This window comes from Methylocystis sp. ATCC 49242 (genome assembly GCF_000188155.2).
GTDB lineage: Bacteria > Pseudomonadota > Alphaproteobacteria > Rhizobiales > Beijerinckiaceae > Methylocystis.
Genome location: NZ_KE124774.1, coordinates 2086382 through 2144052 on the forward strand (window position 1 = coordinate 2086382; position 57671 = coordinate 2144052).

The 57671-nt window shown below is 59.9% G+C and carries 43 protein-coding genes, 1 tRNA gene and 5 pseudogenes (2 of these 49 running past the window's edge); 25 read left to right on the forward strand and 24 right to left on the reverse strand.

The genetic code is table 11. The features are described from left to right. Nucleotides 1-410, forward strand: the end of a protein-coding gene (locus tag MET49242_RS12305; RefSeq protein WP_244430804.1) for a PepSY domain-containing protein. 694 nt of this gene lie to the left of the window's left edge; only the last 410 of its 1104 coding nucleotides appear in the window; its start codon lies off the left edge, out of view; its stop codon occupies nt 408-410. A gap of 46 nt (nt 411-456) precedes the next feature. Here MET49242_RS12305 and MET49242_RS12310 read toward each other — a convergent pair whose 3' ends face one another. Both MET49242_RS12310 and MET49242_RS12315 read right to left on the reverse strand, forming a co-directional pair. Continuing rightward, nucleotides 457-1026, reverse strand: coding sequence for a hypothetical protein (locus MET49242_RS12310; RefSeq protein WP_036287921.1), 570 nt, complete (start codon nt 1024-1026; stop codon nt 457-459). 91 nt (nt 1027-1117) lie between these two features. Beyond that, nucleotides 1118-1642 (reverse strand): copper resistance CopC family protein, encoded by a 525-nt coding sequence (locus MET49242_RS12315; RefSeq protein ID WP_244430805.1) that lies wholly within the window; start codon nt 1640-1642, stop codon nt 1118-1120. A 212-nt stretch (nt 1643-1854) separates the two neighbouring features. Between MET49242_RS12315 and MET49242_RS12320 the strand changes: the two genes are divergently transcribed. Beyond that, on the forward strand, nt 1855-2985 hold the full coding sequence (locus MET49242_RS12320) for a HupE/UreJ family protein (protein ID WP_036283201.1): 1131 nt from the start codon (nt 1855-1857) through the stop codon (nt 2983-2985). 84 nt (nt 2986-3069) lie between these two features. Here the strand turns inward: MET49242_RS12320 and MET49242_RS25025 are convergent, their stop codons facing one another. From MET49242_RS25025 to MET49242_RS12340, 4 genes are all read right to left on the reverse strand, one after another. After that, entirely contained in the window at nt 3070-3714 is a 645-nt protein-coding gene (locus MET49242_RS25025) for a hypothetical protein (protein ID WP_144259607.1), read from the reverse strand. 686 nt (nt 3715-4400) lie between these two features. Continuing rightward, the gene (locus MET49242_RS12330) at nt 4401-6080 is read right to left on the reverse strand and encodes an amidohydrolase (protein WP_158497296.1); all 1680 of its coding nucleotides are present in this window, start codon (nt 6078-6080) and stop codon (nt 4401-4403) included. 754 nt (nt 6081-6834) lie between these two features. Next, nucleotides 6835-7344, reverse strand: coding sequence for an SH3 domain-containing protein (locus tag MET49242_RS12335; RefSeq protein WP_158497297.1), 510 nt, complete (start codon nt 7342-7344; stop codon nt 6835-6837). Nucleotides 7345-7555: 211 nt separating this feature from the next. Then, on the reverse strand, nt 7556-7909 hold the full coding sequence (locus tag MET49242_RS12340) for a DsrE family protein (protein ID WP_084679053.1): 354 nt from the start codon (nt 7907-7909) through the stop codon (nt 7556-7558). Nucleotides 7910-8470: 561 nt separating this feature from the next. On the opposite strand from MET49242_RS12340, the gene MET49242_RS25030 reads away from it, so the two are divergent. The 3 genes from MET49242_RS25030 (at nt 8471) to MET49242_RS12350 (ending at nt 12429) form a co-directional block, all read left to right on the forward strand. Then, a complete protein-coding gene (locus MET49242_RS25030; protein WP_144259608.1) occupies nt 8471-8686 on the forward strand; it encodes a hypothetical protein in 216 nt (71 codons plus the stop codon). A gap of 686 nt (nt 8687-9372) precedes the next feature. Beyond that, the gene (locus MET49242_RS12345) at nt 9373-10278 is read left to right on the forward strand and encodes a hypothetical protein (protein ID WP_144259609.1); all 906 of its coding nucleotides are present in this window, start codon (nt 9373-9375) and stop codon (nt 10276-10278) included. 12 nt (nt 10279-10290) lie between these two features. Beyond that, on the forward strand, nt 10291-12429 hold the full coding sequence (locus MET49242_RS12350; protein WP_036283209.1) for a hypothetical protein: 2139 nt from the start codon (nt 10291-10293) through the stop codon (nt 12427-12429). 50 nt (nt 12430-12479) lie between these two features. On the opposite strand, the gene MET49242_RS24265 is transcribed toward MET49242_RS12350, so the two are convergent. Further along, nucleotides 12480-13037, reverse strand: coding sequence for a L,D-transpeptidase (locus tag MET49242_RS24265; RefSeq protein ID WP_084679055.1), 558 nt, complete (start codon nt 13035-13037; stop codon nt 12480-12482). 143 nt (nt 13038-13180) lie between these two features. Then, nucleotides 13181-15136, reverse strand: a complete 1956-nt coding sequence (locus tag MET49242_RS12355) for a S9 family peptidase (protein ID WP_036283210.1) — start codon at nt 15134-15136, stop codon at nt 13181-13183. 310 nt (nt 15137-15446) lie between these two features. Here MET49242_RS12355 and MET49242_RS12360 point away from each other — a divergent pair, with 310 nt between their 5' ends. From MET49242_RS12360 to MET49242_RS12385, 6 genes are all read left to right on the forward strand, one after another. Continuing rightward, nucleotides 15447-17126 carry a carbamoyltransferase C-terminal domain-containing protein gene (locus MET49242_RS12360; RefSeq protein ID WP_036283211.1) on the forward strand — a complete coding sequence of 560 codons (1680 nt, stop codon included), beginning with the start codon at nt 15447-15449 and terminating at the stop codon, nt 17124-17126. Nucleotides 17127-17228: 102 nt separating this feature from the next. Then, complete coding sequence (locus tag MET49242_RS12365) at nt 17229-17591, forward strand: hypothetical protein (RefSeq protein ID WP_036283212.1); 363 nt, start codon at nt 17229-17231, stop codon at nt 17589-17591. 225 nt (nt 17592-17816) lie between these two features. Beyond that, nucleotides 17817-20090 (forward strand): TOMM precursor leader peptide-binding protein, encoded by a 2274-nt coding sequence (locus MET49242_RS12370; RefSeq protein WP_036287927.1) that lies wholly within the window; start codon nt 17817-17819, stop codon nt 20088-20090. A 1-nt stretch (nt 20091) separates the two neighbouring features. Next, on the forward strand, nt 20092-21528 hold the full coding sequence (locus tag MET49242_RS12375) for a SagB family peptide dehydrogenase (RefSeq protein WP_036283214.1): 1437 nt from the start codon (nt 20092-20094) through the stop codon (nt 21526-21528). Between the two features lie 46 nt (nt 21529-21574). Then, nucleotides 21575-23167, forward strand: a complete 1593-nt coding sequence (locus MET49242_RS12380; protein WP_036283215.1) for an amidase — start codon at nt 21575-21577, stop codon at nt 23165-23167. A gap of 404 nt (nt 23168-23571) precedes the next feature. Then, entirely contained in the window at nt 23572-24588 is a 1017-nt protein-coding gene (locus MET49242_RS12385) for a fatty acid desaturase (RefSeq protein WP_036283217.1), read from the forward strand. Nucleotides 24589-25013: 425 nt separating this feature from the next. Here MET49242_RS12385 and MET49242_RS12390 read toward each other — a convergent pair whose 3' ends face one another. The 4 genes from MET49242_RS12390 to MET49242_RS12405 form a co-directional block, all read right to left on the reverse strand. Next, nucleotides 25014-25196 (reverse strand): hypothetical protein, encoded by a 183-nt coding sequence (locus MET49242_RS12390; RefSeq protein WP_144259610.1) that lies wholly within the window; start codon nt 25194-25196, stop codon nt 25014-25016. A gap of 249 nt (nt 25197-25445) precedes the next feature. Then, nucleotides 25446-26204: a DUF4239 domain-containing protein gene (locus MET49242_RS12395; RefSeq protein ID WP_036283220.1), complete on the reverse strand. Its 759-nt coding sequence runs from the start codon at nt 26202-26204 to the stop codon at nt 25446-25448. A 70-nt stretch (nt 26205-26274) separates the two neighbouring features. Further along, nucleotides 26275-26721, reverse strand: a complete 447-nt coding sequence (locus MET49242_RS12400) for a MucR family transcriptional regulator (protein WP_036283222.1) — start codon at nt 26719-26721, stop codon at nt 26275-26277. A 280-nt stretch (nt 26722-27001) separates the two neighbouring features. Next, on the reverse strand, nt 27002-28189 hold the full coding sequence (locus MET49242_RS12405) for a GNAT family N-acetyltransferase (protein WP_036283223.1): 1188 nt from the start codon (nt 28187-28189) through the stop codon (nt 27002-27004). 322 nt (nt 28190-28511) lie between these two features. Between MET49242_RS12405 and MET49242_RS12410 the strand changes: the two genes are divergently transcribed. Then, nucleotides 28512-28778 carry a hypothetical protein gene (locus MET49242_RS12410; RefSeq protein WP_036283225.1) on the forward strand — a complete coding sequence of 89 codons (267 nt, stop codon included), beginning with the start codon at nt 28512-28514 and terminating at the stop codon, nt 28776-28778. A gap of 252 nt (nt 28779-29030) precedes the next feature. After that, nucleotides 29031-30305, forward strand: coding sequence for an MFS transporter (locus MET49242_RS12415; RefSeq protein ID WP_036283226.1), 1275 nt, complete (start codon nt 29031-29033; stop codon nt 30303-30305). 703 nt (nt 30306-31008) lie between these two features. On the opposite strand, the gene MET49242_RS12420 is transcribed toward MET49242_RS12415, so the two are convergent. From MET49242_RS12420 to MET49242_RS24275, 7 genes and pseudogenes are all read right to left on the reverse strand, one after another. Beyond that, nucleotides 31009-33669: a PAS domain S-box protein gene (locus tag MET49242_RS12420; protein ID WP_192815597.1), complete on the reverse strand. Its 2661-nt coding sequence runs from the start codon at nt 33667-33669 to the stop codon at nt 31009-31011. A gap of 2 nt (nt 33670-33671) precedes the next feature. Beyond that, complete coding sequence (locus tag MET49242_RS12425; protein WP_036283230.1) at nt 33672-37004, reverse strand: NAD-glutamate dehydrogenase domain-containing protein; 3333 nt, start codon at nt 37002-37004, stop codon at nt 33672-33674. Between the two features lie 73 nt (nt 37005-37077). Further along, nucleotides 37078-37500 (reverse strand): ATP-binding protein, encoded by a 423-nt coding sequence (locus tag MET49242_RS12430; RefSeq protein ID WP_084679310.1) that lies wholly within the window; start codon nt 37498-37500, stop codon nt 37078-37080. A 10-nt stretch (nt 37501-37510) separates the two neighbouring features. Then, the gene (locus tag MET49242_RS12435) at nt 37511-37855 is read right to left on the reverse strand and encodes an STAS domain-containing protein (RefSeq protein ID WP_036283231.1); all 345 of its coding nucleotides are present in this window, start codon (nt 37853-37855) and stop codon (nt 37511-37513) included. A gap of 533 nt (nt 37856-38388) precedes the next feature. After that, a pseudogene (locus MET49242_RS26625) lies at nt 38389-38619 on the reverse strand (integrase core domain-containing protein); the annotation flags it as partial. A gap of 12 nt (nt 38620-38631) precedes the next feature. After that, nucleotides 38632-39072, reverse strand: coding sequence for a transposase (locus MET49242_RS25870; RefSeq protein ID WP_202804165.1), 441 nt, complete (start codon nt 39070-39072; stop codon nt 38632-38634). 12 nt (nt 39073-39084) lie between these two features. Further along, complete coding sequence (locus tag MET49242_RS24275) at nt 39085-39516, reverse strand: hypothetical protein (RefSeq protein WP_192815598.1); 432 nt, start codon at nt 39514-39516, stop codon at nt 39085-39087. A gap of 183 nt (nt 39517-39699) precedes the next feature. Between MET49242_RS24275 and MET49242_RS25545 the strand changes: the two genes are divergently transcribed. Both MET49242_RS25545 and MET49242_RS12450 read left to right on the forward strand, forming a co-directional pair. Next, nucleotides 39700-39858, forward strand: a complete 159-nt coding sequence (locus tag MET49242_RS25545; RefSeq protein ID WP_158497298.1) for a hypothetical protein — start codon at nt 39700-39702, stop codon at nt 39856-39858. Nucleotides 39859-40065: 207 nt separating this feature from the next. Further along, nucleotides 40066-42552, forward strand: a complete 2487-nt coding sequence (locus tag MET49242_RS12450; RefSeq protein ID WP_036283233.1) for a DEAD/DEAH box helicase — start codon at nt 40066-40068, stop codon at nt 42550-42552. Nucleotides 42553-43249: 697 nt separating this feature from the next. On the opposite strand, the pseudogene MET49242_RS12455 reads toward MET49242_RS12450, so the two are convergent. Then, nucleotides 43250-43873: pseudogene (locus MET49242_RS12455) on the reverse strand (IS5 family transposase); the annotation flags it as partial. A 128-nt stretch (nt 43874-44001) separates the two neighbouring features. On the opposite strand from MET49242_RS12455, the pseudogene istA reads away from it, so the two are divergent. Both istA and istB read left to right on the forward strand, forming a co-directional pair. Beyond that, nucleotides 44002-45541 (forward strand): annotated as a pseudogene (istA, locus tag MET49242_RS12460) (IS21 family transposase). Further along, nucleotides 45538-46381: pseudogene (istB, locus tag MET49242_RS12465) on the forward strand (IS21-like element helper ATPase IstB). Before istA ends, istB begins: the two co-directional pseudogenes overlap by 4 nt. Nucleotides 46382-46536: 155 nt before the next feature. Here istB and MET49242_RS12470 read toward each other — a convergent pair. Further along, nucleotides 46537-46728 (reverse strand): annotated as a pseudogene (locus MET49242_RS12470) (transposase); the annotation flags it as partial. A gap of 157 nt (nt 46729-46885) precedes the next feature. On the opposite strand from MET49242_RS12470, the gene MET49242_RS25040 reads away from it, so the two are divergent. From MET49242_RS25040 to MET49242_RS26175, 6 genes are all read left to right on the forward strand, one after another. Beyond that, on the forward strand, nt 46886-47218 hold the full coding sequence (locus MET49242_RS25040) for a hypothetical protein (RefSeq protein ID WP_144259611.1): 333 nt from the start codon (nt 46886-46888) through the stop codon (nt 47216-47218). A 56-nt stretch (nt 47219-47274) separates the two neighbouring features. Next, a protein-coding gene (locus tag MET49242_RS24280) for an IS5 family transposase (protein WP_144259444.1) occupies nt 47275-48110 on the forward strand; the annotation gives its coding sequence in 2 pieces (ribosomal slippage) (nt 47275-47659 and nt 47659-48110; 837 coding nt in all). Between the two features lie 1077 nt (nt 48111-49187). Next, complete coding sequence (locus tag MET49242_RS24285; protein ID WP_244430806.1) at nt 49188-49457, forward strand: DUF3489 domain-containing protein; 270 nt, start codon at nt 49188-49190, stop codon at nt 49455-49457. Nucleotide 49458: 1 nt separating this feature from the next. After that, nucleotides 49459-49944, forward strand: a complete 486-nt coding sequence (locus MET49242_RS12495) for a DUF2924 domain-containing protein (protein ID WP_036283239.1) — start codon at nt 49459-49461, stop codon at nt 49942-49944. Further along, entirely contained in the window at nt 49931-50992 is a 1062-nt protein-coding gene (locus MET49242_RS26170) for a recombinase family protein (protein ID WP_084679058.1), read from the forward strand. The genes MET49242_RS12495 and MET49242_RS26170 overlap by 14 nt, the downstream gene beginning before the upstream one ends. Nucleotides 50993-51123: 131 nt before the next feature. After that, nucleotides 51124-51666: a hypothetical protein gene (locus MET49242_RS26175; RefSeq protein ID WP_084679060.1), complete on the forward strand. Its 543-nt coding sequence runs from the start codon at nt 51124-51126 to the stop codon at nt 51664-51666. 217 nt (nt 51667-51883) lie between these two features. Here the strand turns inward: MET49242_RS26175 and MET49242_RS12510 are convergent. Then, a tRNA-Gln gene (locus tag MET49242_RS12510) sits at nt 51884-51958 on the reverse strand. A 669-nt stretch (nt 51959-52627) separates the two neighbouring features. Here MET49242_RS12510 and MET49242_RS12515 point away from each other — a divergent pair. Continuing rightward, nucleotides 52628-54052 carry a hypothetical protein gene (locus MET49242_RS12515; RefSeq protein WP_036283241.1) on the forward strand — a complete coding sequence of 475 codons (1425 nt, stop codon included), beginning with the start codon at nt 52628-52630 and terminating at the stop codon, nt 54050-54052. Nucleotides 54053-54171: 119 nt separating this feature from the next. Here MET49242_RS12515 and MET49242_RS12520 read toward each other — a convergent pair whose 3' ends face one another. Continuing rightward, nucleotides 54172-55665, reverse strand: coding sequence for a pyruvate kinase (locus MET49242_RS12520; RefSeq protein WP_051134177.1), 1494 nt, complete (start codon nt 55663-55665; stop codon nt 54172-54174). Between the two features lie 85 nt (nt 55666-55750). Continuing rightward, a complete protein-coding gene (rpe, locus tag MET49242_RS12525; RefSeq protein WP_036283242.1) occupies nt 55751-56431 on the reverse strand; it encodes a ribulose-phosphate 3-epimerase in 681 nt (226 codons plus the stop codon). A 147-nt stretch (nt 56432-56578) separates the two neighbouring features. Between rpe and MET49242_RS12530 the strand changes: the two genes are divergently transcribed. Then, nucleotides 56579-57671, forward strand: partial view of a hypothetical protein gene (locus MET49242_RS12530; protein WP_158497299.1) — the 5' portion only. The gene runs 470 nt beyond the window's last position; only the first 1093 of its 1563 coding nucleotides appear in the window; it begins with the start codon at nt 56579-56581; its stop codon lies off the right edge, out of view.

Below are 57671 nucleotides of genomic sequence, written 5' to 3' on the forward strand. Positions count from 1 at the left end.
CGACGCCGGGCGCTGGACGCCAGCCGATCGGCGCAGGCGAGGCGGCGGCGGTCGCGAATAAGGTGTTCCCTGACGGCAGGCTTCACTGGATTCTCTTCCCGAACAGCCCCACGGCTGTTTATGTCGTCGGCAAGCAATCGGATTGGGAGCCGAACCAGACAAAAACCTATCGAAACGTCGGCGTGGACCAATACACGGGCCAGGTCCTGGGCGTGCAAGATCGTAGTCGTTTCACAGGGAGCGAGACCTTCCTCGAATGGCTGTTTCCGATACACAGCGGCGAGGCGTTCGGAGGCCTCGGGCGTCCGATCGCTCTGCTGATCGGTTTGTCGCCCCTCTTCCTCTTCCTGACCGGCGTTACGCGATGGCTACAAAAACGCCGCGCGCTGTCGCGCCCGACGTTGTTTTAGCTTTTCCATCGTCCGCGGCCATGAAACGCGTGGCGGAGAGAGCCATTTACTGCCCGACGCGGATTGGCATTTCGATCGTGTCTTCCTTGTTCTTGGCTTCCCCGAACGCAACCTTGAGAACATATTTCCCTTTATGGGGGACCGTCGCGTCCAGTGTTGCAAATCCGCTCGGATAGGGCTTCGAGGGCAGAGAATTTATCGGCCTGAGAGCGCCGTCGGATTCCTCCTGAAAGAATGAAAGCGCGACAGTTTCGCCCCTGGCTTCCTTTTCCATGAGAGTGATGGAGAAAATGACCTTGCCTGTTCCCGGCACCCGGTCGCAATATTCGTCATATTTGGTCAAATCGTCTGTTGCGCCTCCCGCGCTTTCGGATGAGTCCGCCAGAAAATAAGTGGTGAGGTGCACTGAGTAAAAATCGCTCACGCCGAGACATTCGGATATCGTTCGGTCGCCTGCCTTGACGGCGGGTTTCAGCGTATGCGCTTTCCAGAAGTCGCTCACATATTGGTTGAAGGCGGGTCCCCACCATCCATAGGAAAAAACGGCTCCATTGACGCCCCCGAGTAGAACAATGCCCAGAAACAGGATCAAGTTTAACCGACCGGTCGGAGTCATCGCTTTGGCTTCCTTTCCCTCTCGACATTGAGCGCCTTCGACGCTTTTCTTGTTCGAATATGTCGCAGCGCGTCGCTCTCTCGAATTCAATTCAGGGGCGCACCTCGAATTCCCAGGCGCCGCTCACGAGATGGCCGTCGGCGGACAATGCGCGGTAGCGCACCGTATATTTCCCGGCAGTCAACGGATTGACGCTCACCGAAACATGGGCCGGATCGGCGCCGTCGATAGCTGCGTCGCGCTTGTCCACCCGTTCGCCGGATGCGCTGACGACCGCCAGGGCGGTGAACGCGTCACGGATACCGGCGTCGTACCAAACATCGACCTTACCAATATTGGCGTCGGCGACGCCGCCCTGCGCTGGAGAAGTGCGGACGACAATCGCGTGCGCCAGAATGATCGGCCGCTGTGCCGGGGTCGGCGGCCGTGACGGGAAACTGAGTTCGATTTTTCGCGCCGGGGTGGACTGCCTGCGCTCCGGTTCGCCGGGCGCGAGGCCGTTCCCATAGGCCGTTGCGCGGTCGGGCGTCGTTGCGGCCGCCAGAATGGCCCCGGCGAAAAACGCGATCCGTTTGCCCGCAAAGGCGTTCTTGTACCTATGCTGAAATTTCGTCATGACGTCCGACCTTCGACACGAAGAGTCCTCAGTTTGCCGCTTCCGGCGCTTTCCGCCAATGCCCAAGGACCCAACCCATCCGCGTCGCCCGACCCGGACGCCCCGCCCAACGACGCCGCCGGACTTGAGCTTGTTATTCCTCGCACAATATGCACAATCCGCCAACAATGCATACGCAGCGTCTTTCCGTCACGTCAAGGGAGCCATCGGCAATGGCGCGGTCTATGGGAATTGCAGTCACCGCCCTATGGATGATGATTTTTCTCGCGACGGCCGCTGCCGCCCATACCGCCGATATTTCCAGCAGCCGGATCGTGCCGGAAGGGAATGGCCATTATCGCGTCGATGTCGGCTTCCTGGGCACGGATATCGAGCGGATGTTCGCTGAAAACAAGAAGGAATTAAAGGACATCGACCTCACCGAGCCGGGCGTCATCGAAGCGATGATCGGCAAATTCATCCAGAAACGCGTCGCATTGCAAAATGAGGAAGGCCAAACCTGCCCAAGCACGGTCGTCTCCGTTGGCGAAGACCCCACCAATCCTTACGATTCCAAGGCTATTCTGAGGATGGATTGCACCGCCGTCCCCGGGCAGATCTTCTACAACCCGTTCGAGCTCCTGAAAGCGCAGGGGCCACGCGCGAAGCATCTCGTCAGCATCGGCGAGAAGGACGACGCGTCGGCCTTGACCGAAGCGCAACGAATGGGCCGGGAGCCGGCGCCGGGTCAGGTCATGATCTATCCGGGCGACTCGCTGATCGATCTCTCGAAGCCCCTGCTCTCTCCCTGGCAACTCGCGCCAAAATTCTTTGCGGCCGGCATCGAGCATATTATGACGGGATACGATCATTTGTGCTTTTTGCTCGCGGTTGTGCTGTGGGCGTCCCGCGCCTGGCCGGTCGTCAAGATCGTGACCGCCTTCACCATCTCACATTCGATTACCCTGTCGCTGGCGGCCCTTCAGGTGGTCAATATCCCTAGCGCATGGACCGAAACAGCGATCGCGCTTTCTATTATTTATGTCGCCATCGAAAATTTCTTTACGCGCAAGGTCGAGGGGCGGTGGCGCGACACTTTCCTCTTCGGCTTCGTCCACGGCTTCGGCTTTGCCAGCGGCTTGATTGAAATGGGCGTGCCGCAACGTGCGATTGTGCCGGCGCTCGCAAGTTTCAACCTCGGCGTCGAAGTTGGTCAGATTGGCGTCGTGATGGTGGTCGTCCCGCTCCTTGTGCTCATCGACAGACTGTTTTTCAACGGACAGCGCAATCTGCGCCTGGTGCAGATTTGCTCCGGGGTCATCGCCTGTTTCGGGGCATACTGGTTGTTCGCGCCGCCCGCATAGGCGACGGTCCGCGCGCGTGGAGGGGCGATGACATCCCCTCGGACAAGTCCCGAACCCTCCAGCGACGATTACCCGAGGACCGGGCTAGCCGGACGATTTGCCAAGCGCAACCGGCGGACTGCTGGCGTTGATCATGATCTGGCTGGCGGCTTTGTCGCCGATGATCGTTACAACCTGCCAGGCCCTGGGGCCGAGCGAAGCGAGAAGCTCTCTCGCGTCGTAAACGACATCCCGCGTCGCACATTCGAAGGTCAGCACGACGAGAACGCCCTCTTCATTTGACGGGTCCTCCCCAGCTTTCTCGACTTTGCTCTGACAGGCTGCTCCTTCCACACTCTGCATCTTTATTTTTCTCGCGACGAATCTCCCTATCTCGAGTTCGAGGAGTCCCGGGCCCGAAAGGTCGATTCTGCCCAAGCCAGATAATTGCCTTCGGAACATCTCTTCGAAATCAGTCGCCAGGATACTGACTTCCACAGTATAGTTTCTATTGTTTTCGAAAATTTTGGCTGCGGATATATCCGGCTGGATGTATGTGTTCGGCACGGCAGCGCCGGCTATGCCGACGTTGACAGCGCTAATTGCGACAGCGCATTTCAGACCCAAAGACCAAGAACGTAAAGACATTCGATTGCTTTTCATCTGTGCGCAGGATCGCAAGCGACCGAATGCGGAGGCGCGCAAGAAAGCCCCGTTTTCCTTTGTTGCGGCCGTCTCCATTCTATCCATTAGATTCGCCCTTCGTTACATCCTCAGTTCATGAAGGCCGAGCTAGAATAAGATAATTTTTTAGCTTCTGCATACCCCGTCTGTTCACATTCGCAGCAGGCGCAGACCAAGGCCGGAATGACTATGGACGCAAAACTGATCTGCAAGGAGAATCAGCGCATCACGGCCCGCCGCCTTCAGCGCTAAACTTTCATCTGGATTTTCAACGCTCGACAGCCACCAAATCAGCGCTGCGCCACAAGGGGGTATGACAGGCTGCGAAGTCGTCGAAATATGAACGTTTTCCTATTACAAAGTTCCTGCCCGCGCCATTTTCAACATCGTAGGCCATTGTTTTTTCTCAACCCGACGCTCCACCATTATTCGCGCTAAACCGTTTCGGCGTGAACACGCAAGATATAGGAAATTTTAAAAATCCGACGTCAGCATTTCATATGTTGGCCCCTTCTCTTCTCCGCGCGGTCTACCCGGAACAAGGCGTCGCCAAAATGAGTGGATTGCAGTTTCCACTTTGAAACGGCGGCAAATTTCCAGAGGCGCCGTACAGATTGTCGGGCGCCGCTGGCAAGAAGTATGTCGGAAAAGATGACCAGTCGATTCATGGATGAAAGTCGACCGCTCCCTTACCAGGAGCCTAAATCTTGTCGTGACATGGTCTTTTTTGCCAACACCGCCCGACGTCACGTTCAGCTATTGTATTTCCTTTCGCCCGCAACCCAGGTTTCGCTGATTTTAATTTCACCAAGCTTTTCGGGCTGCGTCTTGTAAGGATCGCTCTCCAGAATGACGAGGTCCGCTTCCTTGCCCTTTTCAAGTGAGCCTATCCGGTCGCCAAGGCCTATTTGATGCGCGGCGTTTATAGTGACCGCCCGAAGCGCCTGATCTAGCGAGACGGCCTGATCCGGACCGATAGTCGAACCGTCTATCGCACAGCGGCGCGTGATCGCGGTGCTTACAAGCGCGAGCGATCCCGGCGGCGAACATGGCGAGTCCGTGTGCAAGGTGAACGGAAGGTCGGCTTTGACGCATTCACCAGCCGGATCTGTAAACGCAGTCCGCTCCGGGCCAAAGATTTGGTCCCGATATGCAGCGCCGTAAAGTCGGACATGATTCATGAGGAAGCTCGGTTGTACATTGAGCTTCTTCATGCGCTGGATCTGGTCGGGTCGCGCCATCGTCGAATGTTCGATACGGTTGACGCCGTCCGACATTGACGCGCCATAAGCAGCCTCAATGGCGTCAAGAGCAATGTCGATTGCATAGTCGCCATTGCAGTGAATCAGCACCGGCAATCCGGCCGCCTTGACCTCGGCCACCATTTGCTTCAGCGTTCTGGCGTCGAAGTTCGGCGCGCCTTTCTCTTGCGTTCCCAAATAGGGCAACGTCTGTGCGCCGGTCTCTGTCTGGTTCGACCCATCGCCGACAATCTTTATGCCGTACAGGGAGAACAGCGAGTTTGGCAGTTGCGTGGCTTTGGGCCCAAACCCAAGATCGCGATACGGTTCAATCCCCTTCATATCTTCATACATCAGGCTCGCACTGGTGCGGCAAGCGGCGCGCGAGGAAAATTTTGCAAAGGGAGCAATCCATTCAGAGCGAAGGGTGCCGGGTTCGTGCACCGTTGTATTGCCGACGGCCGCAACGGAGCGCAGATAATCCCCCATTGCTTTCGCAGCGAGTTGGGGAGTGATCTTCGGAAAAGCAAGTAGCGCAAATTTTTTCAGCGCGCTCTCTTCGTACACAAGCCCGTTCAGTTGTCCCTTCTCGTCGCGACCGAAATGCCCTCCACCCGGTAGAACGCCTATATCCTCCGGAATGTTCGCGACTTTCAACGCCATACTGTTGACGCACGCGTCATGTCCATTTGTATACCAGACAAAAATCGGATGGCTGGTCGACACTCCATCCAGCTCCTCGCGTGAGAGGTCGCCGCCCTGCAGGAGATTATCGAAATTGGAGCAACTGATCCATTGACCGGGCGGCGTGCGCATTGCGATTGCACGCAATTCTGCGAGCAATTTCCCGCGCGTGGAAAATTTCGTGTAGCCAACGTCATTGAGAAGCTCGAAAATTAGGGAGGCGAGGACCGTATGGTGGTGGGGGTCGATGAAACCCGGCATCATGACGCGTCCATCGAGATCCACAATTTTCGTGTTTCTCGATTTGAGGCCCATTACGGAGCTTTCGGAGCCGAGCGCCAGAATCTTGCCGTTTGCAATTGCGAGCGCCTTCACTGAAGCGGATCCGGGAACCGGAATGATCTTCCCGCCCTTGAAGATGACATCGGCTTCCGTTTCCGCCGCCGTGGCAGAACGGCCGCTTGAGACAGCGGCGGCCGCGGTAGCTGCAGCGACCGAATACGCCATGAAATTACGCCGAGACGGGCGGATTGAGGCGCCGCCAAACATTCGATCGCCGCCACTTTGATGGAGATCGCTATCGAAAACGAGAGGGCTGAAACAACCACGGCACATGAGAGGGTCTCCGGGAAGGGAAAACTACCCAAGAGTGTAATCTCAATTTTGTCGGCGGAAAACCGCTTGTTTTAGGCGACCCTTCGAAAACTTCCTGTCCTGCTAAAAGGCATGAGCAAAAAACGCGGGAGGCGCGCGACGATGGCGACTACCCGACCCTTATTTGTCGTCAATTAACATCGTCAAAGGAGGTCAGCGCTAACGCCGACCAGGCGAGCATCGAAAGCCGGAAAACTGAGCTTCCCTTGCGGAGCCGATTTCAGTTTCTGACAATTCAACTCACGCTATTCGCTCGATCGGCAGCCGACGTCGCTATGCAGACGTCAATTGGACTATATTGCAGGCAAAGGCTGGATCTGCAGCATATCGGTAATTATTTCAAGCGTATGTCTTGGCTATTTTTCAATGCAATCGCCAACGTTTCGAGCGAAGCCGCCCGAATTTCATTGCGCGATGCCGTTCCTTGATCTGGCCATATAGAGAATCCCCTATTGTCTTCCTTCACACGCGCCGCTTCCGGGCGGAACAGTCGCGAGACATTGTCGGGCGTCATTGGTTCATATGACAAGCGAGCGGCAACGCCGGCGCTGGTCGCTGGTCGGAACGATCGACGCCGGCGCGCTCACAGAAATTAGTTGAAACTAAATCAGAAATTCAGACTTCCCTTTTCGATCCAACCGCTGACATTTTGGCCGACGGCATGCACCTGCGCCCATCTGCCGTCCTCCCCGATTACGTCGACCGAAGATCCGAAGACGGCTCTATCCAGAATTTTCGCATTTGCTCTCGGCGCCTCCCGAATTGCGGCATTGTTCCCGGAGACGAGCGCCGCGCGGTGTTTTATCGGCGCCTTATTTTCTGTAAAGGCTATGCCAGATTCTGCGGTCTTGTGCCCGGCGACGCGCTTTTGCTTTTCGGCAGGTCTGTATAGTGTCGCATGGCGCTCTTTCGTCGAGGTCAGAGCCGAAACGGCGCCGAACACAACCGCTGTGGCGACGAGGCACTTCAAAACCAAGGCAACATATTTTCCCCTATCTCCACCAAGGAATGCCGGCGCCCAAATTCTTGGCGCCGCCCCGACCGAGGTTTGCGATCGGCGTTGCTTCCTTGCGGGCTTCCTGTCGATACGCGTGGGGTTGGTCGTGATGGCCGCCATGAGAAATCCTCGAACGCTTCGAGCGACCATAGAGCGATAAGGGATTTAATGGATCGTTGACATCGGCTGACCGGACGCGTCGCTTCCTATTGGCCGGTCCGCCGGGCAGCGCGCGCGACCGCACCGGCCGATCCCGGCCGCTCCAGATTTCACCTAGTCGATTTCGAGCGCCTTGCTTTGCGAGCCGTCGACATTGATCGCCGCAAAACATTCAGAAATTGATCACCCTGGCGTCAGGTTGTTTGGCGGCCGAATGGAAGTCGCTCATGCCGCCAAGCTTCACACGCTTGTCCAGTTTCGCCGCATCCAGTCCTCGGGCTTCGAGGCAGGGCTTGCAGACGAGGACCGACGCCTCGGCATGACCGACGACGTCCTCATATTTGTTGGGCGGCCCGACCGGCACGAGCCTGACTGCCGCTCCGTCGACGGCCGTAAAAACGGAGTCGGCGAACAACATCAGCGTCACCTTGCCCCCTTCCTGAAGCGCCGTCGCTGCGAAGATAAAGGGCAGCATGGCCCTGGTCGGATCCGTTGGCCCATAGGTGGCGGAAATCACAAAATGCATCGCTTCCCTCCAATCTTTTCCGTATCCTCTTCATAATATCATCAATAGCCGAGGAGTGCGCGCAAGGCGCGGCGAGAACGGAGCGCCGGTTTCGGCCGTTCGGGCAAGCTTATGGTGCAGGGTCGCGATATGACGACGGCGGCGAAAACGAAGCAATTATATACTCGCTCGGAAAAACATTGTCCTGCCCTGGCAGATAATCGAACGCCGTTTTCGGCAGACCCGAGATTCTGCCGGCATGGACCGCTGGATGGTGGAGCGCGGAATACGCCGAGTCGAGTATCCACGCGGCGATTGCCGGCCAAGGGCCGGAAACGAACCATCGTGAAACGAATCGAAAACCCGATATTTTGGTAATAGAAAGCGAACGCACAAAAATCGCGTCGGCTCCAAATTGGTATACATTCTCCGGACAATGGATTTCGTTGACAGTCAGAAGCACAAATCCATCACTGATCATGGGGTATGCATTTCTCTATTTTCGATTCACGAGAGCATCTAGGCAGGTGCAATAAGTTATGCGATTGTTTATTTATCTCATCTCGTTACTCAGGAGAAAATATGAAGAAAATTCTCACGGCCATCGCGGCACTGGTCCTCCTCGCGGCGACCTCGATCCCCGCTGACGCCTGGGTCAGAGGGCCGGGTGTTGGCGTTGGTCGTCCGGGGGCCCGCGGTTTTGGCGGCGTCGGCGGCCCGGGGCGGGTTGGAGTTGGGCCGGGGTTGCCCGGTCGCCCGACGCCCTACCGTCCCTATGTCGGCCGCGTTTATCGTTGAGCCGAAGGCGGGCAATCTATGGCCGCCTTCAGTTTGCTGGCGGCCATGGGTCATGCACTTGGCCTGTTTTGGCAGACGGTTCGCGACATGGACGCAGAGCCTGCAAATTTCGGTAGAAGCTAGTTTCTAAATATCCGGCGCCGGAGGCTCCGGTCGCTGATTTAATCTGGCTGATTGAAGCGTTGATGGCGTGCATGCGACATGGCGCCATCAACATTGGATCAAAATGACGCATGGTCATCGAGACGCGATCATTGCATGACTTGGCAATCGGCGTCTCCTATGGGGTTTCTCCCCATAGGTCACTGCTCTTCTGGTTTACAGCGCCGATTTGGGGCAAAATCTCTCATTGGCGCTTTCGTCGTCGCGACGTCGCCGAAAGCGAGGATGAACCGAGGTCGACCATGGAATGGCGAGGGACGGACTCAATGCGCCCTGCGTTGCGCATCGACGGACTTTCTCTCAAATGGCTTGCTATTCTGCTTGCGGCTGCCGGACCGACCGCATCCGCCTCTGGTCAAGACGGCTGGCGAGAATGGGACGCCGGCGATGTCACATTTCTATCGCCGCCGAGGTTGCGCGCGCCTGGCGTCGACCGGCAAACGCCTGCGCAAGTAGACCGAAATGGGCCCGACTGGAATTTTACGATTACCGATAACCCCAACCGCCCGGATCGCGGCGCGACATTGACCTTCGTTTGGTCTCGCGACGTGACGGAGGAGCCGACAGGCGACGAAGTGATGTCGGATGCGCGCATGCGCTTGGGCGGGCGGGACGCCAGAAAAATCACGTGGCGCACGCCCTCGATGGGTTGGCGCGGCTACGATGTCATCATCGATGGCGGTGCGAAGGACGGCACGCGATTCAGGTTCACTTGCCACGCCCCCGAATTTCGATGGCGCGAGACGCGCAGCCTTTGTGATCGCGTCGCTGAAACGATCCGTTTCCCGAACGAAACCGCGCAGGTTGCCAAGCCGTCGGACGAAGCTTCTCCGCAGCAGCAGCTCGAGATCGCGCGCGAACGCCTTGCGCTGTTCTTGAAGAATCAGGCGGTCGCCGAATGGCAGGGCGCTTATGAGGCGGCGAAAAAGGCTGTCGCCATGGAGCCGAGGAGTTCGGAGAATTGGCGGATTTACGGCTACGCCAATTCCCTCGCTCCGGCGGATCGGGAGAAATATGCTTCGCAGGCCGAGTCCGCGTATCGCAGATCGATCGAACTGGACGCGCGCAACACTCAGGCCCGGTTCCTCCTTGCGAGCCTCCTCATCTCCAGAGATTCGCTCGCGCCCGCCATCGAACAGATCGAAACGGCGCTCGACGTGAAGCCCGAGCTTGCAACCCGCAAGGTCGTCGAAGATCTTACGCATCTATACCAAAAGACTGGAGAGAGGGATCGCGGCGTCTCTTTTTATAGCGGCTTCGTCGTCCGCCATCCCGAAGCGCGGGCGGCCGCCCTGGGACAGGCTATCCTGTTGAAAGATACAGGCAAGCGCGCCGAAGCCCTGCTGGCGCTGCAAAAACTCGCGACTGATCCGAGCGCGGCGCCGGATGAAACGGCGCAGGCGCGCGCGCTTTTGAACTCGTGGCTCTGACGAGGCAAGATCATGAAAACACCTGTTGTCAGCGCCGCCCTTCCTGAGGGCGCGTCGCGCACGAAATGCGAACCCCGTCCTCGCGCCGCGCTTTGCGCGAGCGCCACATGGTTGCTCGCGATCATCACTTTTGCCGGAGCCGGAACCATTGTGTCTTCGCCGACGCAGGCCCAAGGTTCTTTAATAGATCGCACATTGGATTGGGCGTCGGGCAAAACAGCCGGCATCGAAAATAGAGAGCGCATCCTGACCGTGCTCACCTACCAGCGCGTCATCAGCGTTCGCAATGGGCGGATCGAAGTCAACGATGAGAAGGCGCTGAAAGACTATTACCAAAAGCTGCGCACTCACAATGTGCTCAGGAACATGCCGCCCTTCAATGACGACCCATACGATGAAAAGGCGGGTCAGTTTTGGCGAAACTTCTTCGACGAGAAGGATCACTCAGGCGATCCGACTCTCCCGCGGATCGCAGATCCCTTCGCCAATCCGAAGCTTGCGACCGCGATTCACAATGAGTTGAGGGAAGCGACAAGTCCCGATGACAGCATAAAATACGCCGAAACGGCGAACGAATTGAAAATGCGCGGCATCGACGTGATGAACCAGCAGTTGCGCAAAGGCGTGGCGATTGGCGCGGAAGCGATGATCCAGTCGCTCAACGCCATCACCGGCGGCGCCTCAGGTCAAACGGTGAAATGGGTCGAAGCCGCGGCCGAAGCCGGCCAGAAGGCGAGTGAAAATCCCGCCGCCGCCGTTCAGAACACGATCAACTCAAAAGTCGACGACGCGATACGCGACATCTTCGGCGATAAGGTCAAGGCGGCCATAGGCGCGGACAATTACAAAAAGATCATGGATGGCTACAAAAAATATGGCGACGAGCAACAGCGCCTGAAAGCCTTCATGGACGACATGTACGCTAAGACGGGCGACGAGCGTTACAAGACCGCCTCGGGTCTTCTCGACAAGGCCTCCACCGACGAGATCAAGAAGAAACTCGGCGAAAAATCGAAGGAACTGGTCGAGGCCGCAAAAGGCAAATTGGTCGGCGCCGACAAGGATAAGGAGCCAAAGACCGAGAAAGAAAAAGAGGCGAAAGAAGGGAAAGAGACGGAAAAGCAGCCCGGCAAAGATAAGACAGCCGACAAGAGCAAACCGTCAACGGCGACGAAAGCCGACGACGAAGCGCGGAAGGACAGTCGAGACGGGTCCAAAACGCCCGACGCCGGCAAGACGGCGCAGACGGGCACGAAATCATGGGCCCAGATGACCAATCAGGAAAAACGTGAAGCGCTGAAAGCGAACGACCCCGCCGCATGGGAGGCTTTCGGCAAGCTAGTCGTCAGCGACCCATCGCAGGCGACGGCGATCCTCGATTCGAAGAAAGGCGACGGAACGTCCGGCGCGAACAGCGATGATCCGACGGGCGGGGACGCTGAAAAGGCCGAGATCGGTCAGGCGATCGCCGATGCGGGCGCAGCGGATATCCGCAAGCCCCCTGCAACGACCTCGGACGCCAAGCCGGCGACGGCGCCGGAGGTCAAGAACGACGATCAGGCCGATGAAGAGCATCCGATCGCGCCGCCGGCCGAGACGGCGCCGCCGCAGACTTCCGCTGCGCCCGCAACAGCCGGGACAACCGAGGTCGAAGGCGGATGGCTGCAAGACAAGAATGGAAAGACGAAGGTCGTCTATATCTACGATGCGAAAGGCAATCGCATTGGTGGTTATTACGTTCACTATGACAAGGATGGTCGCGAAATCGGTCGTGACCCATTCAAGGAAAGTGGTGGCGAAACGCAGCAACAGCCGGGCGCCGTGTTGGATGGCCGGTATCAGGGACGGATAACTGGAAAGTCCTCTGGCACGATCACCCTCACCGTCTCGGGCTCCAACGTCTCCGGCACGATCAAGGGCGTCTATTCGGGCGATTCATTCACCGCGCGTTTCTCCGGCGCGCTTAATTCCGATGGCTCCTTCGACGCCGCCGCGCAGGGCGTGTTATACGGAGACTGGGGTGACAGGGTTACGCCCTACCGTGTCAGCGGCCACGTGAAAGGCCGCGTCGACGGTCGCAGGGGCGCGGGCTCGTGGTCCGGCAAGAACCAGTGGGGCAGCGACCAGGGCGCGTGGCAGGCGTCAAAATGATCGCCGCCCCGCGGGAACAAAAACATCGTCGACGACAGAACGCCGCCGCCTCACCAGGATAGCGAGTCACCGAACAATTCAACGAATGGATTGCCGGCGGCTGCTTGCGACGGAGCGGCGTAGTTTCCACGACCGCGGCTTCTTGCAGAAGCATGAACGCCGGGCCCGCGAACTCTCGAATAACCGCCCGGTCTGGCGCCGGATATCGTAATGTGACCGCCTTCCGAGCGAACCATGTCGTAAAGTTGTTTTGCATGCCATGGCGCGAGCCGAACGCAACCATGTGACGCGGGACTGCCCAGTGACCCTGTTTCGTAACTCCCATGTATTGCATAGCCGCCGCGGAAGAATATTGAATGGGGCATCGGCGACATATGGTATTTTCGCGAATAATGCATGCGCTTCATGCTCTTCGGCGAATAGCTCCCGCGCGGCGTCACATATCCGGCGCGAGCGGTCGAGACGGGCCAAGCGTAGCTGCCCCTTGAAGATTGCACATACATTGTTTGCGTCGACAAATTGATGTGAATGCGCGTATAGGCGGAGGCTGGCGCATTGGCGGCGATAGCGGCTACCGCAATCGCCAGGGCTCTGATCGACAAGCGCATGGTGACCTCCGCCTTTCGGGTAGGAGTTTGAGACAGAACATCCTAGGTAAAGCAGAAAACGGCAATCGGTTCGTTTTGTTAAGGTTTATAGCAACAGACGCCAGATTTGGCCCCGTGCGGAGCGGATGGACAATCGCGGACGCTCACGTCGCCAGTGAGGTCGCGCCAGCCAGAATCTCCTGCAGGACGTCGCCGCCGGCGCGAATCTCGTGACTTGAGTCGTCCAGGTCGTCGCCGACGGGCTCCGCGCGGCCGCCGAGATAGCGGGCCAGGAAAAGCTCCATGACGGCCTTGAAGGCGATGTCGTTCCCGGGCCGGTCGAATCCGTGGCCTTCATCGGGATAAACGACATAGATCACGGGAACATGTTTCTCCGCCATCGCCGCGACAATCTGGTCGCTCTCGGACACTTTGCATCGCACGTCATTGGCGCCGTGGCCGATCAACATGGGCCTTGTAATGTCGCCAGCGCGGTGAAGCGGCGAGCGCGCCTTGAGCAATGCGACGCCGTCGGGCGTGCGCGGATCGCCGATGCGGTGACACTCCTGTTCGTAGAAGGAAGTCCAATAGGGCGGCGGATTGGCGAGCATCGTCTCCAGATTGGTGATCCCGACCACCGGAACGCTGCAACAAAATACGTCCGGCGTGAAGGCGGCGCCGACAAAGGCGGCGTATCCGCCATATGACGCGCCATAGATGGCGATGCGCTCGGGATCGGCGACGCCCTCTTCGATGGACCAGTTGACGGCGTCGATGAGGTCGTCGTGCATCTTCCCGCCCCACTCGCGGTCGCCGGCCCCGGTGAAGGCCTTGCCGAAGCCTGCAGAACCGCGGAAGTTCACTTGCAGAACCGCATAATTGCGGTTCGCGAGCCATTGGACGTCACGATTGTAACGCCAGCTGTCGCGCGCCCATGGTCCGCCATGCACGAGTACCACCATCGGCAGCGGATGGGCGGGGCGCGCGGCGGTCTCCGACGCGGGCAAGGTGAGATAGCAGACGAGATCGAGCCCGTCGCGCGCCTTGATGACGACGCCGTGCATGGGCGCGAGTTTCGCCTCGTCGAGCTTCGGCCTCGCCGAGAACAGGAACGTAATCGCTCCACTGCGCCGGTCGAGCAGACGCCATGAATAGGGACGATCCGGACGCTTCACGCCGACGACCCAGAGCGCGCCGTCATCGGACTGACTCTCGATTTCGATCGTCGCGTCGAGCTCACGCTCAAGCATCATAAGGTCGCGTCCGACAGCGGGGTCGACGACGATCCATTCGTCGCGGATATATTCGGCGCAAGCTGCGGTCACCTCATAGGTGCGCGGGTCGATCATCCACCCGGAGATGTCCGCTTTCTCATGGCTGGCGATGAGCGTCCGGGTTCCTGTGGTCCAGTCGACCCGAAGCACGACAGCCTTGTCGCGGCCGACGGAACTGCGCAGGAACCAGGCGTCTCCGGCGCGATTGACGTGTAGCGGCTCCGTAACGAGCACGTCGTCGGCCTCGATCGACATCGCTTCTTCGAAGGCGGCGCCGTTCCATTTCAGAATCGCCGAGCCGCTCCCTCTGCCTCGCATCGTCGTCGCGAGTCTCGGCCTCAGCGCGCTGTCGACGACGAAGCTCGCGATTTCATCCGTGTTCTCGTAGACGAGGCGGCGCTCGCCCGTGCGGATATCGACAATATAGAGGTCGTGCCATCGCGCGTCGCGATCGTTCATGCCGACTGCGACGAGATGCGGATCATCGTGATGCATGCCGAGGAGGATCGCGAACAGGTCGGGACAGGGCGTCAGATTTCGCGCGGAGCCGTCGACTCCGACGCACCAGAGATTATAATTCTCGTCGCCATCCCTGTCCTTGAGGAAAAGCACATGCGCATTGGTTCGCGCAAACCAGTACGTGAAGATCGGTCGATCCGTCTGACGCGTCAACGGACGGGCCCTGGTCAGATCGTCTCTCGGCGCGGCCCATATGTTCATGACCCCATCGACTGCCGCCAACCAGGCGAGCCAGCGCCCGTCGGGCGAGAGTTGCGGGCTGGAGGCGCTGGCGTTCTCGAAGAAGGTCCTGCGCGGGATGAGGGGGATGGTCCTCTCGTTAGACATGCGTTTCTCGCCCTGCGACAGTCGAAGTTTCGTTTTCGCGTCGCGATCGCCGTTAATTATAGCCGCCCATTATCCGTATCCATCAACCAAAGATTTTCATCAGGCGGTCAAACCGGCTTGCTCCCTGCAAATTTATCGCTCGCGTCTGTTTTCAGACATGCGATTCCTTTGTTAATGTAATGCTTGATGAATGCGCGTTCCATCCTGAGCGCGCCAATATCGAGCATGTCATGAACGAGGCGCGTCGGGAAGCGAGCATGACCTTCACATTTGGTTCCGAGAGACAATATTGACGAAGAGGCAGCGCCGCATGAATATCCTGGGGATCAATGCTGTTTTTCACGAGTCCTCCGCTGCGATCGTCGTCGATGGAAAGGTCGTGGCGGCCTGCGAGGAAGAGCGCTTCACCCGCATCAAGCACGGCAAGGAGGCGCGGGTCGACAACCCCCAGGCGCTCCCGGAAAACGCCATTCGTTTCTGTCTGGATTACGCGGGGCTCAAAGCCGACGACGTCGACTTCGTGGCCTATTCTTTCGAACCAAAGCTCCGTCGCACGAAGTTCCATGCCGATTGGTGGCCGGACAGCCGCCTGGAGGATGACTTTCTGCGATCGCTCGACGCCCTGGATGACGCCGTCTCGAAAGTCATGGGCCGGCGCATCGGCAAGGCGCTCAAATTCACGCCGCATCATCTCGCGCACGCCGCCTCGGCCTTTTATCCGTCCGGCTTCGACCAGGCCGCGATTCTCGTCGTCGACGGCATCGGCGAGGCCGATTGCTCGATGCTGGCGCGCGGCGACGGCTTGCGCATAAAGACCCTCGAGACGTTCACCTATCCGCACTCCCTCGGGTTCGTATGGGAGCATGTGAGCGTCTATCTCGGCTTTTCGGCCTATGACGCCTCCAAGGTCATGGGTCTCGCAGCCTATGGCGACCCCGAGGTCTTCCGCCAGCAATTCGCAAAGATCATCCGGATCGGGGAGGACGGCTATGCGGTCGATCCGGACGCGACCGGCTTCCAGTCGCTCGAAGCTCGCGGGCTCGACGCCCTTTTCGGGCCGCGGCGCGAGCCGGATGGCGAGATCCTGCCTCACCACATGCATGTGGCGGCGGCGTTGCAGGCGGCCAATGACGCCGCCGTGATCGCGCTCCTGCGTCGCCTCGAACACACGGTGGGAGGCGAGCGCCTTTGCCTCGCCGGCGGCGTCGCGCTCAATTGCGTCACCAACGCCTTGATCAGCCGGATGAGCGCCTTCTCGGACCTATTCATCCCATCGGCGCCGCATGACGCCGGCACGGCGATCGGCGCGGCGCTCGTCGTTCACTGCGCACAGCCCGGCGCCAGCCGGCCCTCGGGCGGCGCCACTCCCTATCTGGGTCCGGAATTCGACGAGCGCGAGATCCTCGCGGCGGTCAAGGCGGCCGGGCTCAAGCCGCACAAATGCAAGAACGCCGCCCGCGAGGCGGCCGACATGATCGCCGACGGCAATATTGTCGGCTGGTTTCAGGGCCGCATGGAGTTCGGACCGCGGGCGCTCGGCAACCGGTCGCTTCTCGCCGACCCGCGCCGACCCGACACGAGGGCGATCCTCAATCGCCGGGTCAAGCACCGCGAGGATTTTCGACCCTTCGCGCCCAGCGTTCTCGCCGAACATGCGGAAGAATGGTTCGATATCGGCCCGCCCTCGGCGAGCCATGAATACATGCTCTTCGCCTGCGCGGCGAAGCCCGGCCGCGCGGACCGCATTCCTGCAGTGATCCATGAAGATGGCTCCGCTCGCGTGCAGATCGTGCGGCGCGCGTCCAACCCGCGCTACCATGCGCTGATTTCACATTTTTACGAGCGAACCGGCGTGCCGCTGGTACTCAACACCTCCTTCAACGACAGCGAGCCCATCGTCTGCACGCCCGCCCACGCCATCGCGACCTTTCGCGGCGCCGGGCTCGACGCGCTGTTCATGGGGGATATCCGCCTCACGTCCGAGACGTGAGGCGCCGCGCCGCCGGCGACGGGGGGCGTATTGACCGACGACATTCGCACGCTATACTGACTTATCGTATGGATTTTTGGGCCTTTTTGTAGGGAGGGTGTCATGGCGCGCTCATCAGACGACACACAAAACAAACGTGGTGGAAAGAAAGCGCTCGGCGTGATCGGCGTGTCGCTCTCGCTCGCCGGCGCGGGCTGCGCGACCAGCGCCCCCGCGGACGCCTCGACGACGCCGGCGACCAGCAACATGCGCACGATCGACCTCCATGAGGAAGAATTGTTCGACGTGGGACTGAGCTCCTTCCGCCTTTTCGACCGCGAAGAGGTCAAGGACGCCAAGGGCGAGCAGGTCGCTCAGTGGTGGGGATGGGGCTGCCGCGGTTGCCGTGGTTGCCGTGGTTGTGGCGGCTGCCGGGGGTGCAGAGGCTGCGGCGGCTGCCGTGGTTGCCGTGGCTGCGGCGGTTAACGTCGCGACTCGCCTTGTCACTGCGGGTCCGGCGACAAGCCGCCCGCAGAGCGAACGTGGCCTCGGGCCGATCTTTTGGGCCGAGGCTTCAGGGTCTGCCGTTACGTGCGGAAAAATCATGAGCTTCCGCAGGCGCCTGTTTCCGTTTCCAGGATTCCTGTAATCTAGTCGTTCAAACTCGTTGCCGGCGGGTTGCAGCGAGACGATGGAGCGCGCGCCAGCCAGATGACAGTCGAAGCATCCACACTGCCTTCCCCGGAGCAGGATGCGCGGGGCCGGGACGGCGACGTCCTTCGGTTCTCGCCGAATTTTTCCGTCTATATCCTGCCTCCCGACGTCGTCTGCCTCTATTCGGAAGACCGGAAGTTTTTTCTTCGCGGCGCGCTTTATTGCGCTCTGGCGGAGCGGATCGGCGCGGGCGAAGACGTCCACGCCATTTATCACGCGCTTTCCGCCGACTTTCCGTCCTCGAAGATAGACGAGGCGTTCAAGCGCCTGCGCGAGCGCCGCTTCGTTGTCCCCGCGGGCGTCTCGGAAGACGTCGCCGCGGCCTATTGGGCGAGCCTAGGGCTGCATCCCGAGGCGGCTGCGGAAAATCTGCAAAAGGTTTCGGTTCAGATCGAATCGCTCGGCGTCAACGGCGCGAGCGCGCTGGAGGAAGCCCTCCGCGGTTTCGGAGTTCAGGTCGTGAAGCGGTCGGGCGATTTGTCCGTCGTGCTCGTCGGCGATTATCTCGACGGCCAGCTCGAGGCGCTCAACCGCAAGCGCCTCGAACAGAAAAAAGACTGGCTGCTCGTGCAGCCCTCGGGCATTTTCCCCCTGGTCGGCCCGATCTTCAGCCCCGGCAAGAGCGCCTGCTGGAGCTGCCTCGCCGACCGCATGAAATGGAATCGGCAGGTCAAGGCGTTCCTCGATCGCAAGTCGGCGCATTGCGTCTCGGTCTCGCCGCTCGGCTCCAATCCGCTCGGGCGCAGCGGCGTCGGCCTTGCGGCGGCTGAGATCGGCAAGGCCATCGCCAGCGGCTTCCGCACTGATCTGCATCATCACATCGTGAGCCTCGACATGATGGGCTCGGAGGTCGCCCGGCATTATGTGCCGGCGAGACCGCAATGCCCTGTCTGCGGCAGTCCCGAGGCGCGCGACCCGGCCCGGACGCCGACGCCCGTCAGGCTGCGCGCCGGCGGGCGGATCGTCGTAACGAGCGGCGGCTACAGATCGGTGCCGCCGGGGGAGACCGTCGCCCGTTATCGCAAGCATGTGAGCCCGCTGACGGGCGTCGTGTCGCATCTGGAGCGGATCAAGAGCGAACAGCCGCTCGACGCGAGCTTCATCGCGCGGCACAACTTTTCGCCGCGCCCCGAAACCGTCGAAGCGCTCCAGGCCGGATTGAGCGGCGACAGCTATGGCAAGGGCAGCATCGCCGAACAGGGCGAGGCCAGCGCCCTGATGGAGGCTATCGAACGCTATTGCGGGATTTTCCAGGGCGACGAGATCAGGATCGTTCGCCGCTATACGGATTTCCTCGCGGGCGAAGCGATCCTTCCAAATGACATTCTGAACTACAGCGACGCCCAATATGAACAGGGCGGGGATTGTGGCGGCTGCTCGCCCGACGGCGCGCCGGCGCGTTTCGATCCCGATGCGGAGACGGAATGGTCGCCGGTCTGGTCGCTGCGTGACGAGCGCTTCAAATATGTGCCTACCGGGCTTTTGTATTTCTTCCATGAATCGGGCTGCGCCAATCGGATCAGCGCCGATTCCAATGGCTGCGCCGCGGGCAATACGGTCGAAGAGGCGATCCTTCAGGGGTTCCTCGAACTCGTCGAGCGGGACGCTTACGCCATCTGGTGGTACAACCGTCTGCGCCGGCCGGAGGTCGATCTCGACAAGATCGGCGACAGCTATGTGCGCGACCTGCGCGCCGTCTTCGCGGCGAAGGGCCGTGACATCTGGGCGCTGGACGTGACGAGCGATCTCGGCATCCCCGTCGTCGTCGCCGTCGCCCACTGGACCGACGACGGCCGCGAATTCATCGAAGTGGCCGCGGGCGCGCATTTCGATCCGCGCATCGCCACGCTGCGCGCCATGACCGAACTCAACCAGTTTCTCGCCATCGAGAGCCTGCGGGGCCGTCCCTCGGGCGGGCCCGACGACGATTACGGCAACGATCCCCTGCCCCTCCGCAAGCACGCCTATCTCAAGCCGCAGGGCAAGGCGTCGTTCGGCCGGTCGCGGTTCAAGAATTTCGGCCAGCTCGACCGGCGTGAGCAGGTGCTGGCCTGCGTGAAACTCGCCGCGCGCGCCGGTCACGATTTCCTCGTCCTCGATCAGACGCGCCCCGACGTCGAGGTGCCGGTCGTGCGGGTGATCGTTCCGGGACTGCGGCATTTCTATCGCCGGTTCGGCCCCGGCCGTCTCTACGACGTTCCCATCACGCTCGGTCTGCGCAAGCGGCCGGTGCGCGAGGCCGATCTCAATCCCCTGTTTCCGCGAACCTGACTTGCGCAGCGATCCGCCCCACCCTCCCGCCCGGCTCTTCGCCCGGCTCAACCCCGGCGTCACGGTCGAGGACGACGGGGCGGGCGGCCTTTCCGCATTTTTCGACGGACGGGGACTGCGGCTCGGAAAGTTCAGCCCCGGCCTGATCGAATGCGCCGCCGACCTCGCGTCGGGCGTCGCGCTCGAGGATGACCGGGATCGGGAAATCGAACAAGAGATAGGCGAACTCGTCCGGCGGCTGGCGCTTTACGGTCTCGTCGAATATCGCCTCGCCTGCGCGCAGGACGGGCCCGATCTGATGGTCGTCGAACCACAGATACGAGACTATGCGCCGAGAATATCCGGACTGGATGACGATCGCGCGCTCGTCCTGTCGCGTTTCGCCTATGTGCGTCGGCGCGGCGCCGACATGGCTCTCGAGTCGCCGCGCGCCGGCGCGCTCTTTCGGCTGTGCGCCCCGAGCGCCCTGGCGATGATCGGGCGATTGTCCGAACCCCGCACGGTGAGGGAGCTGCGCGACGCGCCGGACTTTCCGGGCGTTGAGTTTCTGGCGCTGCTCCTCGACGCGGACATCCTCTTCACGCCGCCCCCCGGCGCGGACAGGGGTTTGCGCGCCGCCGAAGGCGACAACGATCTCATCCTTTGGGATTTTCACGATCTTCTGTTCCACACGCGCAGCACCAACGGACGGCATGCGAACCCCGCCGGCGGTCTTTACGCCCGCGCGCACCTTGTGCCGCCGCCGGCCGCCGTGCGGCCCGGCTGGCCGGGGACGGCGATCGAGCTGACGGGTCTCGACACGGCGCCGGCTTCGCCCTTCGCGCAGATGCTGCGACGCCGCCATTCGACCCGCAACTACGACGCCCACCATCCCATCACGGCTGCGCAAGTCGCGCGACTTCTCGACGGCGCCGCGCGCATCATATCGCGCGAGCGCTTGCGGGACGACGAGGGCGGCGAGGGGTTCGAGATCGCCGCGCGCCCTTATCCGTCCGGCGGCGCAAGCTATGAGCTGGAGCTCTATCTCGCCGTCGACAAATGCGATGGTCTGGCGCGCGGCTTCTATCATTACGACGCCGACCGTCACGCGCTCGTTCCGATCGAGACGAACGAACGCCTGCTTGCGGCGATGCTCGAGGACGGGCAACTCGCCATGGGCGCGTCGGCGCCCCCGCAGATCCTTATCACGATGGCGGCGCGCTTTGGCCGCGTGTCATGGAAATACAGCGGCTTCGCCTATGGGCTCGTCCTCAAGCACGTGGGCGTGGTTATGCAGACGCTCTATCTGATGGCGACGGAGATGGAGATCGGCGCCTGCGCAATCGGCGTCGAGGACATCGACCTCTTTTCCAGAATGACGGGCCTCGAATTTCACGTCGAAGGCGCGGTCGGACAAATGGCGATCGGAAGCGCCGGCGCGGCGCGCGACGAATTTTGACGCGCCGAGCGGCGGCGCCCCTGCCGGTCATGGGATCGGTTGAAAAATGACAGTCTCCACGAGACGCGCGTTTCTGATGGGCGCAGGGGCCGCAGCCGCCGCGGCGACAGACGCGCGGTCGCGCGGGACCGCGCCTCTAAACGCCGTTCACGTCCCGGCGTCCGAATGGGATTACTGCACGATCACGGAACTCGTCGACGCGTTGCGGACGAGAAAGATTTCCGCGCTGGAGCTGACGGATCGCGCCATCGCGCGCATCGAGTCCGTGGACCGCAGCGTCAATGCGGTCGTCGTGCGCGACTTCGAGCGCGCGAGGGACGCGGCCCGGGCCGCGGACGCCGCCCTGATGCGCGGCGAGACGCGCGCATTGCTGGGCGTGCCGATCACCGTCAAGGAATCCTTCGATATCGCCGGCCTGCCGACGACATGGGGCGATCCGCGATTCAGACGCTTCATGCCGAAGGAAGACGCGCTCGTCGTCGCCCGCGTAAAGAACGCCGGCGCCGTTATCCTCGGGAAGACCAATGTGCCGTTGCTGCTGAGCGATTGGCAGACCTACAACGACATTTTCGGCACAACCAATAATCCCTGGGATCTTCGTCTGACGCCGGGAGGCTCCTCGGGCGGCTCGGCCGCGGCGCTGGCTTGCGGTTTCGGACCCTTGTCCCTTGGCTCGGACCTCGGCGGCTCATTGCGCGCGCCGGCCCATTATTGCGGCGTCTATGCGCACAAGCCGACATTGGGCGTCGTGCCGCGCCGCGGTCAAACGCCGCCGGGGACCCCGCCCTTCGCCCGCGACAGCGATTTAGCCGTTGTCGGCCCGATGGCGAGAAGCGCCGCCGATCTCGCGCTCGCGCTCGATCTTGTCGCCGGCCCGGACGAGCAGCGCGCGGGCGTCGGCTACCGACTGGCCCTGCCTGCCCCCCGTCGCGACCAGCTTCAAGACTTCCGCGTCCTCGTCATCGACGCGCATCCCCTCGCGCCGACGTCCGCCGTGGTGAGGGCGGCGCTTGGCCGACTGACCGAGCGGCTCGTGCGCGCGGGCGTCAAGGTCGCCCACGCCAGCCCATTGCTCCCTGACCTCGCTGAATCGGCGCGCCTCTATGCGCGGCTATTGTCCGCATATTGGGGAGCGGGTTTGCCGCCCCGGGAATACGCCCGCCTCGGCCGCAAAGCCTCGACATTGGCGCCGGATAACCGCACCCTCGCCGCGGAACGCATGCGCGGCGCGGTCATGAGCCATCGGGATTGGCTTGCCGCCGAAAGCGAGCGGGGGCTGCTTCAGCAGCAGTGGCGCGAGCTCTTTCGCGAATGGGACGTCGCGCTTTGCCCCGTCATGCCGACGCCGGCCTTTCCGCACGACCATTCATCGCCAATCGAGGCGCGACACATCCGGATCGACGGCGAATCATGCTCCTATCTCGACGCCCAGACTGTATGGGCGGAGCTCGCCACGACGCCGGGACTTCCGGCGACGGCGGCTCCGATAGATCGTTCAGAACACGGTCTCCCGATCGGCGTGCAGATCATCGGCCCCCATCTCGAAGACCGCACCACGATCGCCTTCGCGCGGTTCCTCGAGCAGCGCTTCGGCGGCTTCGCGCCGCCGCCGACCTGTTCGCAATCTACCGCGCAATGAGGCATGGCGGCGGGCGAGCGCTTCAACCTCTCCCGCCCGGCGCGACAAAAAACGCCCTCCCGGTTTTTTGTCGCAGATAAGATTCAGCAAAATGCGTCGCCGGCTGTTTTTTCCGTGAGTTGCTATACCCGCGGCGCCCGCCGCGCATCTCGCGGATCAGCAGGGCCGGTTCGTCATGCAGCTCGATGCGCGGGATGTTACACGGCAGATGTTTTTTGAAGCGTCGCCTCTTTTTGTGTCAGCAATTTGACTTGGACCTGACCACAGAAGCATAATTAGCGCCAGCTAAACAAGACAACGCCGACACTCAGGCGTTGCGGGAGGAAGCCTTGACCTTAGCCTTAGAGCAAACTTCAGATATTCAGCACACGCGCCGCCCTGACGCCAAAGCTCTGGCGAGACGCATGGGGGAGCTCAAGGCCGAGGCCCGTGACAAGGGTTATTTCAACGTCCCGCTCTGGGAGCAGGCGCTTCGCTGCCTGGAGCTCGTGATGCTCCCCGCCATCGCCTTCGCGCTCCTGACTCAGGGCGGCTTCGCCGCCGTGGCGGGCGCGATAATCCTCGCCATCCATTACCCCCGCTCGGGATATCTCGCCCATGACATCGCCCACAACCACTGGGGGCCGCGGAACGAGCCGAAGGCGCGCGCGATGCTGAGTGTCGTGGCCCTCACGCAGGGCTTCGGGGCGACGTGGTGGGTCGAAAAGCATGAGTTGCATCATTCCTTCCCCAACGGCTGCAGAATGGGCGACGACGGCGTCTTGAGGCCGATCGACGGCGACATCGACACCGCGCCATGGCTCGTCTGGGACAAGGCTCTGGCGAAATACAATGCGCTGGCGAGAAATACGGTTTGGGACAAGATTTTGTCCTTTGCGATGCCCCGGCTGCAGGTCGCCCTGTTTTTCCCGCTTCTCGCACTCTCCCGATTCAACTGGAGCTGGCAGAGCATCGAAACGGCGATGCGAAAGGAAAATTTCCTCGAAGCCTTTCTTTGCTCCGCGCACTGGATTTTGGGCCTTACCCTCGCCGGCTTTCTGACCCCCGGTCCCGCCTGGACGGGATGGGTATGGTTCCTTCTGGCCCAGTGCCTGGGCGGATTCATTCTCGGCTTTGTCTTCGTTCTCAACCACACCGGGATGGAAGTTTACGACGCCGGCGCGTCTGGCGGCTTCTATGACAGGCAGGCCCGAGCCACCAGAAACACGCCGAGTTCGATATTCCACGACTGGGCGACCGGCGGTCTCAACAGCCAGATCGAACATCATATGTTTCCGACGATGGCGCGGGGCAACCTGCCCAAAATGCGAGAGGCGACGAAAATCGCACTCCTCGACTGCGGCTACGCCTATGAGGAGCTCGGAAACCAGGAGGCCATCCGCGCCGTAATCAACACGTTGAGCGAGGCTGCGAGGGCCTGATCCTCAGACAACGCCCGTAATCATGCGGAAGGCCGACTCGTGATCGCCTTCCGCTCTTCCCGGCCCCCGGGCAGCGACAGGATATTTGGTTGTGACTTCCTTCCGGTTCGACTGAACCGAAAGGAAACGCCGCCCTTGAACCGACGGCGTTAATAGGCCCCCGCCTCGAATTCGAGGGGCGTGATATCCCCCGCCTTTCTCGCCTAACTGCATTCCGACCGGACGGCCAACGTCGGCATGAAATACGACAGCATTTGAACGGTGGCGACGACGCGCTCTACCGCGAGCCTCGGGACGTCGGCAACAGCCTCGGCAGAAAGAGAGAAATCTCACGCCGCGAAACGGCCCCTGCGCGCCAAACTATTTCAGGGAAAGAGCCTTGTCGCGCGATCAATATGTCCTGCTACTTGATGCAGTTCGCGATCTTAACGCCCGACAGCCTTCGCACATTCCTCGGGCGCGTTCTTGATCTTCATGCATTCGCTGTAACGCACCGCCTGCTCCTTTTGCATTCTGCTCTGGCTGTTCTCCCTGAGAGCGACAAGCGCCAGAGCGGCGAGGAGCGCGTAACCCAGCCACTTGCTCCATTTCTTCGTCTCGAAAGACATTTCCATTCCCCGATGAAGCCTGCAACCGTTCAATGATTGCGGGAATATTACAAATTCGATTGATATATGCCAAGCGCTTACGCCTGAAAGAGGCGCTCTCAACAAAGCCGGGAGAGAGTCTGTTTTCAAAAGTGATTTGCGCCTGAACGGCGCCAAATAAAAAGCGTCAGGGAGGCTCGCCTACTGACTTGGCCGGAGAGACGCCGGCCAAAGGGGCGATGCCGAGCCCTGGCTCCCGGCCGCCACAAACTAGCGTTTCAACTGATCGAGCGCCAGTTCGAGAGGTTCGGTGGACAATTGGATCAAGCCCATGAACGGCATGTCCAACTCGAGAATGAGGTAAATAGCGCCTGTGACGGAAGCGGCGGCCACGAACAGGGCGGTCACCACGCTTGCGTTTCGAGGAGCTGTCAGACCGAAGCTGAAGAAAATGCCCGAAAGCCAGAACAGGAGAACGGCCAAAAATGGCCATTGCAGACTGCTGCTCAAACTCTCGTAAATCTGCCATCGTGAATTCGCTATTTCACTTCCGATCGAAAGCGCTGATGATTTGAGCCAGGCCTGATCCTCGTTTTCGGGCCTGAGGGCAAGCAGCTTTCTTTGTAAATTGTCGATAATGGCGCCGGTATTCAACCTCTCGGCGTCCGCGCCCTGCGCATGCGCCGCATGAACGCGGGCTATTCCATTGATGACCACCTGACGTACCTGATCGCGCGCCTCTTTCGCCTTTGGTCCATATTTTTCAAGAGTGCGATCCAACACAATGATTTTTGCGGCGGAAGATCGCAGCTCACTACCCTTCAAATCAAAGGAGCTCTTCGCGGAGGCGACAAGCAATCCAACGGTCAAGGCGGCAAGGCCAACAATCACCCCTCTGGCCGCCTTGATCGTATCGATCGATTGATCACTGAGGTGATGCTCGGGCAGAAAGGCGCCGAGAATCATGCCCGCCAGCGACCCGCCGAACACGCAAACGAAACCGATCAGGCAAACAATAGTCACGCTCACGGAAAAGCGCCCTCTGTCTGAAGAGTTCCCCCGGGAAGCCGGGTAAATCCGTCCCGGTCAACCGCCCGAGTCACTTCCTTGGCCTGCGCGCAGGCGTCTTGCCGCTCTTCTTGCCCAGGCCCATTGTCATCGCCAATTCAGAGCGCCTCTGGGCATAGTTTGGCGCAACCATCGGGTAATCTGGCGGCAAGCCCCATTTCGCTCGATATTCCTCGGGCGTCATTGAATATGAACTACGAAGGTGGCGCTTGAGCGATTTGAATTTCTTTCCATCCTCCAGACAAATGATGAAGTCGGGCGTAACGGATTTCTTGATCGGAACCGCCGGCTCCTTCGCGACGGCCGCTTCACCGACAACGGACGCGCCCCTGGAAAGTCCAACCAGCGCAGCATGCACGGATTGCAGCAAGGCTGGAAGATCCGACGCCGGCACCGAGTTGTTCGATACATATGCAGACACGATCCCGGCGACGTGTTCGATGTTGGCTGCATGTTCCGGTTGTTTGTCGTCAGACATCCGAGTTCCTTCAGTTCAATCGAATCGCTCAACTCGATTACTAAATAAAACATTTATAGAGAGATCAATACCCGGAATCGGCGAAATCTGAACTGGATGCATTTTGATCTTTATGCTCACATTTTATCCAATGATAAAGAAAGCTCGGATCATTGTGAACATGCTAATTATTTTCTTATAATTTATGTCCACTCATCATCGTGCGTTTAAATTAAATTACCATTAAACATTTAAGCGCCGCCGACCCATGCTAAACCTTGGCTATTAGCTACTTGCGCAGCTATCGTCCTTGGCGGAAGGGTAGCCGGCAATTGTAATCGGCGATCATTTCATCGACCGCGCTCCTCTCCCGCACGAGATAATTTGCGACAGCCTCGCCCAGACGGACATCTGCAAACTCATGCGCGGAATGTATGACAACGGGACGATATCCACGCGCGAGCTTGTGTTCGCCCTGGGCCCCGGCTTCGACTCGTTTGTAGCCATGACGAATTGCGAATTCGATCGCCTGATAGTAACAGAGTTCGAAATGCAGAAACGCCCTTTCTTCGATTGCGCCCCAGTTCCGTCCATAGATCGCGTCATCGCCGAGAAAATTAATGGCGCCGGCGATATATTTGCCGCCGCGACGCGCCATGACCAGTAGTATGCGATCGCTCATCGTCGCGCCGATCTCATCAAAAAAGGCGCGCGTGAGATATGGACGCCCCCATTTGCGGGAAGCCGTATTCAAGTAGAATGTGAAAAACGCATCCCAGTGAAAGGTTTTGATATCCGCTCCCACCAGTAATTCTACGGCTAGTTCCGTTCCAAGCGCATCCTGCCGTTCACGTTTGATCATTTTTCTCTTGCGCGACGCGAGGGAGGCGAGGAAATCGTCGAAATCGCGATATCCCTCATTAATGAAGTGAAATTGTTCACCGGAGCGCAACATGAAACCAGCCTCGCGAAGAGCGCTGGCGTCCGTCGGCGAGGCAAAGGTGACATGAATTGAAGACGCCGCCGCCTCATCACGCAATGCGCGCAACGCGGCAATCAGAGACTCTCGCGCCTTCGCAGGCGCGTCGTCCGCGACGAGCAGCCGACGCCCCGTGACGGGCGTGAAAGGGATCGCAACCTGCACCTTGGGATAATAGCGCCCGCCTGCACGCTCATACGCCTCCGCCCAGCTGTGATCGAAGACATATTCACCCATGCTGTGGTTCTTCAGATAGGCCGGCGCGGCGGCTAAGAGGCGCCCGCCACCGTCTCCAACCAGGGCGTAGGCAGGCGTCCAGCCTGTGTTGCGGCCAACCGATTTCGATTTTTCGAGTGCGAGCAGAAAGGCCGAGGAGACGAATGGATTAAACCGCTCTACGACTTCTTTCTGCGCGGTCGCGCCGGATGGATTGGCGCAGGCGTCCCAGGCCGAGGCGTCGACATCGCCAAGCGATGCAGCGAATCGGATCGTCAACTTTGCGTCGGACATTATCACCAGGCGACGGCGGAAGCCGCTTAGATAGTCCTTCTAACACGACTAAACGAAATTCCGCATCAAGGCCGAGTCGCCGCCTCCAAGGACCTCATAGCAACGCTCAAGCTATCGGCTCCCCGAAAACTCTGCTCGCGTTTTTCAACGAACCGGTCAACGAGATTAAACCCGAAGAGAAGATCGGACCGCGGCTATTTTTAGACATCACGTTTTTCGCCCGGCTGGCCGCAGCGACATTTCGACACATCAGCGTCGATAGCGGGCCACGAAATCGCATGTTACCGATTGCGGTATTAAGCATTTCAACACGAGGTCTGGAATGAACCATAAACATCGCGCAGCTTTGCATGCGCTATTCTCACATCCGATCAGCAGCAACATCGACCCCAAGCTGGTGAAGTCAACCCTGGAGGAACTCGGCGCCGAGGTGGCGCATGGCGGTCACGGGCAGATGATAGTCAAACTGAACGGCTTGACGCACGGATTTCATGAAAGCCAGCATAGCCTCTCCAATGACGAGGTGGCGGCGCTACGCAAGTTCCTTGTCGAAGCGGGCGTGGATCCGGAGAGAGATTATCCGCTCTGACATTGACGCCGGCGCCATGCCGCCGTCGAACCGGGGGTATGAACAAACCGACCATGATCGACATTGCTGTGAATGACCAGCTGGTTCGACAGCGGCTGTTTGTATCGTTTGCGCCGACAAAAGTTATTGAAGGCCCGACTGGCGCGAAACCGCCAGAACCGCGGCGATTGGCTCGAACAAGGCGCTCGACCAGACTGGTCGGGCGTCTTTAATTTAGTATGATCAAGCGTTTCGTGAGCCGGCAGGACAAACATGCAACAAGCTGTCTCTCACATTCGTCAGATTGCTGCTGCTGTGATCGGCAATGCTCTGGAGTGGTATGATTTCATCGTTTTCGGCTTCTTCACGACGATCATATCTCCGCTATTTTTCCCGAGCCATGATGCCCATGCGTCCCTTTTCCTGACAATGGCGACATTCGGCGCCGGCTTCTTCACGCGTCCAATGGGCGGCGTCGCGTTCGGTCTCTATTCTGATCGCAATGGCAGAAAGTCCGCGCTGCAACTTATTATTCTCCTGATGACGGTGGCTGTCGCATTGATCGCTTTTGCGCCTCCCTATTCCAGCATCGGCCTATTCGCTCCGTTGCTGATTACATCAGGGAGATTGCTGCAAGGATTCGCCACCGGCGGCGAATTCGCCAGCGCCACCACTTTCCTCGTCGAGGCGGCGCCGTCGACGAAACGCGGCCTCTATGGATCGTTGCAAATGGTCGGCCAGGGCTTCTCCGCCATGCTCGGAACTCTCGCGGGCATCGTTGTCACCACCGTGCTGACGCCCACACAGATCACGGAATGGGGCTGGAGAATTCCATTCCTGATCGGCCTCCTCATCGGTCCCATCGGGCTATATATTCGCAATCATCTCGATGAAACCGATGTCTTCGTCAGGCTGCAGCAAAGTGGCGCAGGCAGAGCAACGTTGCGCGGCCTGTTGCGCGAGCATCGCCGCGCTCTTTTTGTTTCATTCGGTTTGACAGTAAGCTCCACGATCTACTTTTACGTTGTTCTTGTTTACATGCCGACATATGGCAAGACCGAACTCGGATTGGCGCTCGGCGACGCTTTCATCGCACAGGCAGCGGGGTTGCTTTTCCTGATCGTGCTGACGCCGGTGTTTGGCTCTCTTTCGGACCGGATTGGCCGGCGCCCACTCCTGATCGTCGCCAACGCATTGTTCCTGCTTACCTTATATCCCTTGTTTTCATGGGTGCAAAAGGAGCCGTCGCTGACAAGATTGACAATGATGCAGTTAATTTTCTGCAGCATGATCGCAATCGCAAGCGGGCCGATTTCGACCGCGCTGGCCGAGCAGTTTCCAACACGTATACGTTCGACGGGGCTGGCGACAGGCTACAATTTGGCCGTGATGATCTTCGGCGGCTTCGCGCAACTGATCGTCGCTTGGCTAATTGACGTTCTGAATACGCCAGTCGCGCCAGCCTTCTATGTGATGTTCGGCGCGTCCGTCGGATTGCTGGCCTCCTTTGTCCTAACGGATCGCCGTAGAGTTTCATCGCTCGATTGAGCGAATCCTTGATTGCCGTTTCGGCGGATAGCCGGGATGACGAACAAATCCACCACAGCGATGTGCGGAGCGGGATTGCGCAGAAAGGCGCTCTACCCTGGCTCGGCGGTCCTCGCTGCCTGACCACGTGTTGGGGACGGTTCACAGAGAAACCTCAAACCCGAGCTTCAGCAGTTTGTTCGGAATGCTCGGCGCTCCCCACAGCGGGAGCTCGCCCCTCATTTGTCGTATCCCCGCCCTCCCGCTCGCCCTGAACCTCAGGTTGCCCGACCCAGCCCCATGATTTACGATCCCAATAGCGGCGGAAGCCAGCCCGGTGCCAGCGCAATAGGGTCTCGCGACGGACGATCGTGGCGCTATCGAGGATCGATGGCAACCATCGATCCGGCTGGACGAAAAATCCGGCAGTCGGCGTTCGTCAGCTCGGCGCGAGCGTGAACCTTACGCCACAAGATAATCAATTGTTTTCGGAGCGCGGCTTTATCTGCTTCAAGTCCGCTTCTTGAATTGACGGGTCAAGCCCGAATAGTCGGCAATAAGCGGATCAGCGCGATCAATTCGCCAGCTTGGCCGATTTCGTCGCCATATTAATGTGGATGAGATTTTCGACACATTCGGAGTTAGCATCCGCTGATAAACGCGCCGAACCGTCCTCCGTCGCCCTCGCGCCATATTTAGGCGTTGATCAACCGCAACCGATCGTTCATGAGATCTGCATGGCCACCATTGCGATGTCATCGCTTGGCGGCGTCTCGCCGCAAAAAACGCGAAGATTTTTCAGCAACTCTTTGATCAGCGCCTCGGGTGAAAGATCACGATACGCCTTGAAGGCGTCGCAGAGACGTGCGACGCCGTAGAACTCGCCTTCTCGATTCTGCGCCTCCGTGACTCCGTCGGTGTAGAATAGAAGCTTGTCGCCTACGCGCAGTTTGAGGCTGCGCTCCTCAAAGACCACGCCGCGCTTTACGCCGAGCACCAAGCCGTCCGCATCCAGCAGCGTGCAGCGTGTTTCCGACGACCGCAGCAGCACCGCCGAATTGTGGCCTGCATTGGCGAATTTCAGAATGTGGCGCTTGGGCAGGTAGCGGAAACAGAACATCGTGATGAACAGCTCGGCGCGCGTTAGGTCGGGATGCAGCAACTCGTTCAGGTCGCGCAACACATCTGCGGGACCGCTCCGCGCCGAAGCCCTCTTGCGGAGCTCGGCGCGCAGGGTGCTACGGACCTCTGTCATGATCAGCGCGGCCCCGACGCTGTGGCCCGATACATCGGCGATGACGACGTCGACGACGCCGGAATTCTCGAAATAGTCGAAATAGTCCCCTCCTACATGAGTTGCGGGTAGGCAGACGCCCGCCAACTCCACGCCCGGGACATGCAGCGGGCCCGCCGGCAACAAGGAAAGCTGAATGTGCCGTGCGATCTCCAGTTCGTGCCGACTCTCCTCTGCCCTGCGCTTTTCGGTCACATCCGTCAGCACGCCAATGAAATGCGTGATTTTTCCTGTGTCGTCCACGACTGGCGAAATGAGCAAATCATTCCAGAAGGCGCCGCCGTCCTTTCGGTAGTTCATCATCGTGACTTCGCAGATTTCGCCGGCGGCGAGGGCGTGACGAATTTGCTCCAATACAGCAGGGTCGGTTCCAGGCCCCTGCAGCATTCGCATGTTGCCGCCCAGAAGCTGCTCGCGCGTATAGCCAGTGATGTGGGAAAGCGCCGGATTGACATAAATGCATGGATTCCCAGGCGCCCGCGCATCAGATATTACTATGCCGATCTGCACGGATTCGATCGCGCGATTGCGCACGCGCAATTCGTCCTCGAATTCCTTTCGCCGGGTAATGTCATGGTCCACGCCGCGCCACTTTATAAGCCGGCCGGCGCCGTCGAAAATCGGCGCGCCAGTAGACTCGGTGAATATGTCTCTCCCGTCCTTGTGACGATAGTGATTGACGATCCGATGGAAAGGACGCTGATTCCCAGCTTCCTGCGCGCGCAATCTCATAAACGAAAGGTTCTGATTATCCGGAAAGAACAGCTCCAAATAGCTCCTGTTGCGGATCTCATCGGGGGTCAGACCAAGTATGTCATGGACGGCGTCGCTGCTGTAAATGTAACGGCCGTCCGGATCCTGCTCCCATAGCCATTCACCCGCCATCGCTGCGACGTTGCGAAAACGCTCTTCGCTTTCGGCGAGGGCCTCCTTGTCACGCTTCTGCTCCGTTATATCCTGTTGGATCGCGAGATAATGCGTGATCTCTCCGTCAGCGTCACGCAGGGAGGTGATGGTCTCCTGCGCCCAGTATAGTTCGCCATTTTTTTTGCGATCCTGAATTTCGCCGCGCCATTCCTCACCGCTACGAATTGCATCCCAGAGCCGACGATGCTGCTCCTTGCTCGTATGACCTGATTGCAGAATACGCGGATTTTTGCCGATGATCTCATTGGCTTCGTATCCCGTCAGGCGGGTGAAGCAGCTGTTTACATATTCGATGCAGCCATCCTTGTTTGAAATCATCACAGCGACGGGACTTTGGTCGACGGCTGCAGACAATGTCAGCAGCCGCTTTTCGGCCAGCTTCAGCCTGGTCAGATCATGTGTGACGCCAACAAAATATCGCGCGCCCTCAAGCCGGATTTCACCGACCGACAGATACATCGGGAAGGAAGAGCCGTCTTTGCGCTGGCCGGCGACCTCACGCCCCAGGCCAATGATCTTCCTGACGCCGGTTTCGCGATAGGACGAAAGATAGTCGTCATGCGCCTCACGATAGGGCGAAGGCATCAGCATCTTCACGTTCTGGCCGAGCACCTCTTTTGCGGCGTAGCCGAACAGCTTCTCGGCCCCGGCGCTGAACAACTGAACCTTGCCGTATTCGTCGATCACGACCAGCGCATCCGGCATTGCGCCGAAGATAGCCTCGAGCTGCTCCTTCATATCATGAAGCGCGGCGCCTCCTCGCTCCTCGTCAGCGCGCTTGCGAAGCTTCAATAACATCGAGACTGCGCCGGGCGTCTCGAGCGCACGCAGGTAGCAGGTCAGACTTGCTGTCGTTCCATCCTTGCGATGAAGCTGCGCAGGCGTCCATCGTTCACGCGGCCACAGCGACCAGTCGGCGGGATCGATCTCGCGGTTTCCGAATGTGAGCGCAAGTCTCTTCACGAATGGCTGGCCGGACAGTTCTTCCGTACGGTAGCCCGTCAGTTGCTCGGCCGCGCTGTTCATTTCGCATAGCGCTCCTGACGGGTCGAGCAGGCAAAGGCCTTCATCGAAGGCGTCGATGATCGTGCGCGCAGACGGATGCAATTTCACAAGGTCTGCTCCCTGATCCGACAATCGGCGTCCGCTCGCTATCGGCTCCATTTCTATCCTGCTCCCAGCGCGGCGTCTAACGCTGTGACGCCGGCGTCAATTAAGGTGTCCAGTTCCGCCACGAACGCCGCGAAGGGCGTGAGCGTAGTTGGTCCCGACTCGCAAAGCTCGGCGCGCAGTCGCTGAAGACACGAAACACGCGACTCCATGCCGAGCTCGGCGAAGAGCGACCCCAGTGTGCGCAATCCTTTGCGAAGTTGCATCGACACGATTCGTGCTGGAGCGGCGCGAAGGCGATCCTCGAGCGCGGACTGCAATCGTTGCTCCCAGGCCTCTCTCGGTTTCACATTGCCTAGCAGCGTTACGATCTGGCGCAATCCCAGCATATTCGCGATCTCCTCGGAAAGCTCCGCGATGACATGCATGCTTTCGTGCGACGCCTGCGCCAGTTCCACCAGAATCGGGAAGTCGCGCAGCCGCGTCAGGAATAATTGCCGAGAGGCTTCGGCGGCAATGAAGGTCAATTCGGCGAATTCTCCGTTCTCGCTGAACTGATCGAGATATTCGCGCAGATAGGCCCGCCACATTTCGACTTCCTCGTCGCGTGGAAGCAGGCGGCGGCCATGCTGAATGGCCCATCGGCAAAGATGCGCCAATGCGTTTTCCAGTTGCAGAAGATATTCATATTGAAGGCTCGCGGTCATCTTTCCGTCGAGCGCCAATATTGCTTCACGCCATCGATCGCCCTCCAGAATCCGATCAAAAGCGAGGTAAATACCTACCACCGCGAGCAAAGTGGTCGGCGCGAGAGACTCGCCAATCAGCAGGAACGATGCCCCCGCCTGATCGACTACTTTGTTGCAAATCATTGTCGCGACGATCTCCCACGCAAGCGAGTGCTCTGTCAGGCGATCCGCGTAGCGCGCTCGCACTGCCTCGGGGAAATAGGCGGCGAGCAGATCAAGGGTCCATTCCGCCTGCAGGAAATCCGGCGACTCCAGAGCCGTGCGCTTGAGCGCCAGTTTCGAATGGGCCATCAACGTCGCTAGTTCAGGCCTGGTCAACTGTTTCCTTGCGCGCGAAGAGACTTCCTTGTGCAGCGGGAAAGCGTCGATCGTCCGATCCAGAAATCCCGCATTCTCGAGTTGGTCAGCGAGGTCCATGAACGGCTTGGCGTCCTCGCCACAACGTTCGCATTCCAGCGAGAGGCAGAGGCTCTGGCGATAGTTGTTGCGCAGGACTGAGGCGCAGACGTCTTCGGTCAGCGCGGCGAGCAAGCGATTTCGTTCGCCCTCGGAGCGATCAGGCTGGCGGCCTTCCGACAGGCCGAGGAGGATCTTCAGATTGACCTCATGGTCGGAGAGATCGACCCCCGCGGAATTGTCTACGGCGTCGGCATTAATGCGGCCGCCGTTGAGGGCATATTCCACCCGCGCCTGATGGGTGAAAGCGAGATTGGCGCCCTCTCCGACAACCTTGGCGCGAAGCTGGATCGCATCGACACGCGCGCCGTCGTTGACGCGATCGCCGACGCTTTCATTCGTCTCGAAGCTGGCTTTTACATACGTGCCGACGCCGCCCATCCACAACAGATCGACAGGCGCCGTCAGCAGCAGACGGATAAGGCCTTCGCCGTCGATCGAGTGTGTCCGGACGCCGAGCCATGCGCGCGCCTCCGCGCTCAGGCAAATGTCCTTGTCGTCGCGACGGAACACACCGCCGCCCTTGGAAATGAGCGTCTGATTATAGTCCTGCCAGGTTGAGTTTGGCGTTTCGAACAGGCGCTTGCGCTCCCCAAATGACAGATGCGGATCCGGCGCCGGATCCAGAAATATATGGTGGGAGCTGAATGCGGCAAGCAGACGAATATTGCTCGTGTGCAACATTCCGTTGCCGAACACGTCGCCGTCCATGGAGCCGACGCCGACGACGCTGAATGGCTGTTCGTCTATGTTGCGTCCAAATTCAAGAAAATGCCGTCTTACACAGATCCAGGCTCCGCGCGCGGTGATCCCGAGCTGCTTGTGGTGGTATCCGTTCAATCCGCCGGTTGCGAAAGCGTCGCCCAGCCAGAAGCCGTAAGATTTCGCGATCTCGTTGGCAACGTCCGACCAGCCCGCGGTACCCTTGTCGGCCGCTATGACCAGATAGGGATCGGCGTCGTCGTAAGTTACGAGTTCAGCAGGGTGGATCACTTGAGATCCCGCCAGATTATCTGTCAGATCCAGCAATCCCCGAATGAAATCCACATAGGCGTCCTTCGCAATGCGGTAGTTTTCGTAAGGCGTCCCGCCGGATATCTTGACCACGAATCCGCCTTTGGCGCCCTGAGCGACGATCAGGGCGTTCTTCACCATTTGGGTCTGCATCAAGTCCAGTATCTCGGCGCGAAAGTCTTCCAGCCGATCCGACCAGCGGATCCCGCCGCGCGAGACTCTCGCCCCACGCAAATGAACGCCTTCCATCGAGCGCGAATGGACGTAGATCTCCACCATGGGTTTCGGGCTCGGCATGTTGATGACGCCGAGACTGTTCATTTTGAATGCGATGGGATCATCGTCACGTCGACCCTGCAGATATATGTTCGTGCGCAGGGTGGCGTCGATCAGATTGAAGAGATCGCGTAGCAAACGATCGTCGTTCACATCCGCAACCTTGTCAAATCCCTCGATCAGCTGAAGTCGGATGGATGTCAGAACATCGAGCTCGGCGTCATATCGCTCGCCTGCTTCGCCACTGGGCTCGAAGCGAGCCTTGAAATAGCGATACAGGAGACCGGCGACCTCGACATTGTTGACAAGCGACTGATATATTCGATTGCGATCGAAGCGTCCTCCGAGCTGGAGATAATAATTGCAATAGGCGCGAAGCAGATCTATCTCTTTCCAGTTCAATCCTGCTAGCAGGGTCAGCCGATTGAGAGAGTCGTCCTCCGCCCGCCCGGAGAGCAGGACGTCGAGCAATTGAAGGAGCGCCTTCTTTGAAGCCTGAAGGCTGCCGGCGCCCTTTGTCGTCGGCTCGACGATGAAATTTCGGATGAATCGGCGCTCGGCGCCGACGGTCACGTCGAACCGCATCTGATCGACGACGCGGAGCCCCAGGTTCTGCAGCACCGGCATGAGCTCGTCGAGTGTGTGTTCCTTTATGCAGTAGATTCTCAGTTCGTGGCGTGCGCCGTCGGGCAACTGCGGATGGAGATCCGCCACCTCGCGCCCACGGTCGGCCGCCGCTTCTAGCGACAGGAGGTCGCGGGCCGCACGCCACGGCGCAACCAGCAAACGATAGCTCGCCGGAAATACGCCTTCGACAGAACAGGCCGGCCGCTCCAGTCGAAATCTGCGGACTGCGCGATCAAGAAAGTTATGAAAGGCGGATTCCCAGTCCATTGCCTCATGACTATTGTGACGCCATCTGCCGCCTCGAATTCGCCCTGAGTTCGTCGCCTCGTCGCCGCTACGGTCAGGCAAGACATTTGCGCATTTCGAGGACATTTCCCGAATCCGTCTTGTGATACTCGACGGAATCCATCAGCGAGCGAATGAAAAAGATACCCCTGCCGCGCTCGTCGAGATGATCGACCGCGGTCGTCGGCACGGCCGAGAGATCGAATCCCTGTCCGTGGTCATAAACACGAACCCACAAATCCTTATTCTCGACTGACAGCGATATTCTGACAGTGTCCTTTCCGCCCTTGTCGACTCCATATTGAATTGCATTCGCCATTGCCTCGGTAAGAACGAGGTTGAGATGATAGGCGAGATCGTCACGATCGCAGTTCGCCACCTCCAATTGCTTTGCCACCTGCTCGGCGATACTGCCAACCAGTCGTAGATAGCGGGTCTGGTTGGGGACGACGATCTCGAGGTTCACGATCTCGGACATTTCGATCACTCTAGCCCACGCCCTGGTCTGCTATTGCATCCTGAAGATCCGGGTAGATGTCGAACACGCGATGCAGGCGGGTGAGTTCGAACATCGACCTGACACGCGGTTGTAGGCCAACCAGCGCAAAGGCGCTCGAACGCAGACTGGCGTTTTTGTATCCGGACAGAAGCGCTCCCAGACCCGAACTGTCGATAAACTGGACCTGACCGAGATCGATGATGAGATTGTGCACGCCGGCTTCGAGAATTTTGAGGATGCGTTCTTTCAACTCGCTGGAATTATGCGCGTCGAGTCGATCCTCCTGTACGCTGAGGACAGTCCGTCCTCCCTGCATTTCCGTCACGAGTTTCATTGTTCAGATCCCGCTTCGAAAAATTGATCACGCTGCCCGACGCGTCATAGGTAGGGCGGCAATTGAATATGTGAACTCGCTTAAAACGGGTTCGGTGTTTTCCGTTTCTGTTCTGGATTCCCGAATCGGCGAGAACATGGTTCCTTCATTGCGACAGCGATGGAGGCGGATATGACGCGCTTACAGCTAGGATTTGCATGGTCGCGTGATTAACGCCGCGTTGGCTGGCGTCCCGGCTCGCCATGCGGCGGCAAGGCTTGGGATTGTCGACGCCACGGCGATTGTCTGGGTGCGGCAGGCGCGAGAGACCGGGAGCGGACGGCGGGCAAACAGCGACAGCCTCGACGCTCGAACCTCGATCCATATCGGGATTATCTGCCGGGAATGACCGAGGCGACGCCGGACTCGACGATCAGCGAACTCCTGGATCGGCTGCTTGCCGAGCACGGCGTGAGGCGCAGTTGCGCGACATTTTGGACGTTTCTCGACCGTTACTGTCTGACGTTCAAAAAAGACCATGTCCTTGTCGGAAATTAAATCCGGACATATCGGTGGCGTAGTCCGCCGAGAATTGGTTTGGGAACAATGCGTCCGACGGCCTGAATGGCGCGCGGCATGGGTGCGTCTTTGTTCAATGAGAGGTGAGTCCGCGCATCATTGTAATAGGCCATGTAAGAAAGAAGCACGTGGCGCAGATGCCGCTCGCCGAATACGACGACATGATCAAGACACTCTCGTCGGATCGAGCCAATCAGCCGTTCCGCACAGCCCTTCTGCTAGGGCGAGCGCGGCGCGGTTGGACGGTCACGAATGCCCATGGCGCGAACGCGGCGTTTGAAGATCTCGCCATAGGCGCCGTCGCGGTCGCGAATGAGATATCTCGGCGCGGGATCCCAGCCGCAGGCCTCAGTGAGTTGCCGGGCAATCCACTCGGCGGTCGGATGCGGCGTCACGCCGAGCCATAGCAGCCGCCGTCGGCCGTGTCGTAAAATCAGTAGGCCATACAGTAACTTGAAGGAGACTGTCGGGACCACGAACAGGTCCATCGACGCAATGCCGTCGGCGTGGTTGCGGAGAAAGGTCTTCCAGCCTTGCGATGGCGGTTTCCTACGCTTCGCCATGTACTTAGCCACCGAGGTTTGGCCAATATCGACGCCGAGCCTCAGCAATTCTCCATAGATCCGCGGCGCTCCCCACAGGGGATTGGCCAGGCTCATGTCGCGGATCAGTTACCGGAATTCCAGCGCCACTTTTGGCCTGCCGCTGCGAGGTTGCGACTTCCTCCGCCAGAACAAACCAAAGCCGGCGCGACGCCAACGAATAACCGTCTCGGGCGTTACGATCGCCAAAGCGTCAGTAAGCCGTGGCGCAGCCTGATAGAGCCCAGCAAAAATCAGACGATCGACGATGCTGAACGCCAGTCGCCTCGCCGATTTTCTGCGCAGGACGTTGAGTTGCTGGCGCAGCGCGACGATCTCCGTCTCCAGTGACGCTCTGGATCGGAACAGGTCGAGGATCGTCCACCACATTCGCTTGAACGCATCCGCCATGAGACGAAGCATGCCCCAACTTTTAGTCGCATTCCAGTCGGATTGAATTTGCGGTAGGCACAGATCATAACACACTGAAAAAATTGATGAGTTTTTTGCTGCTGCGGCCAAGCGTAAGTCCCTGCCCAAAAATTCAACCTCGGCAACAAAGTGTCCCCTTGTTTCTTTGTCCGCCAAACGCTCGACCGTCGAGGCTTTTCGTGCGGCGCGCCCATTTCGGCAGGATCGACGACGAATAGCGGATGCGCTCCTCGGCAATCGCCACCCCGCGATCCCGCGCCTGTGTGCGGGATCATGGCCGTGCCGAACAACGCGCTGGTGGCCGTCCAGCAAATTGCGATCGGGTGCAAGCCCGGCAAGGCCGCGAATTCGGCCTCCACCGCCTGCTCGATCGGCCTCCTCGCCCTAGAGCGCAGGATTTCAGTGCTCGGATCGTCGATTTCGTCTTTATGACGGAAAGCGACAACTTTATTATCGGTCGTGGTTTTGCGCTCCTTCGGGAGGTTCGGGCAGGTCTGGACGCCAACCCCGTCAAGCCCACCCGTTAAGCCGCGTTCCCCACGCCGTCATCATCCACCCAGTTTCCCCGATAGCTCCTGAGGGCAAAACCATGGGATGCCGGTGTAGAGTCTCGCGATAAAATTCGGAACGGAAGCTTCGATGAAATCCAAGCGGCAAAACTTGAACTCTGCGACCAAGCCGAACAAGGAGCCTAAACTCTCGCGCACCCACGCGCCCGCAGATCTTTCGCCGTTGGACTGGCAACGTGGCTTGCGCCGCCAGTTCGGCCGCGAGCAGGTCTTCGCGCTTGAAAATCTGAGCAGCGAACCTTTTTTCTCTGACTTTCGGGTCAGTAATCCTGTTTCGAAATCCAGTTATCGCGTGGCGATTCGTGGCTTGGGGCCAGGTGGCAATTTCTGTTCATGCCCGGATTATTCCACCAGCGAGTTGGGCACATGCAAGCACATCGAATTTACGCTCGCGCAGCTGGAGAAAAAACGCGGCGCCAAGACGGCGTTTGCGCGGGGCTACCAGCCCGCATTTTCCGAACTGTATCTGCGCAATGACGGTAAACGGAGCGTGCATTTTAGGGCTGGAACGGATTGCCCGCCTGCATTGAGGAAGGCCGCAGCCGGTTTGTTCGACGCCGAACACGACGGGATGCTGCCCGACGAGCGCCTTGGCGGACTGGAGCATTTCATGGCCATGGCGTCTCAGTCCGGTCATGAGTTGCGCGCCTACGACGACGCTCTCGATTTCGTCGCCGGCCGGCGGGATGCCGACCGGCGAGTCGCGAAGCTCGCGCAGTTGTTCCCGCGCGGCGCCGCCGACCCGAAGCTGCGGGCGCTACTGAAGGCGCCGCTCTATCCCTATCAGGCGGAGGGCGCGCTGTTCGTGGTACGAGCTGGCCGGGCGCTGATCGGCGACGATATGGGCCTGGGCAAGACGATACAGGCGATCGCCGCGACAGAAATACTGGCAAGACATTTTGGCGTCTCAAAAGTGTTGGTGGTCTGCCCGACCTCGCTCAAATACCAGTGGCAAAGCGAGATCATGCGATTCTCGGGTCGACAAGGCGAAAATGCGGCGCGCGTCATCAGCGGCGGTCGGGCGCAGCGGCAGAAGGACTATGCCCTGGATGATTTCTGCAAAATCACAAACTACGAGAAGCTCAGTCCGGATCTCGATCTGATCGCCGCCTGGGGCCCCGAACTGGTGATCGTCGATGAAGCACAAAGGGTGAAAAACTGGAACACCATTGCGGCGCGCGCTTTGAAACGGGTCGATAGCCCATACGCGATCGTGCTTACGGGGACGCCATTGGAAAACAAGCTGGAAGAGCTGATTTCAATTGTCCAGTTTGTCGATCAGCATCGGCTTGGACCAACCTGGAAGCTGCTGCATGAGCATCAGGTCAGGGACGAAGCCGGGCGCGTCACCGGTTATACCGGGCTCGAGAAGATCGGCCAGACGCTAGCGCCGATCATGATCCGCCGGCGCAAATCCGAGGTGCTGAAGCAGTTGCCCAGCCGGACCGACCAAAATTTGCTGGTGCCGATGACCGAGATGCAAATGCTCTATCATCAGGAAAACGCCGACGTGGTGGCGAGGATCGTCAACCGCTGGCGGAAGACCGGATTCTTGGCCGACAAGGATCAGCGGCGGCTAACCTGTGCGCTGCAGAACATGCGCATGTCGTGCAACAGCACGTATCTTCTGGACCAGCAAACCGATCACGGCGTCAAGGCTGACGAATTGGCGGCGCTGTTCGAGGACTTGTTCGCCGAGCCCGAGGCCAAGGCGGTGGTGTTTTCGCAATGGACGCGGACCCACGATATTATCATCCGCCGCCTCGAAATGCGTAAGCTCGGCTATGTCAGTTTCCACGGCGGCGTGCCATCAGACAAGCGGCCGGAACTGGTTGAGCGGTTTCGCGACGATCCCGCCTGCCGCGTGTTCCTGTCCACCGATGCGGGCAGCACGGGCCTCAATCTGCAGCATGCTTCAACCCTGGTGAACATGGACTTGCCGTGGAACCCGGCAATCCTTGAACAGCGCATCGCCCGCATTCATCGCATGGGCCAGATACGGCCCGTGCGGGTCATCAATTTCGTGGCAAAGGGCACCATTGAGGAGGGTATGCTTTCGGTGCTGGCGTTCAAACGCTCCTTATCGGCAGGAATTCTCGATGGCGGCACGGGCGAGATTTCGCTCGGCGGTTCGCGTCTCAACCGCTTCATGAAGGACGTAGAAAACGTCACCGGACGTATGAGTGAGGGCGAGGCTGTGACGCCGGCTGAAGAAGTGAAGAATATCGCCGAAGGCCCCGGGGCCGGAGAAGATGTTAATGCGGATATGAATATTAGCGCTGGGAAGATGTTGGTCGCGCAGGCTGATGGGGCTGGAACATCGCCGCGTGATGCGGATTCCGATCCGTGGCAAGCCTTGGTGCAGGTCGGCGCGCAGTTTATTGCCGCTCTGGCGGCCGCCAACGATCCCAGCGCTCCGGCGCATCCATGGATTGAGCGGGATCCAGCCTCCGGCGGGCAAACCCTCAAGATGCCGCTCCCGCCGCCAGAAACCGCGAGACAACTTGCCAATGCGCTTTCGGCGCTCGCGGACAGTTTGCGGGGCAAGGTTGCATGAAGGACCGCGTTGGCTGAAGGGACTGTCCTGAATTTATAGAATCGGCCGCCCTTCTGTCTGGCGTTGTAGGTTCGGCATGGGCGATGGTAACGACTTGCGATGCGCGAGGGTCATGGGCGGCGAGGAACGTGCTCGCGTTTGTCCAGCCGGTTGCCGGCTTCCGCAAAGCATTTCGAACCAAAAAGCGGCGAATAGAAATTGCGTCGGATTGCCGCGAAAGCCTAGCAAATGAAGGCATGCTTGTGTTTGAACATGGACGTTATCCAGAAAATCCCAGCAGAACTGTAGGGCGGACTTAAATGACCGACTCATTTTGAAATTACTTCCTTATCAAAGATTTGTATATGATGCGGGAAAACACTGGCATTAGCTTGGACATATGGTGCGCGATACTATTTCCAATCTTTTTTCTCGCGCTTGTAGTCGCTTTGGACAAATGCAATCGCGCGCAGTCGAATCATGACGAAATCGATGAGAGGGAAGCTGATGGGGCCACCTTCGATGGGGCGGTCGTTACGCTCGTTCACGGGACTTGGGGGCGAGGTATGTTCTGCCCGTCGGGGGATGCTCCCTGGACAACTGAGGAGTCGACATTATGCAAATCGTTGAAAGCCCCTGAGCATTTGGGGCCAAGCACGATCTTTCGGCGCTTTAGGTGGTCGGGTAAGAATAGGCATAAAGCGCGTTCTAGAGGGTGTTATGCACCTTGGATCATGAAATCTGCTGCGCACTTGAGCATGAGACATGCGAAGGCGACGACGTGGAGTCCTGCGAGGGTCTGAGCATAGCGCTCGTAGTCTTTGACGAGCCGCCTGCATCGCGTCGCCCAGGCGAATGAACGCTCGACCACCCAGCGCTTGGGCAGCAACACGAAGCCTTTTTTGGCCTCGGCGAGTTTGACGACGCACAGTTCGGCGCCTTGCGCCTTCGCCGCCTCGGACGCCTTTTCGCCGGTGTAGCCCTGATCGACATAAACGAGTTCGACGCTTTCGCCTGTCACATCCTGCACGGCTGCGATGAGCTTGCCGACCTCGGCGCGGTCATCGACATTCGCCGGCGTGACATGCAACGCCAGCAAATGGCCCAATGTGTCGACTGCCATGTGCAGCTTCGAGCCGCGCTTTCGCTTCGCGCCGTCATAGCCCGCTCGTGGGCCGCTCTCAGGGGTCGAGCGCAAGGTGCGGCTGTCGATGATCGCCGCCGTCGGCTCCGCCGCCCGCCCGGAAGCGACGCGCAACTGGGCGCGCAGATCCTGCGCAAGCGCCTCGAACACGCCCGCCGACAGCCAGCGCTGCGATTGCTGATACACGGCGAACCATGGCTATGAACAGCGGCGGCAAAGTGTACCACTGAACCGGCTTTGGGGGCTGCTTTGACGGCGGCGCAAAAGTGTACCGGTCCTGATAGGCCGAACTCGATGTCATCGACTGGCATGGAGAGGCCGAAAGGATGTTCACAGTGGAACTCTATGCCCGGGTGAGACGCGCGGTGATGGCGGAAGGGCTGAGCCGGCGGGAAGCGGCCAGGCGCTTCGGCGTGCACCGCAATACGATCACGAAGATGCTTCAATATTCGGTTCCGCCGGGGTATCGGCGTCGGGAGCGGCCGATCTCGAAGAAGCTGGGGCCGTATATGGCCTGGATCGACAAGGTCCTGGCGGATGATCGGCTTGTTCACGCCAAGCAGCGTCATACGGCACAGCGGATATTCGAACGGCTGCGGGACGAAGAAGGGTTTTCCGGCGGTTACACGATCGTCCGGGAATATGTCGCGCAGGCGCAGTTGCGGTCGCGCGAGATGTTTATTCCACTCAGCCATCGACCGGGGAATGCGCAGGCGGATTTTGGCGAGGCGGACGCCTATATCGCCGGCAGGAAGGTCCGCTTTCATTATTTTTGCATGGACCTGCCGCATTCGGACGGCTGCTTCGTCAAGGCCTATCCGGCGGAGACGGCGGAAGCCTTCTGCGACGGCCATGTCGCGGCCTTCGCCTTCTTTGGCGGCGTCCCCCAGTCCATTCTTTACGACAATACGCGTCTCGCGGTCGCCAGGATCGTGAAGGGTGGAGAGCGTCTGCGTTCGCAAATGTTTGCGGAACTCCAGAGCCATTACCTTTTTGCTGATCGCTTTGGCCGGCCCGGCAAGGGGAATGACAAGGGCAAGGTCGAGGGGCTTGTCGGCTATGTCCGGCGCAACTTCATGACGCCACTGCCCGTGGCGGAGAGTTTCGAGGCGCTGAACGCGAGGTTCCTGGACGCCTGCACGAAACGACGGCGGGCGATCCTGCGCGGCCAGTCGACGCCGATCGGCGAACGCATGCAGGCGGATATGGCGGCATTCCTGCCGGCGCCGCCGGCTCCCTATGACGCCTGTCACAAGGTCGCGACGCGCGTGTCGTCGATGGCGCTGGTGCGCTACCGCAACAACGATTACTCGGTCCCGACGCGCTTCGGCCATCGGGAGGCGCTGGCCAAGGGCTATGTCGATCGGGTCGAGATTGTCTGCGGCGGGGAGACCATCGCCGTGCATGCGCGCAGCTACGGCAAGGCCGAGTTCATCTACAACCCGCTGCATTATCTCGCCCTGCTCGAACACAAGAGCCGCGCGCTCGATCAGGCCGCGCCGCTCGACGACTGGCGGCTTGCCGACTGCGTGCATCGTCTGCGGCGGCTGATGGAGGCGCGCAATGGGGAATAGCGGGCGCCGCGAGTTCATCCAGGTGCTGCGGCTGATGGAGGACTTTCATCAGCATCAGGTCGAACAGGCGGTCGCGGAGGCGCTGCGTCTTGGCGCGATCAGCTTTGACGCAGTGAAGATGCTGCTGCTGGCCAGGCTGGAGAACCGGCCCGCGCGGCTCGATCTGACATTCTACCCCTACCTGCCGGCGGCTACGGTCGGCGCGACGGATCCGCGCGCCTATCTCGGGCTCGTCGCCGGCGCGAGCGTCATCGCGGGCGTCATGGACTCGAACGCGGGGGGGCCGGCATGACCATCTCGCATGAGCCAGGTTCGCAGACGATCGTCGCGCCGCAGGTGCTGCTGGGTAATCATCTCAAGGCGCTGAAGCTTCCCACCTTCGCGCGCGAATATGAGAAGGTGGCGCTGGAGTCGGCGCAGGACCGCGCCGATTACCCGCGCTATCTGCTACGCCTGTGCGAACTGGAGCGCATTGATCGCGAGCGGCGCAATGTCGAGCGCCGCATCCGGCTGGCGCGCTTTACGCAGGTCAAAAGCCTCGACACATTTGACTTTACCGCCCAGCCTTCACTCAACAAGCCAGCTCGTGCTGGAGCTGGCGCGGTGCGAATGGATCGAGAAGCGACAGAACTGCATCGCCCTTGGGCCAAGCGGAACGGGGAAGACCCACGTCGCGCTCGCCCTGGGGCTCGCCGCCTGTCAGAAGGGGTTCAGCGTCGCGTTCACGACCGCCGCGGCTCTTGTGCACGAACTGATGGAGGCGCGCGACGAGCGCCGCCTGCGCGCGCTGCAAAAGCATCTCAACACCGTCAAACTGCTGATCGTCGACGAACTGGGCTATGTGCCGTTCACGGCGGTCGGCTCAGAGCTGCTCTTCGAGGTCTTCAGCCAGCGCTATGAACGCGGTGCGACGCTGGTGACCAGCAATCTGCCCTTTGATGAATGGACGTCGGTGTTTGGCTCCGAGCGTCTCACCGGCGCATTGCTCGACCGGCTCACCCATCATGTCCACATTCTGGAAATGAACGGCGAGAGCTATCGGCTGGCGACCGCAAAGAAAGCGCAACGGCGAAACCGCGATCTCCCCGACGCGCCCGCAATCGACAAAGGAGGCGCCGACACGACGAACTGATCGCCGTCGCGCGCGTTGAACCGCGCTGCGCTACGCTCCGCGCGCCTCAACGCCCGCGACAACTAAACTACAAGGGCCGTGCGGCCCTTTTCTCGAAACCAGACCGGTACACTTTTACCCCGCCTTCATGCACATTTTGTCCCCGCCATTGACAATGGCGGCAGATCGTTGGGCATGGCGCGCCAGGCGATGCCGTAGCGCAGCACGTAACGCAGGCCGTTGAACAGCTCGCGCAGCGAATGTTGACGCTGCGGCGCGCCTTCGTCCATGAGCGTCAGATAAGGCGCAACCAGCGACCATTCTTCGTCGCTGACGTCAGACGGATAAGGTTTGCGAATCGGAGACATCCGATTCTACTAAGACAATCAATCACCAAAGTACATAACACCCTCTAAGGCGGCAAACGAACTCCATGATTATCTCGCAAGAAACTTTAATAGCTGGCCCAAGGCCAAACATTTTGTTGTTGCTCACAGTCATGGCGGCAATGTTGCGCTATGCGCAATGAATGATGCAAATTTAAGAGAAAAGATCGCCGGCGTTGTTTGTCTGGCGACACCCTTCATATTGGTAAGGGAAAGAGATTGGGGAGGATATCGCATGGCAGTAATTTTTACGACCGTTCTTCTCCCGGTTCTCGTTGTGGCAATGTTCAACCCAGTGGGTATGTTACTTTTGCGTTTTGGATTGGAATTGCCTGAGAAAATCGGAGCGGCACTCAGCATTATGATTATAAGACTCGCCATTGGTTTATTGACACTTTGGAGTCTTGGAAGGGTGCGCATATTTTCTGACAAACTACAGCAGGAGCTTAGTGTCCGTCCTGAAAGATGTTGAATCGAATGAATCTGTTGTGATGGATGGGAGGCGGTCTGATTCGTAGGAGGCCGTCGATGTGGACGAAGGCAAACCGGGCGAAATACAATCGCGACAGGTTACGTTATCCGAGTGATGTGACGGACGAGGAGTGGGGGCATGTGGCGCCGCTTATTCCTCCGGCCAAGCGTGGCGGGCGCAAGCGTGAAGTGGACATGCGGGCGGTGTTCAACGCCATCATGTATGTGCTGAGCACGGGATGCCAATGGCGGTACATTCCCAAGGATTTTCCCCCGAAGAGCACAGTGTATCGTTATTTTTGCGATTGGGCCTGGTGCGGCGTTCTGGATCGCATGCACGACGCGCTCTACGTCATGTGTCGCGAACGAGCGGAACGAGAGGCGAGCCCCACCGCGGCGATCATCGATAGTCAGAGCGTGAAGAGCGCGGAAAAAGGGGGGCGCGCATTGATCCGCATGGCTATGACGCCGGCAAAAAGATCAAAGGCAAGAAACGCCACGTACTCGTCGATACGCAAGGTTTGTTGATGGGCGCCGTCGTTCACGGCGCCGACATTCAGGACCGAGACGGCGGCGTCTTGCTGCTTTCGACGTTGCATGGGCGGTTTCCCTTTCTTGAAAAGCTGTTGGCTGACAGCGCCTATCAGGGACCGATCTTCGCCGACGCAACGGGCAAAATCCTACCGTGTCTCAAAATCGAGATTATAAAACGATCCGATCAGGCGAAGGGCTTCGTGAAATTGCCCATGCGCTGGATCGTCGAAAGATCAATCGCCTGGCTAAACCGCTGTAGAAGACTGGCCAAGGATTGGGAAAACCTCAATATCACAGCGCTCGTGTTCCTGCGTTTCGCGTCGATTCGGCTCATGCTACGAAAGCTCTGCAATTGTTGACTAACTTCTGGGACGGACTCTTACGCCGCTGCTGCCGACGCCGGATCGGGTTTTAATTGTTCGTTCTCCAGCTGATGAAGCGTCCGGTTTTCTCGATGTCTTCCAATTTCTTGCGCAGATGATTGTGAGAATCTCGCTTTATCCACAGGTCTTAAGCGCGCGGCACGAACATCTTATTGGTGAATTGCGTCCCCATAAATGGGTGCTCAGTATTGCATTGGCTGGATGTGTAATGTTAGCTAAGCAAGGCTTTGATATTGCCACGTCTCCGAATCAACCATTGCATGTTTTAATCGAATGCATATCAGGCATAATTGGGATTATATTAATCCCAACAGTTATACTAATTATGCTCCCTCTGTGGGGTGTATGGGATACGACGATCGTGGTCCGATTTATTGCCAATCTTTGCGTTTTGCTAGCGACTGCAATTCTGTTGTTACTAATGATACCGGTCGGACTGGACTGGGATTTGATGCCGACTGCGTTTTTTCTGGATGTAACGGTAGACGCGACTCCAATAGGCTCTTGGGGAGCTCACCTTTTTAACGCTCCCACAGCTGCGGAGTATCCGAGCCCAATGCCTCCGATGGCGCACATGACATACGAGAACCCTCGGGTCATCGAAAAATTGGGGGAGTGGATGAAGCGACGCTGGTTGGTGCACGATGTGAATTAAGAAGGGCTGTGTGTGCCAAAAATTACATCCGGGCATAATGGTGATGAAGTCCGCCGAGGAACGCGCGAGATTTGACGGCTCCAATCCGCTGAACGGCGCGAGAGTGCGACCGTGGCACCCAAAATCTCATCGCGGATTTTGGGTCTCAAAATCGAGTGGACTTCCTCGGCATAGTACGCATTGCTGTCGACATCAGGAGGCAGAGCCAGAGCCGCCGAGGACAGGGCTCGCCTCGCGGATTGCGGGGCATTGGGCAGTGCGAGCGTCGATCCTGGCGCCGCAAACCAACGGAGCCCGAGACAATGTCATCGACAGCCGCTATCAACCCCGCCACAGAATCCAAACGCAAGGCAGCAGCCCGAGGCGCGACCGGCGCAAAGCCGAAAGCGCCACGACAAGTGAGACCGGCGGCCGCCGCCGAAGATCCGAAGCTGACCGGATCGCAACATGACCAGCGCGTCACCAAGCGGGAACGAGTGCTCACGCTGCTGAGCCGGCCCGAGGGCGCCAGCATCGCGGAAATGATGCAGGCGACGAACTGGCGACAGCACAGCGTGCGCGGCTTCCTGGCAGGCACGGTGAAGAAAAGGCTCGGCTTCGTGCTGACCAGTTCGATAGCGGCCGGCGATGTCCGGCGTTACCACATCAAGGCGCGGCGTGGTCGCTGAGATGGACAAGTCGCCGATCGATATCGCGGCGGAGCTCGTTCAGCTCGAAGCCTTGACGCTTTTCGAGCTGAAGGGCGAATGGCGACGGCTTCATCGCATGGCGCCGCCCAAGCGGGTGTCGCGCGATCTGTTGATGCGCGGGATAACCTACAAGATCCAGGAGAGGCGGCTTGGCGGCCTCTCCCCCTCCACCTTACGTAAACTGGCGCCCCTCAGCGCCGCTGAGGACGCAGTCCTCCAGCAAAAGGCCGTTCCGCCCATTACCCTGAAAGCCGGATCAAGGCTCGTCCGGGAGTGGCGCGGCGTCACGCATGGCGTGCTCGTCCTCGACAATGGCTTCAAATGGCGAGGCGAGCGCTACGCGTCACTGTCGACGGTCGCTGAAGAGATCACGGGCGCGCACTGGTCGGGACCGCGATTCTTCGGCTTGAGAAAATCGTCCAGTCGGCCGCCGGCCAAAGCGGAGCCTGCTGGTGCGAAAGACTGATCGACCCGCGTCCAGCGCCATCGTCCGTTGCGCCATCTACACACGCAAATCTTCCGAAGAAGGACTCGAGCAGAAGTTAAACTCCCTCGACGCGCAGCGCGAGGCCTGCGAGGCCTATGTCGTCAGTCAGCGTCACGCCAGCTGGAAGGCGCTGCCGGACATGTATGGCGACGCCGGCCACTCCGGCGGCACGATAGAGCGGCCCGCCTTGCAGCGCCTGCTGGCCGACGTCAAAGCCCGCAAGGTCCAGATCATCGTCGTTTACAAGGTCGACCGGCTCACCCGCTCCCTCGCCGATTTCGCCAAGATCGTCGATGTGCTCGACGCTCATAACGCCTCTTTCGTCTCGGTGACGCAGCAGTTCAGCACGACGACCTCGATGGGTCGGCTGACGCTCAATATGCTGCTTTCCTTCGCTCAGTTCGAACGCGAGATCGCCGGCGAACGCATTCGCGACAAGATCGCCGCGTCGAAGGCCAAAGGCATGTGGATGGGCGGAACCGTGCCGCTGGGCTACGACGTCAGGGACCGCAAGCTGATTGTGAACGCGTCGGAGGCGTCGACCGTTCGCATGATCTTCAAGCGCTACGCCGAGCTTGGCTCGCTCGGGTTGCTGAAAGCGGAACTCGATGCAAAGGGCGTCGTGAGCAAAGTCCGCTCGGGCGTCGGCGGCGTGCGCCTCTCGGGCGGCAACGCTTTCATGCGAGGCCCGCTTTATCTGATGCTACAAAACCGGCTCTACCGGGGCGAGGTCGCGCATCGAGGCAACGTCTATCCCGGCCAACACGAAGCGATCGTCGATGAAGAACTCTGGCAAGTTGTGCAGGACAGGCTCGCCGCTAACCGGCGGGCGCGCTCACTGGGAATTGGCGCCGACGAGCCGAGCCTGCTGACAGGGCTGATCTTCGACGCCGACAATAATCGCCTGTCTCCCAGCCACGCCGTCAAGAAGGGAAAGCGCTATCGCTATTACGTTTCCAGCACTCTGATCAAAGGCCGTCGGTCGGCCCACCGCGCCGGGCAACGCATCCCCGCGGGCGACATCTAGGCGCTGGTGCTGGACCGGATTCGCGCGCTTTTTCAGTCTGAGCTCGTGGCAAGCGACGCTCTCGCGCCATTTTGCCTTTACGCGGCGCGCCAAAAGGCAGCGCTCGGCCGATTGGCGGAGCTCGCGGCCGAGTGCTCGAAGCTGCCTCGCTCGAACTGCGGGAAATCGTGCGCACGGTCGTCCAGCGCGTGGAGGCGGGAGGCGATCGCATCGTCGTGAGCGTCAATCGACCCGCAATCCTTTCGATCGCAACGTCCAGCACCGCGCCGGAAATCGCGCCGGACGCCACCCCAGACGATGCGCCCTTGACGCTGACAATCGCCGCAAAGCTGCGCCGCGCCGGCAAGGGCGTGCGTCTGGTCATTGGCGGCGGCTCCGCCGACCGGATCGATCACGGGCTCGTGTCGCTCCTTGGTCGCGCGATGGCGACGCGCTGCAGGTTTCTTTCGGGCCGGGAGGACAGCGTCGACTCAATGGCCTCGCGACTCAGCCTGAGGCGAGATTATCTTTCCGTCCTCTTGCGCCTTTCCTGCCTCTCGCCCGAGATCGTTCGGGCGATCCTGGCCGGTCGACATTCCGTCGAGCTGACCCCGACGCGCCTGATCGAATTATCGAAAAATCTGCCGCACGACTGGCGCGAGCAAAGTCGGGTTTTGGGATTTTCGCCCGCCTGAAGGCTCTGCAGCTACACTTCGACCGGGCATCGCCGCTCGACATCTGACGGTCCGAAAACCGGCCCGAGAGACTTTCCGCCCCCTGGCGCGCCGGAAGTCCCTGATTTTCGTCTCTGGGGAGCCAATGTTGCGACGCCGGCTCTGTAACCGGCGGAGTTGTCGGGAGGTTTCGACCGCGCCCGAAAATTATAAATGCGTGCAAACTCAATAGGTCAGCTGGCTGGGGCGGGAGGATTCGAACCTCCGTATGGCGGAATCAAAATCCGCTGCCTTACCACTTGGCGACGCCCCAGTGCGCCGCTCTCCTTAATGCCGGCTGAGCGTCTCCGCAACCCGCGTTCCCTGGAATTGCGTCTGCCGCGGGGGACGGGCAGGAGACGCCTCGGGCACAGCGGTCATGCGGATCGCGCGCGGCGGCAAGACTGTCGATCTCAAAAAGCAACGCTAAACTAAAGATCAAATAATCCATCACGGCTAAAAGCAACGCTTACGTTTTCTGTCAGAACCCGAAATAAATTCGTTCAATTTTCGATGGATGTATATGCTCTTGTCCGACATGACATATTTGCATGGGCGCCGTGGGGTGCTTTTCGTCAATCCATTTCAGACCGCGCGGCCAGTTTGAAGCATAGGGGGTCAAGCAATGGCGGGGATCTTGAAATCGTTCTCAACCGCAAAGCGACATCGGCAGGCAAGGGCCCGCTCCGGCGCCGCCTGTCTCGGACTGAGCCTTTTGTTGGCGCCGACATTGGCGTCGGCTGAGGAAGGGCCGTCCTCCCGAGCCGGAGAACGACTGCAGGTTCAGGCGGCCGATTCCTCGGAGTCCGGCACAGCGGCTGTCGGTCGCGCAGCGGAGCGTGCGAGCAAGTTGCAAGTGGGTCTAATAAAGGCCGACCTGGAGGCGAAAGGGGCCGCGGACAGGGCCCGCAGCGCTGCCGAGGGAACGGCGGGACGGGCTTCTTTGGACGAAACGGCCCGGGCGACGGTCGGCAATGCGTTGACGGGACCCGCGAATCCGTCCGTCGTCGGCGGACTCAATTTTGCCGGGTTGACGGACAATACGGGCTCCCCGCCGGACACGACGGGCGCAATCGGCACAACCAGATTCGTCCAACTCGTCAATCGCAGGGCGGGCATTTTCAACCGCACAACCGGGGCGCTGATCAGCTCCGGAACCCTGAACCAGCTGGCGGGCGTCGCCTCGACGGTCAACAGCTTCGATCCGCAGATCATCTGGGATCCGACGACAAATCGCTTCTATTACACGATGGCGTCGATCCATTCGCCGTTGTCGGACTCGCGGCTCTCTTTCGGCTTCAGCAGAACTGGCAGCCCTCTCAACGTGACAACGGACTGGTGCCATTATCAGATCAGGTTCGGCAGGCGTTTTCCGGACTATCCCAAGCTCGGCGACAGCCAGTTCTTCCTGATCATAGGGGTCAACAGCTTCGATCTCGTGACCGATAACTTCATTGCGTCGGACCTCATCGGGATCAGCAAGCCAGTAACGGGCACGACCTGCCCGGCAGCCAGCACATTCAAGGTCGGCAGGAAGTTGAATCTGTTGAATTCCTCCGGTTCCCAGGTTTTTACGCCGGTTCCCGCCAATCAGATCGACACCGCCGCCACGGGCTATGTCGTCGCGCGAAATTTGAGCCTGCCCTCGAACAGGCTTTGGTTCTATAGCGTGGCGCGCAATTCCTCGACCGGCTTCCCGATTTTCGGCGGCCCGAGAGGAGCGACAGTCGCCGCCTATGCGTCCCCCCCGAACGCCACGCAGCCGAACTTTCCGGGCGGCGTCGTAGCGCCGACGCTCGACACGCTGGACGCGCGTCCGACACAGGCCGTGCAGGCGATCGACCCGCGGCTCAGGACCTTCTCCTTCTGGACCCAGCATACGATCGCCAATGGATCGACAGGCTCTGCGGTGCGTTGGTACGAAATCAACCCGGTTCCCGCGACGCCGGTCGTCCAGCGGCAGGCGAACATCGCCTCGCCGAATGTTTTCTATTTCAATGCGGCGATTTCGCCAGACCGGAGAGTCGATGGCGCGACGCGGACCTTCGGGAATAATTTCGTTATCGAATACAATGTTTCGAGCAGGGCGGCCAACGTCAGTCCGCGCATCGTGGCAGGCTCCAGCGTCAACGGCGCAGCCTTGACCTTCCTGCTGGTGCGAAATGGCGTCGGCCCTTACCGCGATTTCACTTGCACAACCGCCAGCAGCGTGTGCCGCTGGGGCGATTACTCCGGCGCGACGCCCGATCCGCGGCCGACATTGGCCGGCCGTGGCCAAGTCTGGGGCACGAACCAGTTTTCTGGAATTCTCAACCCGCCTGTCAATGGCGTGAACTGGCGCACCCGGATTTTCAATCTGGCGCCGTGACGGTCTGAATTCACAACACTTCAGGGGTCCGCTTGAGCGGGCCCCTGCGTCCGAGAAAATGCGTCCGCAATATCGGGACATAGCCGCGGTCAGCGCGTGCGCGAATTCACTGGGCCGCGCTAATTCCGGCTCCATGCGCGGAGTTCCGCATAGCGCGAGAATTTTTTCACCTGATGGCGCGACATGCGCGCAAGAACGTCGCGCAGGAAAGCGACGCCCCCGACAAGAAACGGCCCCTTGTTCAGCATCACGCAATCCGCCCGCTGCGACATGGCGGCGTCCGTCGTTTCCGGGCGGCTCGCGACTCCCTCCTTGACGAATTGATCCAGCACCTGCGTGGCCCAGATCACGGGAATGTGCGCCGCCTCGCACAGCCAGAGGATTTCTTCCTGAACTTCCGAGAGCCGCGCGAAACCCAGTTCGACGGCGAGGTCGCCGCGCGCCACCATCACCGCCGTCGGATGCTGCCGCGCGGAATGGAGCATCAGTCGCGGCAGATTGCGCACGGCGAGCGGCGTCTCGATCTTGAGAACCAGCGTCTGCGGGGGCGCGTCGCCGCGCCGGGCGGCGAGATGATCCTGCAGCAATTCGATGTCCGCCGGCCGTTGAACGAATGAGAAGCCGACGAGGTCCGCATGGCGGGCGACAATATCGAGATCGGCGAAATCCTTGCGCGTCAGCGGCGAAAGGTTGAGTTCGGTTGTCGGCAGATTTACGCCCTTGCCGGGCTTCAGGCGCACGCCCTTGGCGCGTGCGAAGAGAATTTCGACATCGGCGCGGCCGTCGGATTTCTCGACGACATGTCCGCCCGCCTTGCCATCGTCGATACAGACCTCGTCGCCCACGACGAGTTGATCGATCACCGAAGGCGCGTTCAGCGTCACCGCGACGTCGCCTTTGCGGCCATTGTCGAAACCCGACAGCAGTTGCAGACGTTCGCCGGGAACCAGCCGGTATTTCTCGGGCGCGCGCACCCCTTCGACGCGCAGTTTCGGGCCTGCGATGTCCATCATGATCCGGCACGGGAGGTTGCGGCCGCGCTCCGCTGCGCGAATGTTCTCGATCATTTTCAGCCACGCGTCGGCATCGTCATGCGCGCAATTGATCCGCGCGCAATCCATGCCAGCCTCGATCAGCCGCGCGACAAGGCCGGGGTCCGTCGCGGCGTCGCTCGGCAGCGTCGCCATCACGCGCGTCCGGCGCGGCGTGGCGTCGGCTCCGAAGATCCTTGCGCAGGCGGCGGCGAGCGCGTCATCCCCCGCCTGCATCTCGGCGCGGGACGGATAATGGGCGTTTGTCTCGCCGCATAGACGGCGCAGAGTGGCAAGCAGCGCATCGAGCGCCGCCGCGACCTTTGCCTCGCTGCGGCCCAGGGACGAGAGGCCGAAGGCGGAAAGCCGCAATTGCAGGGCACTGAGATCATGTCGGCGCAGCGCGACATAATGGGCCAGATTGATCGCGGCGTCTTCGGGACGCAGAGTCCTGGGGTCGACGCCCCATTCACGCAGCAGCGCAGCGCCTTCCCGCGTCACCGACTCGCGCAACGCCGCAGTCTCGTCGAGGAGGCTGCGCAATTCGATCGATTCGCTGTCGATGGTTACGTCTTCACACATGTCGCTGTCGCCTCGCGGTCGTTCGCCGCCCGGTCTTTCCCAGCAACATGACAAGGCTGTTACAGCGTGCGGGGAAACCCTGCGGCTAAATGCTCACCGCTCCGGCGTTCGCCGCCGCCTGACGCAATGCGGCGATGTTGCCGGCGTAGGCCGAAGGGCCGCCACGGAACGCCGCGGAACCCGCGACGAGCGCGTCGGCGCCGGCCTCGACGATCGCAGTCGCCGTCTGCGGCGTCACGCCTCCGTCGACTTCGAGGCGGATCGGACGCCGGCCGATCATCTCGCGAATGGCGCGGATTTTTTCGAGCTGGGACGGAATGAAGCTCTGACCGCCGAAGCCGGGGTTGACGCTCATCACCAGCACGAGGTCGATCTCGTCCAGCACATATTGCAGCGCGCTTTCATGCGTCGCCGGATTGAGCGACACTCCCGCCTTCTTCCCGCGCGCGCGTATCGCCTGCAGCGATCGGTGCAGATGCGGCCCCCCTTCGGCATGCACCGTGATGATGTCGGCGCCGGCGTCGGCGAAGGCGCCGATATAGGGGTCGATCGGCGAGATCATCAGATGCACGTCGAGCGACAGGGTCGTATGCGGACGCAGCGCCGCGACGACGGCGGGCCCAAAGGTGATGTTGGGCACGAAATGTCCGTCCATCACGTCGAGGTGGATCCAGTCCGCCCCCGCGGCCTCCATCGCGCGCGTTTCTTCTCCGAGCTTCGCGAAGTCGGCGGAAAGGATGGAAGGGGCGATGAGGATGTCGGACATGGGGACTCGGGCGTCGATCGGCAGGATTGTTATCTGGCGATGATGAATCCATCAACCATAAGAATGACACGGATTCTGTTCAGATTGACTGTAGCGGGGGCATGCGGACAAGCTACAGGCTGTTTACGGGAGGGGAACCTTTTGAAAATGCTGAGACGTCGTTTTTCCATCGCGTCATGCGCCCTGTTCATGGCGGCGGCGATGCTGGTCACCGGCGCGGCGCGCGCGCAAAGCGCCGCCCGAACTCTCGAGGGGCGCCTTTCCGTCCTCTGGGCGGATCCGCGCCCGGGTCTTCCGGGCGGCGCCATACGCTTCAATCTTACGATGGCGGACGGCTCCAACGTTCCGTTGAGCGTGGCGTCCGTCGACCAGCTCGCCGCCATTCGCGCCTTTGGCAAGCGCGTGCGGATCGAAGGCCATGACGTGGGTCGGGCAGCGCCCCAAAAGGCGGGCGCCGCGCCGATCGCTGTCGACAAGATCTCCGTTCTGGACGCCGATGCCGCGCCCCGCGCGGCGGCCGCCGTCCCGACGACCAAACGCGTTCTCTTTATCCTGCTCAAATACAAGGGCGACACACAGACCCCCCATACCCCGACGTTTTACTCAGCGCTGACAAACCCGCTGACGCCCAATACAACCTTGAAGATACCGGCGACAATCAACGGTTTCTTCACTGCGACGTCATGGAACAATCTCAAATGGCGCGCGGATATCGCCGGGGTCGGCGGATTGAACCCGACGCAATGGCTGACCTTGCCGAAAACGAAATCCGGCTATGCGAATTGTGGCTGGAGCAGCGCCTGCGCCGACGTGTTTCAGCTCGCAAATGACGCCATGGCGCTGGCCAGGGCGCAGGGTGTGAACGTCGCTCTCTACGACAACATCAACTTCGTCGTGAACAACGATCTCGATTGCTGCGCCTGGGGCGGCGGCTTCGTGTATCAAAGCAAACTCTACGGGGTGACATGGGAGCCGCCGTGGGGCCAGGACGCGAGCATTTATGTCCACGAAATGGGCCATAGTCTCGGCCTGCCGCATTCGGGCTGGAGGTATCATGCGTATGACAGTCCATGGGACGAGATGAGCCGGGGCTCTCGGGCGCAGCAGGTTTCCTGCGGCACCTACCGCTCGGCCAACAGCGGCGGAGCGCTGGATACGCTCTATTGCTCTGAGCCCGGCGGCGGTTACATCGCGCCCTACAAGGATAAATTGGCCTGGATTCCCGCCGCGAACAAAGTCG

What these genes read in the sequence shown, in the direction of transcription:
- MET49242_RS12310 (WP_036287921.1), bottom strand. Translation starts at nt 1,026, where the DNA reads ATGACTCCGACCGGTCGGTTAAACTTGATCCTGTTTCTGGGCATTGTT.
- MET49242_RS12315 (WP_244430805.1), bottom strand. Translation starts at nt 1,642, where the DNA reads ATGACGAAATTTCAGCATAGGTACAAGAACGCCTTTGCGGGCAAACGG.
- MET49242_RS12320 (WP_036283201.1), top strand. Translation starts at nt 1,855, where the DNA reads ATGGCGCGGTCTATGGGAATTGCAGTCACCGCCCTATGGATGATGATT.
- MET49242_RS25025 (WP_144259607.1), bottom strand. Translation starts at nt 3,714, where the DNA reads ATGGATAGAATGGAGACGGCCGCAACAAAGGAAAACGGGGCTTTCTTG.
- MET49242_RS12330 (WP_158497296.1), bottom strand. Translation starts at nt 6,080, where the DNA reads ATGGCGTATTCGGTCGCTGCAGCTACCGCGGCCGCCGCTGTCTCAAGC.
- MET49242_RS12335 (WP_158497297.1), bottom strand. Translation starts at nt 7,344, where the DNA reads ATGGCGGCCATCACGACCAACCCCACGCGTATCGACAGGAAGCCCGCA.
- MET49242_RS12340 (WP_084679053.1), bottom strand. Translation starts at nt 7,909, where the DNA reads ATGCATTTTGTGATTTCCGCCACCTATGGGCCAACGGATCCGACCAGG.
- MET49242_RS25030 (WP_144259608.1), top strand. Translation starts at nt 8,471, where the DNA reads ATGAAGAAAATTCTCACGGCCATCGCGGCACTGGTCCTCCTCGCGGCG.
- MET49242_RS12350 (WP_036283209.1), top strand. Translation starts at nt 10,291, where the DNA reads ATGAAAACACCTGTTGTCAGCGCCGCCCTTCCTGAGGGCGCGTCGCGC.
- MET49242_RS24265 (WP_084679055.1), bottom strand. Translation starts at nt 13,037, where the DNA reads ATGCGCTTGTCGATCAGAGCCCTGGCGATTGCGGTAGCCGCTATCGCC.
- MET49242_RS12355 (WP_036283210.1), bottom strand. Translation starts at nt 15,136, where the DNA reads ATGTCTAACGAGAGGACCATCCCCCTCATCCCGCGCAGGACCTTCTTC.
- MET49242_RS12360 (WP_036283211.1), top strand. Translation starts at nt 15,447, where the DNA reads ATGAATATCCTGGGGATCAATGCTGTTTTTCACGAGTCCTCCGCTGCG.
- MET49242_RS12365 (WP_036283212.1), top strand. Translation starts at nt 17,229, where the DNA reads ATGGCGCGCTCATCAGACGACACACAAAACAAACGTGGTGGAAAGAAA.
- MET49242_RS12370 (WP_036287927.1), top strand. Translation starts at nt 17,817, where the DNA reads ATGACAGTCGAAGCATCCACACTGCCTTCCCCGGAGCAGGATGCGCGG.
- MET49242_RS12380 (WP_036283215.1), top strand. Translation starts at nt 21,575, where the DNA reads ATGACAGTCTCCACGAGACGCGCGTTTCTGATGGGCGCAGGGGCCGCA.
- MET49242_RS12385 (WP_036283217.1), top strand. Translation starts at nt 23,572, where the DNA reads ATGGGGGAGCTCAAGGCCGAGGCCCGTGACAAGGGTTATTTCAACGTC.
- MET49242_RS12390 (WP_144259610.1), bottom strand. Translation starts at nt 25,196, where the DNA reads ATGTCTTTCGAGACGAAGAAATGGAGCAAGTGGCTGGGTTACGCGCTC.
- MET49242_RS12400 (WP_036283222.1), bottom strand. Translation starts at nt 26,721, where the DNA reads ATGTCTGACGACAAACAACCGGAACATGCAGCCAACATCGAACACGTC.
- MET49242_RS12405 (WP_036283223.1), bottom strand. Translation starts at nt 28,189, where the DNA reads ATGTCCGACGCAAAGTTGACGATCCGATTCGCTGCATCGCTTGGCGAT.
- MET49242_RS12410 (WP_036283225.1), top strand. Translation starts at nt 28,512, where the DNA reads ATGAACCATAAACATCGCGCAGCTTTGCATGCGCTATTCTCACATCCG.
- MET49242_RS12415 (WP_036283226.1), top strand. Translation starts at nt 29,031, where the DNA reads ATGCAACAAGCTGTCTCTCACATTCGTCAGATTGCTGCTGCTGTGATC.
- MET49242_RS12420 (WP_192815597.1), bottom strand. Translation starts at nt 33,669, where the DNA reads ATGGAGCCGATAGCGAGCGGACGCCGATTGTCGGATCAGGGAGCAGAC.
- MET49242_RS12425 (WP_036283230.1), bottom strand. Translation starts at nt 37,004, where the DNA reads ATGGACTGGGAATCCGCCTTTCATAACTTTCTTGATCGCGCAGTCCGC.
- MET49242_RS12430 (WP_084679310.1), bottom strand. Translation starts at nt 37,500, where the DNA reads ATGTCCGAGATCGTGAACCTCGAGATCGTCGTCCCCAACCAGACCCGC.
- MET49242_RS12435 (WP_036283231.1), bottom strand. Translation starts at nt 37,855, where the DNA reads ATGAAACTCGTGACGGAAATGCAGGGAGGACGGACTGTCCTCAGCGTA.
- MET49242_RS25870 (WP_202804165.1), bottom strand. Translation starts at nt 39,072, where the DNA reads ATGAGCCTGGCCAATCCCCTGTGGGGAGCGCCGCGGATCTATGGAGAA.
- MET49242_RS25545 (WP_158497298.1), top strand. Translation starts at nt 39,700, where the DNA reads ATGGCCGTGCCGAACAACGCGCTGGTGGCCGTCCAGCAAATTGCGATC.
- MET49242_RS12450 (WP_036283233.1), top strand. Translation starts at nt 40,066, where the DNA reads ATGAAATCCAAGCGGCAAAACTTGAACTCTGCGACCAAGCCGAACAAG.
- MET49242_RS25040 (WP_144259611.1), top strand. Translation starts at nt 46,886, where the DNA reads ATGAATGATGCAAATTTAAGAGAAAAGATCGCCGGCGTTGTTTGTCTG.
- MET49242_RS12495 (WP_036283239.1), top strand. Translation starts at nt 49,459, where the DNA reads ATGGACAAGTCGCCGATCGATATCGCGGCGGAGCTCGTTCAGCTCGAA.
- MET49242_RS12520 (WP_051134177.1), bottom strand. Translation starts at nt 55,665, where the DNA reads ATGTGTGAAGACGTAACCATCGACAGCGAATCGATCGAATTGCGCAGC.
- rpe (WP_036283242.1), bottom strand. Translation starts at nt 56,431, where the DNA reads ATGTCCGACATCCTCATCGCCCCTTCCATCCTTTCCGCCGACTTCGCG.